The organism is Bacillus sp. FSL R5-0712 (genome assembly GCF_038593285.1).
GTDB lineage: Bacteria > Bacillota > Bacilli > Bacillales > Bacillaceae > Bacillus > Bacillus safensis.
In genome coordinates, this window is the sequence record NZ_CP151981.1 from 1,668,625 (window position 1) to 1,726,295 (window position 57,671).

General features: G+C 40.7%; 53 protein-coding genes and 2 pseudogenes (2 of these 55 only partly in view). 47 read left to right on the forward strand and 8 right to left on the reverse strand.

The genetic code is table 11. From position 1 onward, the window contains the following. The 24 genes from NSU11_RS08305 to mutL all read left to right on the forward strand — a co-directional run. Window positions 1-1,154, forward strand: the 3' end of a protein-coding gene (locus tag NSU11_RS08305) for an MMPL family transporter (protein WP_342493876.1). The gene continues 1,963 nt to the left of window position 1, outside the view; 1,154 of the gene's 3,117 nt are visible here — the last part of the coding sequence; the start codon falls outside the window, past its left edge; it ends in the stop codon at window positions 1,152-1,154. 145 nt (window positions 1,155-1,299) lie between these two features. Then, a complete protein-coding gene (locus NSU11_RS08310) occupies window positions 1,300-2,580 on the forward strand; it encodes a pitrilysin family protein (RefSeq protein WP_044330515.1) in 1,281 nt (426 codons plus the stop codon). Then, the gene (locus NSU11_RS08315; RefSeq protein ID WP_044330513.1) at window positions 2,577-3,869 is read left to right on the forward strand and encodes a pitrilysin family protein; all 1,293 of its coding nucleotides are present in this window, start codon (window positions 2,577-2,579) and stop codon (window positions 3,867-3,869) included. Before NSU11_RS08310 ends, NSU11_RS08315 begins: the two co-directional genes overlap by 4 nt. A gap of 151 nt (window positions 3,870-4,020) precedes the next feature. Further along, on the forward strand, window positions 4,021-4,497 hold the full coding sequence (locus tag NSU11_RS08320) for a MarR family transcriptional regulator (RefSeq protein WP_254966942.1): 477 nt from the start codon (window positions 4,021-4,023) through the stop codon (window positions 4,495-4,497). Further along, a complete protein-coding gene (locus NSU11_RS08325) occupies window positions 4,475-7,594 on the forward strand; it encodes an MMPL family transporter (protein WP_024424116.1) in 3,120 nt (1,039 codons plus the stop codon). Before NSU11_RS08320 ends, NSU11_RS08325 begins: the two co-directional genes overlap by 23 nt. A gap of 31 nt (window positions 7,595-7,625) precedes the next feature. Next, a complete protein-coding gene (locus NSU11_RS08330; RefSeq protein ID WP_024424115.1) occupies window positions 7,626-8,354 on the forward strand; it encodes an SDR family oxidoreductase in 729 nt (242 codons plus the stop codon). Between the two features lie 74 nt (window positions 8,355-8,428). Then, entirely contained in the window at window positions 8,429-8,686 is a 258-nt protein-coding gene (locus NSU11_RS08335) for a DUF3243 domain-containing protein (RefSeq protein WP_024424114.1), read from the forward strand. Between the two features lie 131 nt (window positions 8,687-8,817). Further along, on the forward strand, window positions 8,818-9,609 hold the full coding sequence (locus tag NSU11_RS08340) for a DUF3388 domain-containing protein (RefSeq protein ID WP_003211480.1): 792 nt from the start codon (window positions 8,818-8,820) through the stop codon (window positions 9,607-9,609). Window positions 9,610-9,632: 23 nt separating this feature from the next. Continuing rightward, window positions 9,633-10,532, forward strand: coding sequence for a helix-turn-helix domain-containing protein (locus tag NSU11_RS08345; RefSeq protein ID WP_263905193.1), 900 nt, complete (start codon window positions 9,633-9,635; stop codon window positions 10,530-10,532). A 74-nt stretch (window positions 10,533-10,606) separates the two neighbouring features. Then, the gene (gene pgsA, locus NSU11_RS08350; protein WP_008358030.1) at window positions 10,607-11,188 is read left to right on the forward strand and encodes a CDP-diacylglycerol--glycerol-3-phosphate 3-phosphatidyltransferase; all 582 of its coding nucleotides are present in this window, start codon (window positions 10,607-10,609) and stop codon (window positions 11,186-11,188) included. Between the two features lie 16 nt (window positions 11,189-11,204). Beyond that, the gene (locus tag NSU11_RS08355; RefSeq protein WP_024424112.1) at window positions 11,205-12,455 is read left to right on the forward strand and encodes a competence/damage-inducible protein A; all 1,251 of its coding nucleotides are present in this window, start codon (window positions 11,205-11,207) and stop codon (window positions 12,453-12,455) included. Between the two features lie 178 nt (window positions 12,456-12,633). Next, on the forward strand, window positions 12,634-13,677 hold the full coding sequence (gene recA / locus NSU11_RS08360) for a recombinase RecA (RefSeq protein WP_024424111.1): 1,044 nt from the start codon (window positions 12,634-12,636) through the stop codon (window positions 13,675-13,677). Between the two features lie 143 nt (window positions 13,678-13,820). Then, complete coding sequence (locus NSU11_RS08365) at window positions 13,821-14,996, forward strand: serine hydrolase domain-containing protein (RefSeq protein ID WP_024424110.1); 1,176 nt, start codon at window positions 13,821-13,823, stop codon at window positions 14,994-14,996. 233 nt (window positions 14,997-15,229) lie between these two features. Then, window positions 15,230-16,792: a ribonuclease Y gene (rny, locus tag NSU11_RS08370; RefSeq protein ID WP_003211958.1), complete on the forward strand. Its 1,563-nt coding sequence runs from the start codon at window positions 15,230-15,232 to the stop codon at window positions 16,790-16,792. A 90-nt stretch (window positions 16,793-16,882) separates the two neighbouring features. Then, window positions 16,883-17,677 carry a TIGR00282 family metallophosphoesterase gene (locus NSU11_RS08375; RefSeq protein ID WP_125586747.1) on the forward strand — a complete coding sequence of 265 codons (795 nt, stop codon included), beginning with the start codon at window positions 16,883-16,885 and terminating at the stop codon, window positions 17,675-17,677. 202 nt (window positions 17,678-17,879) lie between these two features. Further along, a complete protein-coding gene (gene spoVS, locus NSU11_RS08380) occupies window positions 17,880-18,140 on the forward strand; it encodes a stage V sporulation protein SpoVS (RefSeq protein ID WP_003211281.1) in 261 nt (86 codons plus the stop codon). A 202-nt stretch (window positions 18,141-18,342) separates the two neighbouring features. Continuing rightward, window positions 18,343-21,387 (forward strand): efflux RND transporter permease subunit, encoded by a 3,045-nt coding sequence (locus NSU11_RS08385; protein WP_197172849.1) that lies wholly within the window; start codon window positions 18,343-18,345, stop codon window positions 21,385-21,387. 174 nt (window positions 21,388-21,561) lie between these two features. Next, entirely contained in the window at window positions 21,562-22,626 is a 1,065-nt protein-coding gene (gene tdh, locus NSU11_RS08390; protein ID WP_034623570.1) for an L-threonine 3-dehydrogenase, read from the forward strand. Beyond that, window positions 22,623-23,804 (forward strand): glycine C-acetyltransferase, encoded by a 1,182-nt coding sequence (locus tag NSU11_RS08395; protein WP_103132405.1) that lies wholly within the window; start codon window positions 22,623-22,625, stop codon window positions 23,802-23,804. The genes tdh and NSU11_RS08395 overlap by 4 nt, the downstream gene beginning before the upstream one ends. A gap of 148 nt (window positions 23,805-23,952) precedes the next feature. Further along, window positions 23,953-25,479: a tRNA (N6-isopentenyl adenosine(37)-C2)-methylthiotransferase MiaB gene (miaB, locus tag NSU11_RS08400; protein ID WP_034281907.1), complete on the forward strand. Its 1,527-nt coding sequence runs from the start codon at window positions 23,953-23,955 to the stop codon at window positions 25,477-25,479. A 1-nt stretch (window position 25,480) separates the two neighbouring features. Beyond that, window positions 25,481-25,915: a RicAFT regulatory complex protein RicA family protein gene (locus NSU11_RS08405; protein WP_008358013.1), complete on the forward strand. Its 435-nt coding sequence runs from the start codon at window positions 25,481-25,483 to the stop codon at window positions 25,913-25,915. 684 nt (window positions 25,916-26,599) lie between these two features. Next, window positions 26,600-27,145, forward strand: coding sequence for an outer spore coat protein CotE (gene cotE / locus NSU11_RS08410; RefSeq protein WP_024424105.1), 546 nt, complete (start codon window positions 26,600-26,602; stop codon window positions 27,143-27,145). A 124-nt stretch (window positions 27,146-27,269) separates the two neighbouring features. Continuing rightward, a complete protein-coding gene (gene mutS, locus NSU11_RS08415) occupies window positions 27,270-29,849 on the forward strand; it encodes a DNA mismatch repair protein MutS (protein ID WP_342493877.1) in 2,580 nt (859 codons plus the stop codon). A gap of 21 nt (window positions 29,850-29,870) precedes the next feature. Beyond that, the gene (gene mutL / locus NSU11_RS08420) at window positions 29,871-31,772 is read left to right on the forward strand and encodes a DNA mismatch repair endonuclease MutL (protein WP_087978924.1); all 1,902 of its coding nucleotides are present in this window, start codon (window positions 29,871-29,873) and stop codon (window positions 31,770-31,772) included. Between the two features lie 36 nt (window positions 31,773-31,808). Here the strand turns inward: mutL and bslA are convergent, their stop codons facing one another. Then, on the reverse strand, window positions 31,809-32,333 hold the full coding sequence (bslA, locus tag NSU11_RS08425) for a biofilm surface layer hydrophobin BslA (protein WP_024424102.1): 525 nt from the start codon (window positions 32,331-32,333) through the stop codon (window positions 31,809-31,811). Window positions 32,334-32,456: 123 nt separating this feature from the next. Next, on the reverse strand, window positions 32,457-32,861 hold the full coding sequence (locus NSU11_RS08430; protein ID WP_024424101.1) for a hypothetical protein: 405 nt from the start codon (window positions 32,859-32,861) through the stop codon (window positions 32,457-32,459). Between the two features lie 68 nt (window positions 32,862-32,929). Here NSU11_RS08430 and NSU11_RS08435 point away from each other — a divergent pair, with 68 nt between their 5' ends. From NSU11_RS08435 to NSU11_RS08450, 4 genes are all read left to right on the forward strand, one after another. Next, window positions 32,930-33,187, forward strand: a complete 258-nt coding sequence (locus tag NSU11_RS08435; RefSeq protein ID WP_024424100.1) for a hypothetical protein — start codon at window positions 32,930-32,932, stop codon at window positions 33,185-33,187. 245 nt (window positions 33,188-33,432) lie between these two features. After that, window positions 33,433-33,906: a CarD family transcriptional regulator gene (locus tag NSU11_RS08440; RefSeq protein WP_024424099.1), complete on the forward strand. Its 474-nt coding sequence runs from the start codon at window positions 33,433-33,435 to the stop codon at window positions 33,904-33,906. Between the two features lie 310 nt (window positions 33,907-34,216). Next, on the forward strand, window positions 34,217-34,966 hold the full coding sequence (locus NSU11_RS08445) for a poly-gamma-glutamate hydrolase family protein (RefSeq protein ID WP_024424098.1): 750 nt from the start codon (window positions 34,217-34,219) through the stop codon (window positions 34,964-34,966). Window positions 34,967-35,127: 161 nt separating this feature from the next. After that, a complete protein-coding gene (locus NSU11_RS08450) occupies window positions 35,128-36,276 on the forward strand; it encodes a Rap family tetratricopeptide repeat protein (RefSeq protein WP_024424097.1) in 1,149 nt (382 codons plus the stop codon). 89 nt (window positions 36,277-36,365) lie between these two features. Here the strand turns inward: NSU11_RS08450 and NSU11_RS08455 are convergent, their stop codons facing one another. After that, entirely contained in the window at window positions 36,366-37,691 is a 1,326-nt protein-coding gene (locus NSU11_RS08455) for a S8 family peptidase (protein ID WP_024424096.1), read from the reverse strand. A gap of 584 nt (window positions 37,692-38,275) precedes the next feature. On the opposite strand from NSU11_RS08455, the gene NSU11_RS08460 reads away from it, so the two are divergent. Both NSU11_RS08460 and NSU11_RS08465 read left to right on the forward strand, forming a co-directional pair. Next, window positions 38,276-39,010, forward strand: coding sequence for a poly-gamma-glutamate hydrolase family protein (locus tag NSU11_RS08460; protein WP_024424095.1), 735 nt, complete (start codon window positions 38,276-38,278; stop codon window positions 39,008-39,010). Window positions 39,011-39,086: 76 nt separating this feature from the next. Further along, complete coding sequence (locus NSU11_RS08465) at window positions 39,087-39,536, forward strand: OsmC family protein (protein WP_024424094.1); 450 nt, start codon at window positions 39,087-39,089, stop codon at window positions 39,534-39,536. Window positions 39,537-39,582: 46 nt separating this feature from the next. On the opposite strand, the gene NSU11_RS08470 is transcribed toward NSU11_RS08465, so the two are convergent. The 4 genes from NSU11_RS08470 to NSU11_RS08485 form a co-directional block, all read right to left on the reverse strand. Next, a complete protein-coding gene (locus tag NSU11_RS08470; RefSeq protein ID WP_024424093.1) occupies window positions 39,583-39,951 on the reverse strand; it encodes a multidrug efflux SMR transporter in 369 nt (122 codons plus the stop codon). A gap of 15 nt (window positions 39,952-39,966) precedes the next feature. Beyond that, window positions 39,967-40,284: a multidrug efflux SMR transporter gene (locus NSU11_RS08475; RefSeq protein ID WP_024424092.1), complete on the reverse strand. Its 318-nt coding sequence runs from the start codon at window positions 40,282-40,284 to the stop codon at window positions 39,967-39,969. 61 nt (window positions 40,285-40,345) lie between these two features. Continuing rightward, window positions 40,346-40,828 (reverse strand): TetR/AcrR family transcriptional regulator, encoded by a 483-nt coding sequence (locus NSU11_RS08480; RefSeq protein WP_238550012.1) that lies wholly within the window; start codon window positions 40,826-40,828, stop codon window positions 40,346-40,348. A gap of 112 nt (window positions 40,829-40,940) precedes the next feature. Beyond that, complete coding sequence (locus NSU11_RS08485; protein ID WP_024424091.1) at window positions 40,941-41,210, reverse strand: hypothetical protein; 270 nt, start codon at window positions 41,208-41,210, stop codon at window positions 40,941-40,943. A gap of 104 nt (window positions 41,211-41,314) precedes the next feature. Between NSU11_RS08485 and NSU11_RS08490 the strand changes: the two genes are divergently transcribed. From NSU11_RS08490 to NSU11_RS08530, 9 genes are all read left to right on the forward strand, one after another. Then, window positions 41,315-41,716 carry a YmaF family protein gene (locus tag NSU11_RS08490; RefSeq protein ID WP_024424090.1) on the forward strand — a complete coding sequence of 134 codons (402 nt, stop codon included), beginning with the start codon at window positions 41,315-41,317 and terminating at the stop codon, window positions 41,714-41,716. Window positions 41,717-41,786: 70 nt separating this feature from the next. After that, complete coding sequence (gene miaA, locus NSU11_RS08495; protein WP_024424089.1) at window positions 41,787-42,743, forward strand: tRNA (adenosine(37)-N6)-dimethylallyltransferase MiaA; 957 nt, start codon at window positions 41,787-41,789, stop codon at window positions 42,741-42,743. Between the two features lie 25 nt (window positions 42,744-42,768). Further along, entirely contained in the window at window positions 42,769-42,990 is a 222-nt protein-coding gene (hfq, locus tag NSU11_RS08500) for an RNA chaperone Hfq (protein ID WP_024424088.1), read from the forward strand. Between the two features lie 162 nt (window positions 42,991-43,152). Next, window positions 43,153-43,473, forward strand: a complete 321-nt coding sequence (locus NSU11_RS08505; RefSeq protein WP_024424087.1) for a YmzC family protein — start codon at window positions 43,153-43,155, stop codon at window positions 43,471-43,473. A gap of 79 nt (window positions 43,474-43,552) precedes the next feature. Beyond that, window positions 43,553-43,765 carry a hypothetical protein gene (locus NSU11_RS08510; RefSeq protein ID WP_003212415.1) on the forward strand — a complete coding sequence of 71 codons (213 nt, stop codon included), beginning with the start codon at window positions 43,553-43,555 and terminating at the stop codon, window positions 43,763-43,765. 265 nt (window positions 43,766-44,030) lie between these two features. Continuing rightward, entirely contained in the window at window positions 44,031-44,423 is a 393-nt protein-coding gene (gene nrdI, locus NSU11_RS08515) for a class Ib ribonucleoside-diphosphate reductase assembly flavoprotein NrdI (protein ID WP_008360380.1), read from the forward strand. Beyond that, window positions 44,383-46,485: a class 1b ribonucleoside-diphosphate reductase subunit alpha gene (nrdE, locus tag NSU11_RS08520; RefSeq protein WP_024424086.1), complete on the forward strand. Its 2,103-nt coding sequence runs from the start codon at window positions 44,383-44,385 to the stop codon at window positions 46,483-46,485. The genes nrdI and nrdE overlap by 41 nt, the downstream gene beginning before the upstream one ends. Window positions 46,486-46,502: 17 nt before the next feature. Further along, a complete protein-coding gene (gene nrdF / locus NSU11_RS08525; RefSeq protein WP_024424085.1) occupies window positions 46,503-47,483 on the forward strand; it encodes a class 1b ribonucleoside-diphosphate reductase subunit beta in 981 nt (326 codons plus the stop codon). An 88-nt stretch (window positions 47,484-47,571) separates the two neighbouring features. After that, window positions 47,572-48,189, forward strand: a complete 618-nt coding sequence (locus NSU11_RS08530) for a hypothetical protein (protein ID WP_024424084.1) — start codon at window positions 47,572-47,574, stop codon at window positions 48,187-48,189. Window positions 48,190-48,256: 67 nt separating this feature from the next. Here the strand turns inward: NSU11_RS08530 and NSU11_RS08535 are convergent, their stop codons facing one another. Next, the gene (locus NSU11_RS08535) at window positions 48,257-49,015 is read right to left on the reverse strand and encodes an N-acetylmuramoyl-L-alanine amidase (RefSeq protein WP_133743796.1); all 759 of its coding nucleotides are present in this window, start codon (window positions 49,013-49,015) and stop codon (window positions 48,257-48,259) included. 320 nt (window positions 49,016-49,335) lie between these two features. Between NSU11_RS08535 and spoVK the strand changes: the two genes are divergently transcribed. From spoVK to NSU11_RS08575, 8 genes and pseudogenes are all read left to right on the forward strand, one after another. After that, window positions 49,336-50,295, forward strand: a complete 960-nt coding sequence (gene spoVK, locus NSU11_RS08540; protein WP_024424083.1) for a stage V sporulation protein K — start codon at window positions 49,336-49,338, stop codon at window positions 50,293-50,295. Window positions 50,296-50,416: 121 nt separating this feature from the next. Further along, entirely contained in the window at window positions 50,417-51,688 is a 1,272-nt protein-coding gene (gene hflX, locus NSU11_RS08545; RefSeq protein WP_024424082.1) for a GTPase HflX, read from the forward strand. A gap of 6 nt (window positions 51,689-51,694) precedes the next feature. Beyond that, entirely contained in the window at window positions 51,695-52,975 is a 1,281-nt protein-coding gene (locus NSU11_RS08550; protein ID WP_103132395.1) for an aminotransferase class I/II-fold pyridoxal phosphate-dependent enzyme, read from the forward strand. Between the two features lie 91 nt (window positions 52,976-53,066). Beyond that, the gene (locus NSU11_RS08555; protein WP_025093274.1) at window positions 53,067-53,477 is read left to right on the forward strand and encodes a MerR family transcriptional regulator; all 411 of its coding nucleotides are present in this window, start codon (window positions 53,067-53,069) and stop codon (window positions 53,475-53,477) included. Between the two features lie 60 nt (window positions 53,478-53,537). Further along, a complete protein-coding gene (glnA, locus tag NSU11_RS08560; RefSeq protein ID WP_024424080.1) occupies window positions 53,538-54,872 on the forward strand; it encodes a type I glutamate--ammonia ligase in 1,335 nt (444 codons plus the stop codon). Window positions 54,873-55,187: 315 nt separating this feature from the next. Beyond that, window positions 55,188-56,027, forward strand: coding sequence for a hypothetical protein (locus NSU11_RS08565; protein ID WP_024424079.1), 840 nt, complete (start codon window positions 55,188-55,190; stop codon window positions 56,025-56,027). Window positions 56,028-56,071: 44 nt separating this feature from the next. Further along, window positions 56,072-56,453 (forward strand): annotated as a pseudogene (locus NSU11_RS08570) (ArpU family phage packaging/lysis transcriptional regulator). Window positions 56,454-56,582: 129 nt separating this feature from the next. Continuing rightward, a pseudogene (locus tag NSU11_RS08575) lies at window positions 56,583-57,671 on the forward strand (T7SS effector LXG polymorphic toxin) (its annotated part continues 83 nt past the right edge of the window); the annotation flags it as partial.

The following is a 57,671-nucleotide window of genomic DNA, read 5'->3' on the forward strand; positions in this document are numbered from 1 at the left end:
AAGCCGCTCACTTTAAGCAAAAGATCAAGCAGGCAGATCAAGTGATTCAAACCTTATCAAGCAAGCAAAAAGAAGTAAGACGCCAAGTGCAAGCGCTCATGGATGGGCTTGATCAAATTTATGACGGCCTTGACCAAACAAATGAGGGCCAAAAACAATTGATTAAAGAAATGCCTAAAATCGAAGATGGTGCAGATCAGCTGACAGACGGCCAAAAAGCCATCAAAAAAGGATTTAGCCAGCTTTCATCAAAACTTACATTGTTAACAGATGGATTAGGTGAAAGTATTGAAGGGCTTGAGCAGGTCAAAAGCGGCTTCACCGAGGCTGACGGCTACTTAAAGCAGCTTCAGCAAGCGCCAGATGAAGAAATAACGGGCTGGTTTATTCCAGAAGAAGTGCTGAAACGCCAAGAATTTAAGCAAATCTTTCATACGTATATGTCTCCAGATCGTAAATTAACGACTTTTGAAGTCATCTTAAATGTGAATCCATACAGCAATGAAGCGATGAAAGGTGTCGCGAAAATTGAGGAAACCCTTGATCAATATTTACCTGTAAGTGGACTCAAAAATGCCAAATACGGTGTATCTGGTATCTCAAGCTTAAATGTGGACTTAAAAGAAACGTCTGACGGTGACTTTATTCGAACTGTTATCTTCATGTTAATTGGTATTTTTATTATTTTAATTATTTTATTACGGTCAATCGTCATGCCGATATACTTAACACTTTCACTGATTTTAACGTACTTTACATCAATCGGGTTAACAGAATGGATCTTTAAAACATTTTTTGGCTACGATGGTGTCAGCTGGGCTGTCCCATTTTTCAGCTTTGTCATTCTTGTGACGCTCGGGATCGATTATTCCATCTTCCTCATGGATCGTTTTAATGAATGGAAGGGAGAGCATGTACAAGCATCGATGATATCAGCGATGAGAAATATGGGTTCTGTTATTATTTCTGCAGTGGCCATTTTAGCAGGTACGTTCGCTGCTATGCTGCCATCAGGAGTATTATCGCTTGTTGAAATTGCAACAGTCGTACTCATTGGACTTTTATTATATGCTTTTGTTGTATTGCCCCTCTTTATTCCGGTCATGGTTCGTATTTTTGGTAAATGGAATTGGTGGCCGTTTAGAATGAAATAACGACTGGCGTCTCTGCTATGAGCAGAGGCGTTTTTATTTCCTATCCTTTCCTCTGATTGATATAATGTCTATTAAATGGCTGTTTCACGTATATATCAGCTATGTTCTAATACATAATAAATAGGATGAACAAAGGAGGTTTCTCATGACGTACTTACAAGAGAAGACACTGGACACACCGGGTCTTCATACTCATATTGTCAAAACAGAAAAATTTAAAACCGTGACAATCCTTTTTAAAATGCTTGCACCGCTATCCAAAGATGACGTCACCATGCGTTCTCTTTTCCCGCATGTGCTGTTAAGAGGAACAGAAAAGATGCCGAAAACAGGCGCACTGCGTGCCTATTTTGATGAGCTCTATGGAGCAACCGTTTCGGCAGACATGGCGAAAAAAGGTGAGAATCACATCATTACCTTTCGCCTAGAAATGGCGAATGAAAAATATTTAAAGGATCAAACCCCTTTACTAGAAAAAGGGATTGCCTTACTATCTGACCTATTATTCCGCCCTTATGTTGAAGAAGGAGTGTTTAGTCAATTATATGTAGATCAAGAAAAACGCACATTAAAACAGCGAATTCAGGCAGTTTATGATGACAAAATGCGTTATTCGAACTTAAGACTCGTGCAGGAAATGTGTAAAGGTGAACCATATGCGTTGCACGTCAATGGTGAAATGGAAGACATCGAAGCAATCACACCTCACTCGCTCTTTGAAGCTTATGAGCATGCGCTTCATTCAAACCAGCTTGATCTTTATGTTGTCGGAGATGTTGACGAACAAGACATCAGCCGCATGGTCTCCCAATACTTTAAAACAAGTGAAAGAGAACCAGTCAAACAGCAGGCTGAATCAGCAAGACCTCAAAATGAACCAAAAGAAGTCATTGATGAAGAGGACGTGAAACAAGGCAAGCTGAATATTGGCTTTCGTACACATACAACGATTGCAGATAAAGATTATCCGGCGCTGCATTTGTTTAATGGCATATTCGGCGGTTTCTCGCATTCTAAGCTATTCATTAATGTTCGTGAAAAGGCAAGTCTAGCTTACTACGCTGTGTCTAGACTTGAAAGCTTTAAAGGCTTGATGATGGTCATGTCAGGGATTGAAGTCGGCAACTACCAGCAGGCAGTGGACATCATCAAAGAACAATTTGAAGCGATGCAAAAAGGTGATTTTTCAGATGAAGCGATTGATCAAACAAAAGCAGTCGTCAAAAATCAGCTGCTCGAAACGATCGATACGTCTTATGGGACAGCAGAATATTTGTATCAGCATGCCGTTGTACCAACTGGGGAAACCCTTGATTCCTTTTTAGAAGCATTAGACCGTGTGACAAAAGAGGACATCATCAATGTGGGTCAGAAAATTGAATGGGATACGACCTATTTTCTTAAAGGAACGGAGGGTGCTTCATGACAGTGAAAACAATTCATTTCGATCAGCTGCAAGAAACGGTCTATCACGAAAAAATGGAAAGCGGACTTGACGTCTATGTGCTGCCAAAGCAAGGGTTTAACAAAACCTATGCGACCTTTACAACAAAATATGGCTCTGTCGATAACGAATTTGTGCCGCTTGGCAAAGAAGACATGATTCGAGTGCCTGACGGAATTGCCCATTTCTTAGAGCATAAGCTGTTTGAAAAAGAAGATGGAGACGTGTTTCATACTTTTAGTAAACAGGGAGCATCCGCAAACGCCTTTACAACGTTTACGAGAACGGCTTATTTATTCTCAAGCACCTCAAATGTCGAACAAAACCTTGAGACACTCATTGATTTTGTTCAAGAGCCTTATTTTACTGAAAAAACAGTCGAAAAAGAAAAGGGCATCATTGGTCAAGAAATTAACATGTATGATGACAATCCGGACTGGCGTTTATTCTTTGGTCTGATTGAAAATTTATATCAAGAGCATCCTGTGAGAATAGATATTGCTGGAACAGTAGAGAGCATTGCCCCTATTACAAAAGATCATTTGTATGAATGTTATGAAACGTTCTATCACCCGAGCAATATGCTTCTATTCGTCGTCGGGCCTGTTGATCCGAAGCAAATTTTAGATCAAGTCAGAGCGAATCAGGCGAAAAAGCCATTTACAGATCAGCCGGAGATCAAACGAAAAGACATCAATGAGCCAGAAGGTGTGTACCGGAAAGAATACGAACTTCCAATGAACGTACAAGGCTCTAAATGTATGTTCGGTTTGAAAACAAAGAATCCGCATAAAAAAGGAAATCAGCTGCTAAAGCATGAGCTTGGGATGAACCTCATTTTAGAGACGCTGTTTGGCAAAAGCTCCTTACAATATGAACAGATGTATGAAAAAGGCTTAATTGATGAAACATTCAGCTACGATTATACAGAAGAGGGCGGCTTTGGCTTTACTTCAGTTGGCGGGGATACAAATGATCCTGATCAACTCGCAAAGGTATTAAAAGAAACCCTTCTTCAAGCAAAAAGCCTCATGACAGAAGAGAAAATTGAACTTGCACGCAAGAAAAAAATCGGCAGCTTTTTAAAAGCCATGAATTCTCCAGAATATATTGCGAACCAATTTACTCGATATGCATTCTTAGACATGAGCTTATTTGATGTCGTCACAATGCTGGAACAAATTCAATTGACTGATATTCAGCAAATTTTAGATGAAGAAATTGATGAAGAACGGATGTCTGTTTTCAAAGTCGTCCCAAAAACAAAATAAATGTAAAAAGACAAACTCATATCGGCAGAGTTTGTCTTTTTTATGTTCATTGAAAAAGCCGTTTTATTTGTGAGGATATTCATTGACAATTGTTTTGGACATTAGTTAAACTCTTTAATAGTTAAACACTTAAACTAAAAAGGAGCAGCGTATGGAACAAAATAAAATTGCCCAGCTTATCCAGAGGTATGCAGATGTCTATCTCTGGATGGAGAAAAAAGTCTCGAGTATGATCACCGAAAAGCTTGATAAAGAGCTGACGCTTGATCAATATTACTCGCTTCGATACATCAATTTACATCCAGGATGTACATCTACGGACCTTGCTAATGTATGTAATGTAAACAAAAGTGCTGTAACATCCATGACTAATCGTCTTTTTACGAAAAACTATATTTTTCGTGAACATGATCAAGCTGACAGAAGAAATGTTCACCTGTACGTCACGCCAGAGGGCAAAGATGTGGTCAGCCGAATGGAAAAGCAGCTTCAAGACCTGGTTCGATCTTATTTTGAAAAGCTTGAAGAAAAAGAAATGGAATCATTTATTCAAACATATGAAAAGATCTATCAAGTGATCATCGAAGAGGAGGCACAAAGTACTAATGAGAGCAATCATAAAGGGTAGATGGCTGATCACGATTCTGTGGATCGTATTAGCGGCAGTGTTACTCATCACCGCTCCTAATATGGCGCAATTAACAAAAGAAAAGGGGCAAATTTCTGTACCAGACGGCTATCCGTCCTCATATGCCAATCAGTTATTAAAGAAAATGTCTGAAAACGGCGATACAGAAAAATCAATCGTCATTGTCTTTCAAGAAAAGAACATTGTGAAAGAAAGAGAAACATCTTTAAAAAAGGCAATGGATATTTTAGAAAAAGATCAAGATCTCCACATAGAGGACATCACTTCTTACTTTGAAGCCAATAAAGATATCAAAAAACAAATGCTCTCTAAAGATCAAACGACACTCCTTGTTCCAGTTACATATGACTCAAACAAAATCAAAGCGTCCGATTTTAAAGAAAGAGTCAATGAAAAGCTGAAAAGCTTAAACCTGAAATTTGAAATGACAGGGCAGCCGTTAATTGATGATGATGTTATCACAAGTTCGCAGGAAGGCCTGAAGAAAACAGAATTCATTACGATTGGGTTTATTCTCGTTGTCCTTATTCTTGTTTTTAGGTCAGCTGTGGCGCCTTTCGTTCCCTTAGTCGCAGTGGCACTGTCTTACTTGGTGAGTCAATCGATCGTGGCTTATTTAGTGAAATATGTAGACTTTCCGCTCTCGACCTTTACTCAGATCTTTATGGTCGCGATCATGTTTGGAATTGGAACGGACTACTGCATACTGCTTCTCAGCCGCTTTAAGGAAGAGATCGCACACGGTAAAGATAAAATTGAAGCGATTCTGATTACGTATAAAACAGCAGGAAAGACCGTCTTATTCAGCGGAATTGCAGTGCTGATCGGCTTTACATGTATTGGTCTCGCACAATTCCAGCTTTATAAATCAGCTGTTGCAGTAGCAGTCGGGGTTGCAGTGCTCATTGTGGCTCTTCTCACGATTGTGCCGTTCTTTATGGCAGTTTTAGGAAAGGTGTTATTTTGGCCGATTAAAGGCGATATTGCCCATCCGCAGTCAAAAATGTGGGAAACAGCAGGCCGTTTTTCATTTAAGAAACCGCTTTTCAGCTTATTAATTGTAGGAATCATTACGCTTCCGCCAATTCTCATGTATAAAGGAACTCTTTCTTATAACAGCTTAGATGAAATTGGTAATAAATACGAATCGGTTAACGCATTCAATACCATTTCTGATAAGTTTGGACCGGGTGAAGCACTTCCGGCAACAGTGGTCGTGAAATCATCTGACCTTTTAGACAACAATGAAGGGCTGATTGCCATCGAAAAACTCAGCCGTGCAATTGAACAAACAGATGGGGTCAGTAAAGTGAGAAGTGCCACCCGTCCGGTCGGTAAAGGGCTGAGTGATCTGTACGTGAAATCACAAGCCAAAGAACTGAACACAGGACTTGATAAAAGCAATGAAGGCTTGAAAAACATCCAAGATGCACTGACGACAATGAGTCAATCCATTGAGGATCAAACACCGCAAATCAAATCATCAGGAAAAGGCATTAACAAATTGATTTCTGGTACAGAATCTGTGCAAACAGGGATTCAAAATGTTGAAAAATCCTTAAGAAAATTGCAAAACGGCATCGACCAAAATAAAAAAGGTGTAGCAGCCATTAAAGATGAAATCAAAGGTGCAAAAAAGGAATTAATGGCTCAAGTCGCACAAGTGAATCAGCAAGTTTCACTGTATAAAAGCATTTCCAAAGAATTAAAGGCAGCATTAGCGCAAGTGGATACGTCATCCTCTGCCGCAGCAGATGTAAAAGCGTTAATCAAACAAGCAAATACACAATTTAGTACCCTTGAAAAGCAAATCCCGCAGGTAAAAGAAAATCAATCGTATCAAGCGATTAAAGCTTCGTACAATGAACTTTCTGCGACCTTGCAAGAAGGGGCGAAACAGGCAGACAGCTATGCCAAACAAGCGAAAGAAGCTAGAAAGCAGCTTGAAGCAGCTGATGCCTTTATCGCAAAAGCTTCTGAGCAGCAAAAAGTCTTGACGAATCAAATCGATGAACTCATTGCTGGCTTAGATGCAGTTGAAAATGGACTGGATCAAACGTCTAAAGGTCAAGGACAATTAGCCGATAATATGCCAAAGCTTGCAAATGGAGCGGGGGACATCATTAATGGCCAAAAGCAAATGAAAGAAAAGATTGGCGGCTTTGGAGATGATCTAACCAAGCTGACAGACGGCCTGAACAAAAGTGTAAATGGACTGGAGAAAATTTCGAGCGGCTTAATGGGTGCAGGTGACTACTTAGACGAACTGAAAAATGCACCAGATCAAGACATGGCCGGCTGGTTTATTCCAAAAGACGTCTTGAAAAATAAAGCATTTAAGCAAGTATTTGATTCATACATGTCAGATGATCGCAAGATGACAAAGATTGATGTCATTTTAGAGAAAAATCCATATGGAAATGACGCCTTGTCGACGATTAAACAAGTGGAAGCTTCTGTCGAGCGGGCACTTCCTGAAACAAACCTAAAAGATGCGTCATTTGGCGTCTCAGGTGTATCAAGTATGAATGCTGATCTGAAACAACTGTCAGACCAAGATTTCAATAAGACAGTGCTTTATATGATGATTGGTATTTTCCTTATTTTGGTTATTTTGTTCCGTTCGCTTGTCATGCCGCTTTACTTGGTAGGTTCACTCATATTGACTTACTTTACAGCAATCGGTGTAACAGAATTTATTTTCACCCATTTCTTCGGATATCCTGGCATTAACTGGGCTGTACCATTCTTTGGATTTGTCATATTAATGGCGCTCGGAGTCGATTATTCGATTTTCTTAATGGAGCGGTTCAATGAATACAAAACAAAAGACATCCAGTTTGCCATGACTGAATCAATGAAAAATATGGGGTCTGTCATTATGTCTGCTGCTGTTATTTTGGCAGGAACATTTGCCGCCATGCTTCCATCAGGTGTGCTGTCTCTCCTGCAGATTGCAACACTTGTCCTTACAGGACTTTTACTGTACGCACTCGTTGTGCTACCATTGTTCGTACCTGTAATGGTGAAATTGTTCGGATCAGCCAACTGGTTCCCATTTAAACGAAAAGAATAGGTATTCTATATAGAAAGAAGGAATCAATGTGATGAGTCGTTGGGCGCTGATAACAGGTGCCAGTGGCGGGATTGGGCAGGCAGCAGCGAAAAAGCTTGCCCAAGAAGGCTGCCATGTGATGCTCCATTATCATAAAAATGAACAGGCAGCTGTGCGCCTCGCTGCTCATTTGGATGAGGCATATTCCATTCAAACGCACGTCGTTCAAGCCGATTTATCTAAAATGGGCGGAGCAGAAGAGCTTGTCAGCCGTCTGCCGCTCTGTCCAGATATTCTTGTTTTAAATAGCGGCAGAAGCCATGTCGGCTTGGTGACAGACACAGAAAAAGACGTATTAGCCAGTATGGTGCAGCTTCATGTCACAAGCCCATATGAGCTTACCCAATCCCTTTTACCCGCCATGATTCGAAAGAAAGCAGGCCATATCATTGCGGTCAGCTCGATATGGGGAGAAACGGGAGCATCGTGTGAAGTGCTGTACAGCATGGTCAAAGGTGCGCAAAATGCGTTTATCAAAGGATTAGCAAAAGAGCTTGCTCCAAGTGGAATTAGAGCAAATGCTGTCTCGCCAGGTGCTGTCAAAACAGACATGATGAATCGTTTTACGCAGGAAGACATCGCTATGCTGGAAGAAGAAATTCCGCTTGGCCGGCTTGCATCGCCTGAGGAGGTTGCAGATGTCATTTGGTTTCTCGCGTCAAAACAGTCAAGTTATATCACAGGTCAAATTTTATCTGTTAATGGCGGCTGGTACTGTTAAAAAAACGTGTATAATTCGTCTCTCCATGACAAAAGCTATGGCTGTAATTCATCTTTTCGAATGGAGGAATCGACATGTCTGTACTTGAGAACTGGGACCATTGGAAAAACTTTTTAGGTGATCGCTTAAATCATGCGCAGGATAAAGGTTTAGAAGATGAGACTATCAATAACCTTGCGTATGAAATTGGCGGATATCTAGCTAACGAAGTTGAGGCAAAGAACGAGCAGGAAAGAGTACTTGCTGACCTTTGGAGCGTTGCATCAGAAGATGAGCAGCGTGCCATTGCAAATATGATGGTCAAGCTAGTTGAAAATAATAGCTCGCACTAAACAAAAAGAGAGGTCGTTTGTGCCTCTCTTTTTATTTTAACCGTTTCACAACATTGTGCTTTCTAAAAATGTGAAAATGCTTTATGATAAAGGAAGGTAAAAATTTGCCACAATGAAGGGGGTAATATCATTTGGCAAAGCTCGAATGGTATTTTGAATATGAGATACAGGTAAACCGTCCCGGACTTTTAGGAGACATTTCTTCTCTAATGGGGATGCTTTCAATTAATATTGTGACAATTAATGGTGTTGATGTATCAAGACGCGGAATGCTTTTACGCTGTGACCACACAGATCAAATTAAGCGGCTTGAATCAATTTTAAATACAATGGAAACGATAAAAGTAACGAAATTAAGACAGCCGAAGCTTCGTGACCGCTTAGCTGTTCGTCATGGAAGATACATACAGCGTGATGCCGATGACAAAAAGACGTTCCGTTTTGAAAGAGACGAGCTCGGTCTTCTTGTTGATTTTATGGCTGAACTCTTTAAAAAAGAAGGACATAAATTGATTGGGATTCGCGGAATGCCGCGTGTCGGAAAAACAGAATCAATTGTGGCTTCGAGTGTTTGTGCAAGCAAGAGATGGCTGTTTGTATCATCAACTCTTTTGAAACAGACGATCCGAAGTCAGCTGATCGCAGATGAATACAGCCCAGATAACGTCTTTATTATTGATGGGATTGTATCGACAAGAAGAGGTTCTGAGAAGCATTTGCAGCTTTTAAGGGAAATTATGAGACTGCCGGCAACGAAGGTGGTCGAGCATCCAGACATCTTTATTCAAAATTCAGAATATACAATGGATGATTTCGACTATATCATTGAATTGCGTAATAGCGCAGACGAAGAGATTACATATGAACACGCTGAAGAACCACAAGTGTTTGATCATTCTGGTTTTTCCGGCTTCGATTTTTAATATGGTAATGGTAGGTGTTTGTTTTGACTGAATTGGGAAAACGGCTCGTTGAGGCCAGAGAGGAAAAAGGGATGTCGCTGGAGGATCTTCAGACGGTGACCAAGATCCAAAAGCGCTATTTGCTAGCAATCGAACAAGGAAACTATGATATTATTCCAGGTAAATTTTACGTCAGAGCGTTTATTAAACAATATGCCGAAGCCGTTGGACTGAATCCTGAACAATTGTTCGAAGAATTTCGTAAAGATGTTCCAAGCACGTATAACGATGAAGTATCTGATAAATTATCGAATATTAAGCCGCAAAGAGAGCTGCCAAAGCCAGCTTCGAAAGTGCTTGAACTATTGCCGACAATTTTAATTATTGGAGGCATCATTGTGGTCATCGCCATCATTTATGTGATCGTGCAGGCGGTCAATCATGATAGCGGACAGAAGAATAATCAGGCGGCCCCTCAGCAATCAGAATCTAAATATGAAGTATCTGAGGATTCATCTCTTGCAAAAGATCAAAAGAAAAAAGAAAAAGCTTCGTCAGATGATAAAGAAAAATCATCTAAAAAAGATGATTCATCAAAAGACGATGAAACTGTATCTTTAAAGGCGACGAATACAGAAGGCTCGACAACAACGTATGAAGTATCAGGTGCAGACGAAATGGAGTTAAAAATTTCTGCGTCGCAAGCTTCATGGCTGCGTGTAAGAGACGAATCTGGAAAAGTGCTGAAGATGGGTGAACTAAAAGATGGCGAATCGTTTAAAACAGACCTGTCTGATCTTTCTCAGGTCGATATCCGTCTAGGCAATGCGTCTGGAATTGATATCAAGGTAAATGACGAGACACTTAAGTACGAATTAGACCCTAAGGACACCATGACACAAAACATTGTGATTGTGAATAAAGGAAAGGAAAAGTCATCTTAAGCAAGTAGATGACTTTTCTTTTGTTCCTACTATTATATACATAATAAAATTGCATTATTGGAGGATTGGATTTCATGTTTAACTTACCGAATAAAATAACCCTTTCTAGGATCGCCTTGATCCCTGTTTTTATGATTATTATGCTTGCACCGCTAGATTGGGGTGTTGCGCGCTTTGGCGACGTCAGCATCGAAGTGACGCACCTTGTTGGAGCGATCCTGTTTATTGTCGCTTCAACAACTGACTGGATTGATGGATACTACGCACGTAAGCTTAATTTAGTGACGAACTTTGGTAAATTTTTAGATCCGCTTGCAGATAAATTGCTTGTTTCAGCTGCTTTAATTATACTTGTTCAATACAACCTCACACCGGCATGGATGGCGATTGTGATCATCAGCCGTGAATTTGCTGTAACAGGTCTAAGGCTTGTATTAGCCGGAGGCGGTGAAGTAGTGGCAGCGAATATGCTTGGAAAGGTGAAGACATGGGCGCAGATCATTGCGATTTCAGCACTTTTACTGCATAACCTGCCGTTTGAACTTGTGTCATTCCCGTTTGGTGATCTAGCGATGTGGGTAGCGGTGTTCTTCACTGTTGTCTCAGGCTGGGATTACTTTGCAAAAAACTGGGAAGCTTTAAAGAATTCTAACTAAAAAGGACGTGTACGCTTTGAAGTCAGAGAGAAAAGCAGAAATTATTGCAGTCGGTTCCGAACTATTGCTAGGGCAAATTACGAATACGAATGCACAATTCATCAGCAAACAACTAGCTGAAATTGGTGTGAATGTTTATTACCACACAGCAGTTGGTGACAATCCAGAGCGTTTAAAACAGGCCATTCAGGTGGCGCAGGAAAGATCTAATTTTATTATCTTCTCAGGTGGTCTTGGACCAACCAAAGATGACTTAACAAAAGAAACCATTGCGAGTACGCTTGGCAAAGAGCTTGTACTAAATGAAGAAGCATTTGAATCAATTCAAGACTACTTTCTAAAGACCGGACGCGTTATGTCACCGAACAACCGTAAGCAGGCACTCGTTCTAGAAGGGTCTGATGTGCTCGTGAACCGTTTCGGGATGGCCCCGGGTATGTTTGTTCAAGAAGACGATACGTTTTATATGCTTCTTCCTGGACCGCCAAGTGAACTGCACCCGATGTTTGAAAACGAGGCAAAGCCGCTGATTTCTGAGAAGCTTGGCTTAAAGGAAAAGATCGTGTCTGTTGTTCTGCGCTTCTTCGGAATCGGTGAATCGCAGCTTGAAACAGACCTAGAAGATTTAATTGATGCTCAAACCAACCCGACGATTGCACCACTCGCATCTGACGGTGAAGTGACGCTAAGGCTGACTGCTAAGCATGAGGATGAAAAAGAAACAGAGCGTCTGTTAAAAGAAACAGAAGCGCAAATTTTAGCGCGGGTAGGAGAGTACTTCTACGGATATGGGGATACATCACTTGTCCGCGAAGCGTCCAAAGCTTTGCACGAGCACGGGAAAACAGTAGCAGCAGCAGAAAGCCTGACTGGCGGAATGTTCTCCGAATGGCTGACAGATCTCGAAGGAGCATCATCCATTTTGAACGGAAGTGTGGTTTGTTATACAAACCAAGTCAAGCAGCAGGTACTTGGCTGCCGGGAAGAAACATTGTCTTCTCATGGTGCTGTCAGCAAAGAGTGTGCTTTAGAGCTTGCTGAAGGGGTGAGAAAGCTGACCGGAAGTGATATTGGCATTAGCTTTACGGGTGTAGCAGGACCTGATACCCAAGAGGGTCAGCCTGTTGGAAAAGTGTTCATTGGACTATCTACGAAAGACCAGACGGACGTGTTTGAATGGATGTTTACAGGCAGCCGGTCAGGCATTCGAAAGCGCGCTGTGAAATATGGTCTGCATCACTTACTCAACTTATTAAAAGAGAGTTAATTTTGTTTTTTGTTAGGTTTACTCCTTTATAAAAGAGCGTTTTTTCTAATAGAAAACACTCTTTTCTTAAGAAATCTGCCAAGAAAAAAATCGAATATGTGTTCGTTTTTTTCTTGGCAAATGACGTAAAACAAGGTATAGTATAGATAGTGGAATTGATAAAGGAGGAAACAATAGAATGAGTGATCGTCAAGCAGCCTTAGATATGGCTCTTAAACAAATAGAAAAACAGTTTGGTAAAGGCTCTATTATGAAACTAGGAGAGCAAACAGATACACGTATTTCAACAGTACCTAGTGGTTCGTTAGCACTTGATACTGCGCTTGGAATAGGCGGATATCCCCGAGGCCGTATTATCGAAGTATATGGTCCAGAGAGTTCTGGTAAAACGACAGTAGCCCTTCATGCCATTGCTGAAGTTCAGCAGCAGGGAGGACAAGCTGCATTTATTGATGCAGAGCATGCACTCGATCCAGTTTACGCTCAAAAACTAGGTGTCAACATTGATGAACTGTTACTTTCTCAGCCGGATACAGGAGAGCAAGCACTTGAAATTGCAGAAGCTCTTGTCCGCAGCGGGGCAGTTGATATTGTTGTTATTGACTCTGTAGCTGCTCTTGTACCAAAAGCAGAGATTGAAGGAGATATGGGTGATTCACATGTTGGTCTTCAAGCACGTTTGATGTCCCAAGCACTTCGTAAACTATCAGGTGCTATCAATAAATCAAAAACAATTGCCATCTTTATTAACCAAATTCGTGAAAAAGTTGGGGTCATGTTCGGTAACCCTGAAACAACGCCAGGTGGACGTGCGCTGAAGTTCTATTCGTCTGTTCGTTTAGAAGTGCGCCGTGCTGAACAGCTGAAACAAGGCAATGACATTATGGGGAATAAAACGAGAATTAAAGTGGTCAAAAACAAAGTAGCACCGCCATTCCGTATTGCCGAAGTAGACATTATGTACGGTGAAGGGATCTCAAAAGAGGGAGAAATCATCGACCTTGGAAGCGAGCTAGATATCGTACAAAAGAGCGGTGCTTGGTATTCTTACCAAGAGGAACGTCTTGGACAAGGCCGTGAAAATGCGAAACAGTTCCTAAAAGAAAATAAAGATATCATGCTGATGATCCAGGAGCAAATTCGCGAACATTACGGTTTGGATAATAACGGAACAGTGCAGCAGGAATCTGAAGAGGCGCTAGAACAATTAGAATTAGAATAAAAATTAAATCAGTATGAAATGATAAAAAAGGCTGGGTGAAAAAACTCAGCCTTTTTTATTTTGCAAAAAACTTTCGACAACTTTTTCAGTATTTCATCCGTCTAAAGTGTACAAAATGGCATTTATTTTGGGAGGAAAAACTAATGACAAGCCCGACCCGCAGAAGAAATGCAAAACACAGCCGGAAACAACCAAGTCAGAGGGGAAAACTTGTGCTTGTTTTTTTAGCAGCGATGATTTGCTTAACGATGTGGAATGTGCTTCATCGAAATAGTGAAGAGAAGAACCCGTTTCAAAAAACTGCAGTAGCTTTAGAAAACAGCCAGAATAAAGAAGTTAAAAGGAAAACCGCTAAAATATCAGAGAAACAAATCAAAACAGTGGACCGTAATCACAAAATCAGCAGTTATTTAAATGGGATCGGTTTCAGCGGAACAGCCATGATTGTTAGAAATGGAGAAATCGTAACAAATAAAGGTTTTGGTTATGCAGACCGTAAACAAAAAGTTCGAAATAATCCTTTGACATCTTTTTATGTCGGTTCGTCACAAAAAGCGCTGATTGCAACCGCTATTTTGCAGCTTGAGGAAAAGGGGAAACTTCAGACAAGTGATTCGGTAAGCACGTATTTACCTCATTTCCCTAACGGACAAGCGATTACTTTGAAAAATCTGCTGACACATACATCGGGAATAAACGGACATATTGAAGGAAACGCCGTAATTACTCCGGACGAATTAATAAAAGACATAGAACGTCAGGGAATTAATCGTCAGCCGGGTGTATGGGGCTACAAGGATTCAAACTATTCTGTTCTTGCTTATATTGTTGCTGAAGTGAGCGGTGAGTCCTATGAACAATATATAAAGAATCATATTTTTAAACCGGCGGGGATGACGCATGCAGGCTTTTACAAAACATATGAAAAAGAACCTTATCCTGCTGTCGGGTATAAGCTGAAAGGCAGCAAAGCGGTTACACCGTATATGCCCGATCTATCTCAGCTTTACGGTGCTGGAGATATTTATATGAGTGCTATAGATATGTACAAATTTGACCAAGCCCTGATAGACGGCAAACTGTATTCGCAGAAGAGCTATAAAAAAATGTTTACGCCAGGAAGCAGTTCCACATACGGAATGGGATTTTATGTTGCTCCCGGTAGCTATTCAAGCCATGGTGTCGTGCCGGGCTTTAACATTTTGAACAGCTTTAGCAAATCTGGACAAACCATCGTTGTTTTGTTCTCAAATATACAAAATAACACTAAACTGGGCCAAGTGAACAATAAAGTATATCAGCTGCTGAATCAAGAATAATTCTGATCTGCTTTTGCAAACGCTAAGATGGCTAGCTTGACAAGTATTTCCGACACAATTACAATGAGAATGTATCACTTGTTTTTCTTAACATGATTGATAACTAATTTAAACTTGACAAGGGCAGTGAGGATCTCATTCCCTGTGAAGGCCCTGTATGTTGAGACACAAAACAATGTACATGCCGACACTTTATTTGTAAAACCAAGTTCATAGCAAGAGGAGGTGAAAATATGTCGCCTACGATGTTTACGATCATCTCCATTTTGCTGAGCCTAATCTGTTTAGTTGTTGGCTACTTTGTTCGTAAAACCATTGCAGAAGCAAAAATATCCGGCGCAAGAAACATGGCCGAACAAATTGTTGAGGATGCAAAGCGTGATGCGGAAGCATTGAAGAAAGAAGCGCTCTTGGAAGCGAAAGATGAAATTCATTCGTTTCGTGTAGAGGCGGAGCAAGAAGTTCGTGAAAGACGAAATGAGCTTCAAAGACAAGAAAACCGTTTACTTCAAAAAGAGGAAAATCTTGATCGCAAAGACGAATCTTTAGATAAACGGGAGTCCCTGTTGGAGAAGAGAGATCATTCTCTGAATGAACGACAACAACATATTGAAGAGATGGAAAGCAAAGTGGATGATATGATTCGTTTGCAGAAAGCCGAGTTGGAACGTATTTCAAGTCTAACTCGAGATGAAGCGAAACAAATCATTCTGGATCAAGTTGAAAATGAGCTTTCCCACGACATTGCAGTCATGACGAAAGAATCTGAAAACCGAGCGAAAGAAGAGGCTGACAAAAAGGCGAAAAATATTCTTTCACTTGCGTTACAGCGTTGTGCAGCTGATCATGTGGCTGAAACAACGGTATCTGTAGTCAATCTTCCAAATGATGAGATGAAAGGTCGTATTATCGGACGTGAAGGACGAAATATCCGTACGTTAGAAACGTTAACAGGTATTGACTTGATCATAGATGATACACCTGAAGCTGTTATACTATCGGGCTTTGATCCGATTAGACGTGAAACAGCGAGGATAGCTCTGGACAAGCTAGTCCAGGATGGCCGCATTCATCCTGCACGAATTGAAGAAATGGTGGAAAAATCACGCCGTGAAGTCGATGATTATATCCGCGAGATGGGTGAGCAAACGACATTCGAAGTTGGAGTTCACGGTCTGCATCCGGATCTGATCAAAATTCTCGGCCGCTTAAAATTCCGTACAAGTTATGGACAAAATGTCCTGAAGCATTCAATTGAGGTTGCACATCTTGCAGGTCTCATGGCTTCAGAGCTTGGAGAAGATGCAAAGCTTGCAAAACGAGCAGGTCTTCTGCATGACATTGGAAAAGCCATTGATCACGAAGTAGAAGGAAGCCACGTAGAAATTGGCGTTGAGCTTGCGACGAAATATAAAGAGCATCCTGTTGTCATCAACAGTATTGCCTCTCACCACGGTGACCAAGAACCGACATCTATTATCGCTGTTCTTGTTGCGGCAGCTGATGCATTATCTGCAGCACGCCCTGGTGCAAGAAGTGAGACGCTTGAAAATTACATTCGGAGACTTGAGAAATTAGAAGATATCTCTGAATCTTATGAAGGTGTTGAAAAATCGTTTGCGATACAGGCTGGACGTGAAGTACGTATTATGGTGAAGCCAGATTCAATTAATGATCTTGAAGCTCACCGTCTAGCAAGGGATATTCGTAAGCGAATTGAGGACGAGCTCGATTACCCTGGTCACATTAAAGTGACAGTCATTCGAGAAACTCGCGCAGTAGAGTATGCAAAATAGAGCGGTGCGCTTAGCGCCGCTTTATTTTTTTGTGTAAATATGCAACACTGATAAGAAGATCAATTTAAAAGAGAAAGGGTTCAAAAGCGCATGAAAATATTATTTGTTGGAGATATTGTCGGTTCACCTGGCAGAGACACACTGAAAGAATATTTGCCAAAGCTAAAGAAAAAATATCAGCCGCACTTTACCATTGTCAACGGAGAAAATGCTGCTCACGGGAAAGGTCTAACTGAAAAAATCTATCATGAGCTGCTGCAAGCAGGAGCTGATGTGCTCACAATGGGCAACCATACATGGGATAAAAGAGACATTTTCGATTTCATCGATGATGCAGCTAATATGGTCCGCCCTGCTAACTTCCCAGAAGGCACACCAGGAAAAGGTCTCACGTTTATTAAAAAACAAGGAAAAGAATTGGCTGTCATCAACCTGCAAGGACGTACGTTTTTACCGCCAATTGACTGCCCATTTCAAAAAGTAGATGAATTAATTGCGGAAGCATCCAAACGAACACCGTTTATTTTTATTGATTTTCATGCTGAAGCCACAAGTGAAAAGCAGGCGATGGGCTGGTATACAGACGGCCGTGCATCATGTGTCGTTGGCACGCATACACATGTTCAAACAGCAGATAACCGCGTATTGCCAAAAGGAACTGCGTATATTTCAGATGTCGGGATGACAGGACCTTATGACGGCATTTTAGGTGTTGACCGAGAAACGATCATTAAACGATTCAAAACAAGTCTCCCAGTCCGGTTTGAAATTGCAGAAGGCCGCACGACGTTAAGTGCAGTAATCGTAGAAATTGACGAACAGTCGAAAAAAGCTGTCAAAATTGATCGAATTTTGATAAATGATGACCATATTTTCTTTGAATAAATGTTCACATATTTATTTCAGAAAAATATTAATCAGAAAGAAGGAATATGCGCCCTCTATCGTGAATATAGTAAAAATGGTAGGTAGCCTGCTATTTTTGAAAAACATTTTGGGGATGGATTTTCAAAAAAATAGCATCATCTAACAAAGATTGTTCTAATGAACACTCACTTATCCATTGTAAATTTAAGGGGGAGCAGAAATGGAAATTTTAAAAGTTTCAGCAAAGTCAAATCCGAATTCAGTAGCAGGAGCATTAGCCGGCGTTTTACGTGAACGCGGTGCAGCGGAAATACAAGCAATCGGCGCTGGAGCACTGAATCAGGCGGTTAAGGCTGTTGCCATTGCAAGGGGATTTGTCGCGCCAAGCGGAGTGGATTTGATATGCATTCCAGCCTTTACTGATATTCTGATCGATGGAGAAGAAAGAACAGCCATCAAATTGATTGTTGAACCACGATAATTCTAATTTTATTATTTTCAACCTGCTTACATCATGTAAGCAGGTTGTTTTTGTTTACCGCTATACATTTCTTATATAACATATTCAGTTCGTGAAATAGATAAAAATGACATATTAGAGCTTGCATTTTTTCACCGTGATGATAAATTAAGATTAAGTTGAATTTACTTCATCAAAAATAAATATTTAAGTAGGTGAAATAATGTTTGAAGCTTTTTTGAAAAGAGGAAAGCTTGTTTTTATTTTATTTTTTATCGTTCTCATTGCTGGCGGCTATTTATTCGCACAGCTTCCTAAACGAGAACTGCCAGAATTCGAGGCGAATCTCGTCACGATTTCTACCGTTTTTCCTGGTGCAGATGCAAAACAGGTGGAAAGAGATGTCACCAATAAACTGGAATCAGCCCTATCTGATATCAACGGTGTAGAGAAAACGAGCTCGGTTTCTGCCATTGGTTTCTCAAATATTGTGCTTGAAATTGAGGACCAAGCCGACTTTCAAAAGGTGGCAAGTCAAATTAAGAATGAAACCACAAGTGCTGCGTCGTCTTTTCCTGACGGGGTGAAGGAGCCGGAAGTAAAGGATGAATTTGGCAGCGTGCCGGTTGGCTCTTATATGATTGTGTCAAATGAATCATCAGACTTAGCAAAGAGTCAGCAATCGCTGCGTGCATTGAAGGAAAAAGTAGAGGACATCAAAGGGGTAGACAGTGTCATTATCAAAGGCTTCAATGACAAACAAGCGATTTTAAACTTAGATTCAAACAAGCTGGAGGGTGAAGGGCTCAATGTAACTGATGTCACAAATGCCATCAATCAGGAATTTGACACATCTCCACTAGGCGATATTCGGGCAGGCAAAGAGAAGGTGAAGCTGTCCATCGATACATATGACCGCTTAGATCAAGTTAAAAAAATTGAGCTTTTCTCAAAAACGAAAAGAGAGCCGGTCACAATTAGTCAGCTTGGCAGTTTAAAAGAAGTAGAAAAACAGAAAAGTGATATTGTGTCGTATAACGGAAAGCCCGCTTATTCATTTACTGTGAATATTAAACAAGGGCTTGATATTCCTAAAATGTATGACAAAGTCAGTGATGTCCTTGAGAAAGAAAAGCAGCTGCCAAATGGGGTGGAGTGGGTAGACTACTATTCACAAAAAAGTGAAGTGGATACCATTTTCAATGATTTAATAAAAGAAGCCATTGTTGCGGTCATTGCTGTCATAATTGTTACCACACTTGGACTCACGATTGGCGGGGCGTTTATCGTTTCACTCGCCATTCCGCTATCCATTACAATTGGAACGATTCCGCTGCCATTTTTACAAGTGGACCTCAATCAAATTTCGATCATCGGCTTTATCATTGCTTTAGGGATACTTGTCGATGATGCCATTGTCGTCAATGATAATATTTTAAGACAAATGAAAAAATACGAAAGTCCGCTTAAAGGAACAATTGCAGGGGTGAAAGAAGTCGCAGGGTCCATTTTGACATCAACACTGGCTGTTGTGTTTGCCTTCCTGCCGCTTGTATTCCTATCAGGTGCAAACGGTTCATTTATTCGGGCATTACCGTCTGTTCTAGTGACGACTGTGCTTGCGTCCATGGTGATTTCGCTGACACTTGTACCGGTCTATCAATATACTGTGAACCGGAAAAGAAAGAACAAAAACAGTCAAAAAGAGCCGGGATTCCTAGGGAAACCATTAAAAAGGCTGGCTGATTTCTATGCAGACCGTGTGCTGACAAACATTGTGAAGCGGCCGCTCGTTATTGGACTAAGTGGTTTGCTCGTTGCAACGCTTGCTTTTTTACTTATTTTCGTCACACCATTTGAATTTTTCCCTGCGGCGAATAAGAAAGAAGTGGTCGTCACTGTCACGCTTCCAAGTGAAACAACATTAGACAAAACAAATGAAACACTAAAGAAAATAGAACAAGAGATCAAACAGCAAAAAGGCATTGAAGAAACGGCGATTTTTGCAGGCGGCGGTGTGCCGAACCTGTTTAATGAAAGTATTTCAAATGCAAGTGACCACACGGGTCAGGTTGTCGTGAGAGTAGACAATGATCAGATGACAAGTAAGGCATTAATAGATCGTATGACCGAGCCTTTGCGAGAGACATTCAAAGAGGCTGAAATCTTTATGAAAACCATTGTACAAGGACCGCCAACTGGAGCGCCAGTGACAGTAACGGTTGCGGGTGACTCTTTTTCAAAGCTCATTGATGTCAAAGAAACACTGACAAATGAAATGAAGGACAAAGGGGCAAGCTTGATTACGGACGATGTCAATCAGCCGGTGAAAACGATCTCCTTTGAATTAAACCGCGAGCGGATGGCAGAGGATGGGCTCAGTGCTCAATTTGTCAGCAGACAGCTTGGTCTTGTGACAGAAGGGATGCCATTAGGTACCTTTCAACAAGGAACAAATGATATCGATTTAGTAGTGAAACAGGACATAGGCACACATCAAAATGGTTTAAAGCTAAAAGAAATGAAAGTGCCTGTGAAGACAAATGAGGGCGGTATGCCTCAACTTGAGCCGCTTAGCCGATATGTAAAAGAAAAAGAAACAGAGCAGTACGAAAGCATTCCACATGAAAATGGAGTTCCAACCATTACGCTGAAGGCGTATCCCGGCGCATCAGATTCGTTTAAAGACGATATGAAAGAAGTCGTCAATCAAGTGGGGAAAAGCGCTGCAGCGAAGGATTTGACCATCTCACAGGGTGGAGAAAATGAAAATCAGACCCAGTTCTTTATTGAAATTAGTCTCTTATTTGCAGTAGTCTTGCTGCTCATTTACGTGACCATCGCATTCCAGTTCAATTCATTGATGCTTCCGCTGTTAGTTCTAGGAACGGTTTACTTAGCCGTATCAGGAGCCATTATCGGGCTGTTTGTCACACAAACACCATTCAGCTTTATGGCAACAATGGGGATTGTCTCATTGGCTGGTATTGTCGTCCGAAATGCGGTCGTCCTATTTGAATTTATTGAACAGCGGCGCAAGCAAGGATTTGATCAACAGACAGCTGTCATTGAAGCAGGAAGAGCAAGGATTAGACCGATTCTCTTAACAGCATTTACGGCACTTGTTGCACTAATGCCTGTTGCATTAAGTCATGATCCACTCTTTAAGCCGCTGGCCATCTGTATTGTATCGGGTGTCTTTTTCTCAACAATACTGACCTTATTCATTGTGCCAGCACTATATGTTGCCGTTTCAAAGAAACGCTGATGATGAAAGCAAATCTCCGATCGAAAGGAGATTTGCTTTTTTTTTAGAAAAATATCCAAAAAAATATGTGGGGTGTTCATTTGTCTTTTTCTAGTAGACAGTGGTATTTACGGCTAAAATAAGTCGTGTTAAAATCTGATTGGGAGAAGTTTTTTAACAAAGGGGTTGTACGTCATGTGTGGAACGATGAAAGCAATTGTTAAAAAAGAAAGCGCTTACGGAGCGGTGATGATGGAGATGCCGATTCCAGAAATCAAAGATCATGAAGTTTTAATCCAAGTGAAAGCCACTTCGATATGCGGAACAGACGTGCATATTTATAATTGGGATGACTGGGCTAAGGGAAGAGTCAAAGCGCCTTACATTTTTGGACATGAATTTACAGGGGAAGTTGTTAAAGTGGGGAAGCAGGTCTCACGAGCAAAGGTAGGAGATTTTGTATCAGCTGAGACGCATGTTGTATGTAATCAATGTTATATGTGCTTAACAGGGCAGCAGCATTTGTGCAGTGAAACGAAAATTTTAGGGGTAGACATTGATGGCTGTTTTGCTGAATATGTCAAAGTGCCTGAACAAAATGTGTGGCACAATCCAGCTCAAATGCCGGTTGAGCTTGCCTCTATACAAGAGCCGCTAGGAAATGCTGTTCATACTGTACTGCACACACCTGTTTCAGGTAAGTCAGTGGCGATTTTTGGCTGCGGACCAATCGGTTTAATGGCAATCGCTGTTGCAAAAGCCTCCGGGGCTGTTCAAGTGTTCGCTGTTGATAAAAATGAATACAGGCTCGATCTTGCCCGAAAAATGGGTGCAGATCATATCGTGGATATTGGAAAAGATGATCCAGTCGCGATAATTAAGCAGCTCACGCGGATGGAAGGGGCAGATGTGATGTGTGAGATGTCAGGTCATCCAGCTGCCATTAATCAAGCACTCGAAGCTTGTGCAAATGGAGGGAAAGTCAATATACTAAGCTTGCCAGAACGGCCAGTAACAATTGATATTACGAATCAAATTGTTTTTAGGGGATTAACCGTGCAAGGGATCACGGGGAGAAAAATGTTTGAGACGTGGCGTCAAGTATCTGAGCTATTAAGAACGAATACCATTGATGTAAAGCCAGTTGTCACTCATACACTGCCATTTGAAGAGTTCGAAAAGGGATTTGAACTTATGCAAAGCGGTACGTGCGGGAAAGTCGTACTGATGATGCCATCATATCAAAGGGGGAAGAAATGATGAAAGAATTCACGTATTTACAAGATGAATTGGAAACAATGAAGCAGCAAGGCACCCACCAAACTTTGAAAGAGATCGACTCAAAACAATCATCCACTGTGACATTAAATGAACAATCTGTCATACAACTCTCCTCAAATAACTACTTAGGGCTCACCTCACACCCAAGGCTGATGAAAGCAGCAAAAGAGGCAATCGATGAATTCGGTGCGGGTACAGGATCTGTACGTACCATCGCCGGCACAATGACGATGCATGAACGTCTTGAAAAAAAGCTTGCTGCATTTAAAAAGACAGAAGCAGCACTTGTATTCCAATCAGGCTTTACGACCAATCAAGGGGTCTTATCCAGTATCTTGACAAAAGATGATATTGTCATTTCAGATGAACTGAATCATGCCTCAATTATTGATGGCATCCGATTAACAAAAGCAGATAAAAAGGTATACGGTCATTCCAATATGGAAGAGCTGGAGAAGATTTTGAAAAAATCAATGAATTACCGCGTCCGCCTCATCGTTACAGACGGTGTATTCTCGATGGATGGAGATATCGCGCCACTTCCTGAGATCGTCAGGCTCGCAGAGGCATATGATGCATTTGTGATGGTAGACGATGCGCATGCCTCGGGCGTGCTTGGAGAGAATGGCCGCGGGACGGTCAACCATTTTAAACTCGACGGCAGAGTGCACATTCAGGTCGGGACACTTAGTAAGGCTGTCGGAGTGCTCGGCGGCTATGTGGCTGGTTCAGCGGTTTTAATTGATTATTTAAAGCATAAAGCAAGACCGTTTTTATTCAGCACCTCTCATCCGCCAGCTGTAACTAGAGCGTGTGAAGAAGCGATTGAAGTGCTGTTAGATGAACCGGAGCGAATCGATACACTTTGGGAGAACGCCGCTTATTTTAAAGAAAAGGTCATCAGCCTAGGATTTCAAGTCGCCCCAACAGAGACACCGATTATCCCAATCATGATTGGAGACGAAGCACTTACTTTTCGATTCTCAAAGGCTTTAATAGAACGAGGCGTGTTTGCCCAAGGCATCGCTTTCCCAACTGTAGCAAAAGGCAAGGCAAGAATTAGAGCCATCATCACAGCCGAGCACACAAAAGAAGAACTAGACCGGGCACTGACAATCATTGAAGAAGAAGCAAAAAAACTAAACATACTTGATTGAGAGAGCGCAGGCTCTCTTTTTCTTTTTGTGAAAAATGGTTATGACTAATAGCAATTTTCATAGAAGAACCGTATATGATTTATTTTCAATTCATCACAAAATAGTCTATACTGTAGGGTGGAACTTGGTTTGAAAGGAGTACAAATTCATGAATGAAGAGCAGAGAAAAGCGAGCGGACAAGTAAGTTCATCGGACAAAAAATCCGAGAAGGACTACAGCAAATATTTTGAAGCTGTGTACATTCCGCCTTCCTTAAAAGATGCAAAAAAACGGGGTAAAGAAGAAGTCGAATACAATCAATTTCAAATTGACGAGCAGTTTCAAGGGTTAGGGAACGGCCGCAAGTTTTATATTCGCACATATGGCTGTCAAATGAATGAGCATGACACAGAAGTGATGGCTGGTATTTTTATGGCGCTTGGCTATGAACCAACAAACTCAACGGAAGATGCAAATGTCATCTTATTAAACACTTGTGCTATTCGTGAAAATGCAGAAAACAAAGTGTTTGGAGAGCTTGGTCATTTAAAAGCATTAAAACGCGAAAAGCCAGATTTAATTTTAGGTGTATGCGGATGTATGTCACAAGAAGAATCTGTCGTGAGCCGTATTTTGAAGAAACACCCATTTGTTGACTTGATTTTCGGCACGCACAACATTCACCGCCTGCCAGAGCTGTTATCTGAATGCTACCTTTCAAAAGAAATGGTCATTGAGGTTTGGTCAAAAGAAGGCGATGTGATTGAGAACCTTCCGAGAGCCCGTCAAGGTAAAATCAAGGGCTGGGTGAATATTATGTACGGCTGTGATAAATTCTGTACATACTGTATCGTGCCTTATACGCGCGGCAAGGAAAGAAGCCGCCGCCCAGACGAAATTATTCAAGAGGTCAGACGTTTAGCAGCAGAAGGATATAAGGAAATTACCCTTCTTGGTCAAAACGTGAATGCATATGGAAAAGATTTTGAAGATATGGAATATGGTCTTGGCCACCTGATGGATGAGCTGCGAAAAATTGATATTCCACGTATCCGTTTTACAACAAGTCACCCGCGTGATTTTGATGATCACTTAATTGAAGTGCTAGCCAAGGGCGGAAATCTTCTTGATCATATTCATCTGCCAGTACAATCCGGAAGTTCTTCTGTGCTGAAGCTTATGGCGAGAAAATATGACCGTGAGCGCTACCTTGATCTTGTGCGCAAAATCAAAGAAGCTATGCCGAATGCTTCATTAACAACGGACATTATTGTTGGGTTCCCAAATGAAACAGATGAGCAGTTTGAAGAAACACTTTCCCTCTATCGCGAGGTTGAGTTTGATGCCGCTTATACGTTCATTTATTCTCCAAGAGAAGGAACGCCGGCAGCGAAAATGAAAGACAACGTGCCAATGCGTGTGAAAAAAGAACGTCTGCAGCGCTTAAATGCACTTGTGAATGAAATTTCTGCGAAAAAAATGAAGGAATATGAAGGGCAGATTGTCGAAGTATTAGTAGAGGGTGAAAGTAAAAATAACCCTGAGATCCTAGCCGGATATACAAGTAAAAGCAAGCTTGTGAATTTTAAAGCACCAAAAGAAGCGATTGGCAACATCGTCAAAGTGAAAATCACACAAGCCAAAACTTGGTCTCTTGACGGAGAAATGGTTGGAGAAGCTATCGAGGTGAATTAAAATGACACTTTATTCAAAGAAAGAGATTGTCGAGCGCGCAAGAGAGCTCGCTAAAATGATTTCTGAAACGGAAGAAGTTGATTTCTTCAAAAAAGCAGAAGCGCAAATCAATGAAAATACAAAAATTTCAACGATCATTAATCAAATTAAGGCGCTTCAAAAACAAGCTGTGAACTTAAAGCATTACGGCAAACATGAAGCCTTAAAGCAAGTCGAAGAAAAAATCGATGCCCTGCAAGAAGAACTGGATGACATCCCAGTCATTCAAGAATTCAAAGAATCACAAATGGAAGTCAATTCCCTGCTTCAGCTTGTAGCGCACACAATTTCGAATCAAGTAACAGATGAAATCATTCTTTCAACCGGCGGTGACCTCTTATTAGGAGAAACCGGTTCAAAAGTGAAAAACTCATCACCAAGTTGCTCCATTAAATGAGAAAACCCCGCAGATGCGGGGTTTTTTGTTTGCGGACTCTTATTTATTTGTAATTTGTAGTTTAGTATTTAAAATCCCTTGGCATTATAGGTTTATAACGCTTAAATGTTGCTATAAGTCATGTATAACAGAAATAGATGAGATTTCTTGCGTTCTAATATTAAGGAAAATTAATACGGAATAGTAGAAAACCGCATAATACCTCATTAAAGGTGAGATCTTTGTGGTCACTAAAAACTCACTTCACCTTATATGTAATTTATATTTTATAGGCTGTGACATCAACAATTTGTTGATGTCACAGCCCCTTTTTTATTTTCTATGGTTACCTTATTTCTTCATAAAACACGTAATACAAACTAAAAAAAGTGGATATATTTTTTAATGATATTCTTTATTATTTTTAAATCTAATTTTAAATATAAAGAAAACCGAATGTTGATTTTTATAAATAGCCCCTCCTAAAGGGACTGTGACTTCATCATTAAACCACATCCTTCTATTCCAATCAACCTCCAAACCTCTCACTCTCCAACTTTTCCAATTTTCAAGGCAAGTTTATGGGCGACCATGCATACACTGAAACAGAAATGAATTTAATTGAACATGAAGTTCAAAATCGTGACACACTAGACGAATGCCCAGCATAAGATAAAACGATCAAGAACAAGGAGGCATGCCGGAATGTCTGAATACAGAGAAATTATTACAAAAGCGGTGGTTGCAAAAGGGAGGAAATTCACCCAAAGCACACACACCATTTCTCCATCGCAAAAACCAACCAGCATCCTAGGTGGTTGGATCATTAATCATAAGTATGATGCTGAGAAGGTCGGTAAAACCGTTGAGATCGAAGGAACATTTGATATTAACGTATGGTACTCTTACGCCGACAACACGAAAACAGAAGTCGTCACAGAGCGTGTGAAGTATGTAGACATCATTAAACTGAGATATAAAGATAAAAATTTCCTTGATGATGAGCACGAAGTAATTGCGAAAGTATTGCAGCAGCCCAATTGCTTAGAAGTGACCATTTCTCCAAATGGCAATAAAATTATCGTTCAGGCAGAGCGTGAATTCATTGCTGAGGTAGTCGGTGAAACAAAAATTGTCGTAGAGGTCGATTCAAGCTGGAAAGAAAAAGATGATCACGAGTGGGAAGAAGAAGTGGATGAGGAGTTAGAGGATATTCATCCAGAATTCCTAGCAGGTGAGACAGAAGAGTAAGGAATGACTAGGGCGCATATCCCCCTAGTTTTTTTGTGCTTGATCTAGGAGAAAAAAGGTGATTTTTTATGCTATAATTAGAGATGGTATGAATTCGAAAGTAATATAGTGAGGGATTAGAAATATGGCAAGTTATACGCCCATGATACAGCAATATTTAAAGATCAAGGCAGATTATCAAGATGCCTTTTTATTTTTTCGCCTAGGCGATTTTTATGAGATGTTTTTTGATGATGCAAAGGAAGCCGCGCAAGAACTAGAAATTACGTTAACAAGCAGAGACGGCGGCACAATTCCAATGTGCGGCGTTCCTTATCATTCTGCTTCTGCATACATAGAACAGTTGATTTCAAAAGGATACAAGGTCGCCATTTGTGAGCAGGTGGAAGACCCTAAAACGGCAAAAGGTGTAGTCAAAAGGGAAGTCGTTCAACTGATTACACCAGGAACCGTCATGGATGGTAAAGGTTTAAGTGAAAACGAGAACAACTTTATTGCGTCTGTTACCAGCTTTCAAAATGGGTACGGTCTTGCGCTGTCTGATTTATCAACGGGTGAAAACATGGCGGCTTTCATCGATCGATTAGATGAAGTCGTATCAGAAATTTATTCTGTCGGTGCAAAAGAAATTGTGGTGTCAAAGCAGCTGGATGAGGAAACAATCAAAACCCTTAAAGAACGCTGCCAAGCAACCATTTCATACGAAGATAGTGATGCATTATTAGAGGAAGCTGAACGGCTCGTTTCCCATCTAGACGAAAAGTTAAAAACGTCATTTTTAACACTATATGCCTATTTAAGAAGAACGCAAAAGAGAAGCTTGGATCATCTTCAGAAAGTTCAAGTGTTTGAACTTGAACAAACGATGAAAATCGATCTTTACTCAAAACGAAACCTAGAATTAACAGAAACGATTCGTTCAAAAAGCAAAAAAGGCTCTTTATTATGGCTGTTAGATGAAACAAAAACAGCGATGGGCGGCAGACTGCTCAAGCAATGGATCGATCGGCCGCTTATTCGCCTTTCGCAAATTAATGAGCGTCAGGAAATGGTGCAAATCCTGATGGATCATTTCTTTGAGCGAGAGGATCTGCGCGAACGATTAAAGCAAGTATATGATCTTGAGCGTTTAGCGGGCCGCGTGGCATTTGGCAACGTGAATGCCCGTGATCTCATCCAGCTCAAAGAATCCTTAAAACAAGTACCGGATATTAAACAACTCGTTCATTCATTACCAGAGGAAATGGCGAAATCAAGAGCGAATGAGATTGATCCTTGTGATGACTTGCTTGATTTATTAGAAGATGCACTTTATGAAAATCCGCCGATGACGATAAAAGAAGGCAATCTGATTAAAGATGGCTACAATGCAAAATTAGATGAATACCGTGATGCCAGCCGAAACGGAAAGGACTGGATTGCACGGCTTGAACAGCAGGAAAGAGAATATACCGGCATTCGCTCCTTAAAAGTCGGGTTTAATAAAGTGTTTGGTTATTATATCGAAGTGACACGCGCAAATACACATCTGCTGGAGGAAGGGCGTTACGAAAGAAAACAAACGCTTGCCAATGCAGAGCGGTATATCACACCTGAATTAAAAGAAAAAGAAGCACTGATTCTTGAAGCAGAATCAAATATTAACGAATTGGAATATGAACTATTTACAGCTCTCAGGGAGCAAGTAAAAGGCTATATTCCTAGATTACAGCTGCTTGCAAAACAAATGAGCGAGCTTGATGCGCTTCAATGCTTTGCGACTGTCAGTGAAAAGCGCCGTTATATCCGGCCGGAATTCTCAGAGGATGACGTGGATGTCAAAGATGGCCGACACCCTGTCGTTGAAAAAGTGCTGGATCACCAGGAATATGTACCGAATGACTGCCATATGGGAAAAGGCAGACAAACCTTACTCATCACTGGACCAAATATGTCAGGGAAAAGCACGTATATGAGACAAATGGCGCTCATCTCGATTCTTGCGCAGATTGGCTGCTTCGTTCCTGCGTCAAAGGCGACGCTTCCAATCTTCGATCAAATCTTTACACGTATTGGTGCAGCAGATGATTTGATTTCTGGTCAAAGTACTTTTATGGTAGAGATGCTCGAAGCAAAAAATGCGATGGTGCATGCTACGAAAAACAGCTTGATTTTATTTGATGAAATTGGACGCGGGACAAGCACCTATGATGGAATGGCTCTTGCGCAGGCGATCATTGAATTTGTTCATGATCATATTGGGGCCAAAACCCTATTTTCTACACATTACCATGAGCTCACTGTCCTTGAATCCCAATTAAGCGAGCTGAAAAATGTTCATGTGCGAGCTGAAGAGCATGAAGGCACGGTCGTTTTCTTACATCAAATCAAAGAAGGTGCAGCTGATAAAAGCTATGGTATTCATGTAGCGCAGCTTGCTGAATTGCCTGATGCCATCATTAATAGAGCCCAGACCATCTTAACTGAGCTTGAGAGCGGATCACATGATGTGACCCCGCACGTCGTATCTGCAGCACCAAAAGCAGAAAAGACTGTAGAAAAACAGCAGCTATCTTTCTTTGAAGTAGAAGAAAAACCGCAGCCAAAAGCTGCACTAAAACAGAAGGATCAAGCGGTCATCGACGAATTAAAGTCTTACAACCTAATGGATATGACGCCGCTTGAAGCAATGACAAAGCTGTATGAATTGCAAAAGAAATTATAATGTAAGGTGAGGTGAGCAGAAATGGCAAAGATTATTCAGTTATCCGATGACCTATCCAATAAAATTGCTGCAGGTGAAGTGGTCGAGCGCCCGGCTTCTGTTGTAAAGGAGCTTGTGGAAAATGCGATCGATGCAAAAAGTACAGTCATTGAAATCGATGTAGAAGAAGCAGGTCTTTCTTCTATCAGGATTATTGATAATGGTGTTGGAATCGATGCTGAAGATTGTAAGCTCGCCTTCCAGCGCCATGCAACGAGTAAAATCAAAGATGAAAATGATCTGTTTCGTGTTAGAACGCTCGGATTCAGAGGAGAGGCGCTGCCAAGTATTGCATCCGTCTCTCACCTAGAAATGAAAACAAGTACTGGCGAAGGAGCTGGGACACACTTAGCTTTGCAAGGCGGGAAGATTATTTCAGAGAAAAAAACCTCTGGCCGCCGCGGCACTGAGATTGTGGTCACCAATTTATTTTACAATACGCCAGCCCGCCTAAAATACATGAAAACCGTTCATACGGAACTTGGCAATATATCGGATGTTGTCAATCGAATTGCGCTAGCTCATCCCGAAGTATCGATCCGTTTGCGTCATCAAGGGAAAGTCCTGCTACAGACGAATGGAAACGGAGATGTGCGTCACGTACTTGCGGCTATTTACGGGACAGCTGTGGCTAAAAAAATGCTGCCGCTTCACGTACAATCACTTGATTTTGAAGTGAAAGGATATATTTCCTTACCAGAAGTGACGAGGGCATCACGGAATTATATGTCTTCTGTTGTAAACGGCCGATATGTCAAACATTTTCCGCTCGTGAAAGCGATCCATGAAGGGTATCACACGCTGCTTCCGATTGGCCGTCATCCAATTACATTCATTGAGATGAAGATGGATCCCATTCTAGTGGACGTGAACGTTCATCCATCGAAGCTAGAAGTGAGGCTAAGTAAAGAACAGGAACTTCATGATCTGATTAAACAAGGAATTAAGGAAGTATTTCAAAAGCAGCAGCTCATTCCAAGTGCTTCAGTACCAAAAAAAGCACCAATGCCAGCTGTGAAAAATGAGCAGCAATCCTTAACCTTTGATGCGAAACAAAGGAACGCAAGCCCAGCGGAAACACCGCTAACCTATCAGCCGGAGCCGCACGAGTCGGTCGTATACGAGACAAGTCATACCGATGCATACGGAATGCCTAAACAAGAGAAGGCAGAAGCATCATCACCAGTATTTTATGAAGAAGCCTCATCTGAGCGTGTTCATTTAGAGGAATCCGCCGCTTCACTTGAATATGAAGAGACGGTACTGCATGAAGATGTGACAGAAACGATTCCTGAAAACGAACGCGTCCCTGTGATGTATCCAATTGGGCAAATGCATGGCACATATATTTTGGCTCAAAATGAACGAGGGCTTTATATCATCGACCAGCATGCGGCTCAAGAGCGAATCAAGTATGAGTATTATCGTGAGAAGGTAGGAGAGATCGAACAGGAAGTGCAAGAAATGCTCGTCCCCTTAACATTTCACTACTCTAAAAACGATATGCTGATCATTGAAGAGCATAAGGATATTCTCGCGAAAGTGGGGGTCTTCTTAGAGCCCTTTGGTTCAGGTAGCTACATCGTTCGGTCGCATCCGCAGTGGTTTCCAAAAGGTGAAGAGGCTGAATTGATCGAAGAGATTATAGAGCAAGTGCTTGATGAAAAACGTGTTGATATTAAGAAACTAAGAGAAGAAGCGGCGATTATGATGAGCTGTAAAGGCTCAATCAAAGCAAATCGTCATTTGCGTCATGATGAAATCAAAGCCTTATTAGATGAACTTCGGCAAACGAAGGACCCATTTACCTGTCCGCACGGCCGGCCGATCATCATTCATCACTCCACTTATGAAATGGAGAAGATGTTTAAACGGGTGATGTGATATAAAAAAAGCGCTCTAATCAGAGCGCTTTTTTATTTAGCATCCGCAAGGATCTGGCGGTGTGACCACAACTGGCCGTGTATTAATATCAATCGTATCTTCTGCATAAAATGTGGAACCGATGCTGATGGCTCGATTTTCTGCACGGAACGTGTATGTACCTGCAGCAGGAAGTACTTTATGTGAAAGCTTTAATGTATATTTGGAAATTCCAAGTAAATCCAGTCTGAGCGGAATACGAACGGTTTGTCCGTTGTTCAAAATATAGCTGTCTTTTAATGCTTTGCCGTTCATAATGTCTTTAGTTGTTGCCTGGAAACCCTTTGGCAGAGTGAACTCAACCGCACCAAGACTTAGAACAGAATTTGGGCTGTATGTCAGCTCAATGTCAGAAAAAGACCATTCCTGCTTACTTGCTCCTGTAATTTTTGCGTAAAGTGCAGCTGGTTTTGCATTGGTTGTTGCTTTGCCGGCTTCCTCAGCAGATGCAGAAAGCGGTACTGACAGCGCCATAACCAATGTGAGCATCCCCATCATAAGAATCGTCCATGTTTTTTTCATTTTTTCCTTCCCCCTTGTTGAATATAGGTAAATAATAGATGATTACACCCATTATTTACCTATAATGTTACCATATTACCATATGGTATTAAATGGGATATTATACCCTTATTTTGTCATTCTTTAGTAATAGCGGGGAAATAGCGCATTTGGTTGATTCATTCCGTAATAATGGCCTGGCATTTGCTGGTTTGTTGGCATCATCATATGCATATCTTGATAACCATATGGATGGTGTGGCATCATCCCATATCCACCATAATGGCCTAGATGATGGTGATCCTTCATTGGAACATGCTTTGAAAAGGTATCATGCTGATTTGGGAACGGTGAATAAACTGAATGATGATGTGGATGGTGCGCGTTATACACATCTTTTTTGCCGCTATGATAATGGTTTGGCATATTCATATGATCATGCATGTTTGGCGCGATCATATGCTCATGATTGGCTGTATACACATTTTCAAATGTGTGATAGGGATTTTCTTGGTGATAATGATTCATTTGGCTGTTCATATCGTTCATGTATATCTCATCCTTTATGTCAGGTTGCCATATCCTATGAGACAGATCTGCTTCATGAGCCTATCCATATGAAAGAAAAAAACCGGCTTTTCAGCCGGGAAAAGGAAAAGCAGGTAAAGCGTCAAGCGTTAAATTGTGTAGCTGTGTCTTCTTCTGCGACGCTTTTTACATCTGCTGCAGACACTTTTAGGAAAATAACAGGGATCGTAGCTTCGAGAGGTATCCCAAAAATCGCTCTCAAACCATTTATCTTTTTTATGACAAAACTTTTTTTCTTTACATGGATCCTCATGGCAATGATCGTCATGCTTTTTATGGCAGTGTGAGTGGGAATGTTTGCACTTGCATTTGCACATTGTCATCCCTCCTAAATGTGACTCAATGCTAGTATATGCAAGAAAGAGTCATGAGGACTGGATGCTCATGCTTCTTTTATAAAAAAAGGCTTTTTCTAAAAAAACTCAAATAAAAAGAATTGACTAGTGCTAAATTAACATGATAAAATATAAATTTTTATCCTCTGACGAAATGTGTTATAATGATATTGTGAATACTTTCGGAGGTGGCGGATTTGTTTCAAATAGGTGATAAAATTGTTTATCCAATGCATGGAGCCGGTGTGATTGAAGGAATGGAAGAAAAAGAGATTTTAGGTAAGACACAGGAATATTTCCTGATTCAAATGCCGAATATGCAGATGATGGTCCCAAAAGGCAGAATCAATCAACTAGGTATACGTCCGGTAGCAGATCAAGCAACGCTGAAAGTTGTGATGAACAATTTTGCAGAAGAAACAAACGACGACACGCTTACTTGGAAGCAAAGATATGATGAAAATCTGAAAAAGCTAAAAACAGGTGCGATCGAAGATGGTGCAGACGTTGTGAAAGATCTAATGAGACGAAATCAGAAGAAAGCGTTAAATTCAAGTGAAAAGAAGATGCTTGAAGATGCAAGAGGCATGTTAGTGAGTGAGATTTCACTTGCACAGGGACTGACGCAAGATGAAGTGATGACAGCTTTAGAGAATGAATTAAGAATGTAATGATGATATACAGAGACTAGCTGTAAACTGAAGGGGACTACTTCTTTTGTTTACAGCTTTTTTGTTTGAAAAAAAGAGTAATATTGCCATTTTTGTAGGTGGTTTTAACTAAAATTGAAATGAGGTCATACGATTTAGTTTTTACGTTCACAACAAAAATTTAAAGACCTCTGAAATACCTAGATCATATGAAAAACAGGTAACTTCTCCTGATTCATTCAAATGAGCCGGACAACCTTTGAATTTTCTAAGCCATTGATAGTAAAATATTGCGGTAAGATGACACCTAAGAGAAAAAAGGAGCGGTGAAATGAAAAGGCTACTAATATGTGGATTCATCTTTCTTATTCTGTGTACTCTTTTAATGGTGAAATGCAGCCATTCTGTTCAAGAAAAAAAAGAGCAAAAGCAGCATCATCAAGAGGTAGAAAAGTATCGAAAAGAGCGAAAACAAGGCGATCAATATGAAAGCTTTAAACAGCTCATGCGATATGAAAGAGACGGTTATGAGATAGAATTTCACGAAAAGGGCGGAAGTGATTTACTTGTATTTTCTCCTCATGGAGGTGACATTGAACCAGGAACAAGTGAAATTGTAGAAGCCTTTCAAGAAAGCTACTCTACGTATTTGTTTGAAGGTACAAAGCAAGACAATAACCGGGACCTGCATATCACGAGTACCAATTTTGATGAACCCATTTTGGTTCAAATGATTAAAACGTATCCTTTTTCAATTTCCATCCACGGCTATAAAAGTGATAAAAGACACACGCTCGTTGGCGGCACAAATGAAAAAATGCAAAGAGCAGTTGTACGAGAACTAAAAGATCGGGGATTTTCCGCAGAAATGGTACAAAAAGGCGAACGGCTTTCTGGTACAGATCCCAAAAATATAAATAATCGAAATGCGAGTGGTGAAAGCGTTCAGCTCGAAATTAGTACAGCGCAAAGAGAAGCTTTTTTTGATAATTTTGAGACGAGAAAAGGAAAGAAAAAAGCATTTAGACGCTATATTAATGCATTAAAAGAAGTACTAAGAGAATTCGATCCGTCTGCGTAAAAAAGTTTGATGGGCAAAAGTACTCTATTTAAACTTGGTAAAAAAGATAGGAATATGCGATTTGAACATAAAATATGTAATAACTTACAATTTGCCTTGAAAACATAAATTATGTAAAATAATAGTTATCAGTTTGATATGATAGAATGGGGCTGAAGTGGATGGCACACAAAATACCATCTTCCGAAGTAGGTGTAAAGATCAATCAATGGTACACGCATATTTGCAAATTTGAAGTTGAACAGGCAAACGGCATGAAGCGCCTTGTTGAAGAAGAAATTCATGATATGGAAGAGGATCAAGATTTACTCCTATACTATTCTCTAATGGATTTTCGCCATCAAATGATGCTTCAGCACTTAGCGCCAGTCCATGCAGGGAGTGAAACGCTTCAAGCAGTGTCCTTTCCTAAAGAAATTGACGATGCAGAAGATGAAATGACAGGCTTACTCGGCTATTATTTTCATTTTTTTCATGGAATGTATGCGTTTATCCAGCGCCGGTATATCGAGGCCATTTCATATTACAAGCATGCGGAACATCAACTGATTTTAGTGACAGATGAGATCGAAAAAGCAGAATTTTACTATAAAATCGCAGAAGTATACTATCATATGAAACAAACCTATTTCTCCATGCACTACGCTAAAAAGGCAAGAGACATCTACAAGAAACATCAGCTTTATGGAAAAAGAAGCATTCAATGTGATTTTGTCATGGCAGGTAATTGGATTGATGTTAATCAGTATCAAAAAGCGCTTCCTTATTTAGAAAAAGCGTTAAAGGTCTGTGAAGCGATGGAACAAAAAGAATGCACATCTTACTTTAAAGCAATGGCTCTTAATAACTTAGGCACTTGTCATTATAGTATGGGAACGTACCATACAGCGACTGTCTTTTTTGAACAAGCCATTTCACTTTATCAGAAAGATCAAGCATCCACGATGATCAAATCGTTGTTTTCACTTGCCCTTACTTGTTTTAAACTCGGAGATATCAAGCGGGCGGGCGAGGCCATATCTACAGGAATGGAAGAGGCTTGTGTATTGGAAGATGAAATTTATCAGCTGAAATTCCAATTTTTGCAGGCGCTCTATATAGAGAAAGACGGCTGTGAGCAATTGAGGTCGGCCCTTTTTGGTCTGAGAAATAAAAAAATGTTTGCTGATTTAGAGGAATTAGCACTTGATGCGGCTAATTATTATAAGGAACGCGACATGTACAAGGAATCCTCCACTTTTTTTGAGATTGTGATCGAAGCGCGTACGCACATTCAAAAAGGAGATGAGATGTATGAGAACGAAGCATAACATGTCAGCTGCTCAAGTAGATGAAAGACTTCACACTTAAAAATGAGACAAACAACACCCTTTACGCAAAACGTAAAGGGCTTTTTTCTTTATTCTTTGATTGCTTTTTCTGCGTCAATTGCACCTGCTCCATAAACCATCGGGTCATCCCCAGACCACTTGCTTGTATTTTCTTTTAACAGGGTTTTGACTTCATCCGGTGTTAAATCTGGTGAATGCTCTAGTAGTAGAGCGCAAATACCAGCACAAATCGGTGTTGCCATCGATGTGCCAGATAACGTTGTATAATCATGATCGACTCTGCTTGATTTATCAAGTTTATCCAGAAAGGATCTTGGTGATCTGAGAGAAACGATGTTTACTCCAGGTGCGAGGACATCAGGCTTTGCCTCCCCGTAAACCGTTGGTCCTCTGCTTGAAAAAGGTGCCATGACATCGTCACTTGATTCTGGTGTATTCCTGTCATCGTAGGCTCCGACCGTAATGACTTTTTGACTGACAGCAGGGCTTGCAATCGTCTGGCTGTTAGGACCAGAGTTTCCGGCAGCGACGCATACAACAATCCCTTGATCCCAAGCCGCATTGACAGCACGCACCATTGGATCGTCCTGTTCGTCATCATAACGCTGCGCAGCTCCGCCCAGCGACATACTGATAATATGAATCGGATCATCCGGGTTTTCTTCGTTGAATTGTATGCACCATTCAACACCTTCTATAATAGTAGAAAGTGATCCAGCCCCTTGTTTATTTAACACTTTCACGCCAATCAGATTTGCTTTTGGGGCAGGTCCTTTGTATAAGCCGTCTGAGGCGGCTCCATCTCCAGCGACATCTCCCGCGCAGTGAGTACCGTGGCCATTATCATCATAAGGCTTTGTTTTTTGTTTGATTAAATCCACAAAATCTCGAATTCTTCCATCTAAATCTTCATGTGGATAAATTCCCGTGTCAATGACAGCGACCGTAATGCCTTCTCCTGTTAAAGTTGTCCCGTTTCGGATGACTTCTTCAGCATGGCTTGCTTCTGTGGCTACATCCAGCAGCGCATGAACTTTCCGGTCTAAATAAATTTTACGAATATGCTCACCGTTTGCTAATAGGTCCTCTAAAGCAGCAGGCGTTAAATCAGCAGCACAGCAGTCGATATGTGAAAAATGCCGTCTTATATTTGTTTTTCTGCTTTTTTTCATGAGCTGCTTTGTGCTTTGAATCCCTGCCTCGGCTGCACCTTCCTTAAATTCAATGATCACACGAAGCTTCTTTTTCTTCTTCAGCCTGCCTTCGAAAAAACGATGAAGAAAGCATGGCGTCCATTTAAAAGGTTTATAAAGGTGAAGAACGGTCTCTCTTAAAGGCTGATCTAGTTTACTAGCATGTGTTCTGACCATCTGCACCATAGAAAATCCAAACATGAGATGCCCTCCATTCCAGCTATCCATTCTCGTACACTCTTACGTTATGAGAATGAGAACTGCTTGGTTCGGATTCTTGTCCCTCCTTTTCTTTATATTGGCGGCTTGCTTATGTCTTTCAAAAAAGAAAAGCGCTTACATTTTGTAAAATAATAGAAAAAGGTGGAATTCACGTAGAATCTGCCGATGATAGGTGGGAGAGTTCTTCTGAGAGAACCAGTGAAACAAAGGATTTTGCAGAAAAAGGAGGGCTGTGGACAGGGTCAATGCTCATATAAATGTGATGCGTGACAGATGGAAAACATCAAATCCTTATCAAAAAAAGCCGAATTAAAGAAAACAGACTGGATAGGACTAGGTCATATTAAACATAACGTCATTTTTTTGTCATACTATTCTAACTCTGTTTTCAAAGAGGAGAGGCGTTTCTGTGTATATAAATGCAATTATCTTATTTTTGAGGAATCTCATGATCTAGAGTGTTATGATCAAACGTGAAGAGAAAATGTGGAAAAAATGATAAGAAATGATGATTCAATATTAATCATAGAAACGGCTTAGAAATCTGTTAAAGGAGAACGGGAATGAAGAAGTTTTTTGCTTTGCTTCTCCTGCTTGCGATCGGATGGGGCGTTTATTATACTATGCAAGCACAGGAACATGATGAGCCAGTGTCATCAGGTGGGGAAGACGAAAGCGGTTCAAATGATATTTATCGAAATTTTAAAGAACTTGAAGAAAACGAATCAACAAACAGCTATAACATTACAGCCAACCCAGTGCCTGGCAGCCGCCTTCTTGTGATGTCACCTCATGGCGGGAGGATCGAAGGCGGCGTGAGCGAGATCGTCCATTTTTTTGACAACGATTTTTCGACGTATTTATTTGAAGGTCTAAGAGAGAATGCATCAGAACTTCATATTACAAGTACAAACTTTGATGAGCCAATCGGCGTCGCGCAGGCAAAAGCACATGATTACATCTTAGCAGTGCATGGATACAAAGGCGAGGAAGGTATTGACCATACTCTCGTCGGCGGAACAGATTACGATCGTGCAGAGAAAATTGTGAGCTCATTAGAGCGGAACGGGTTTTCTGCTGAACTAGCTGTCGCACACGCAACCCTGAGCGGGACAAGCAATCATAATATTAATAATCTTACAAAAACAGGGCAAAGTGTGCAGCTTGAGATTAGTAGAAGTCAGCGTGAAGCTTTATTTGACAGTTTCGATTTTCGGAGACGGTCAAGTACAAAAAACGAGACATTCTATCGTTATGTCAGGGCGATTCGGACAGTGCTGGATGAAGAATATACGTAAGGGCTGTGCACATGTTAAGACAAGCAGGGGAATTCTTGTTACACTATGAACAGTGATAACAAAAGGAGAGACGGATATGGCGCGTCATCATTTTCATCTTCAGGCAAGCTGGCCCGGTCTGCGTAACGATGTGGGTACAATCGCATGTGAACAATTAAAAACAAAGATTTCGATTCCAAAGGAAATGGACGGTCCAGGTATTGGAACCAATCCAGATGAGATGCTCTTAGGTGCAGCGGCTACGTGTTATATCATTACACTTGCAGCCATGATGGAGCGGAGTCAATTAGACAAAGAGGATCTATCGATGAGCTCTGAAGCCGTCGTAGATGTGACAAATGGTGTGTTTACTTATGAGGAAATCATTCATCGGCCTGTCATCACCCTCAAAGAGTCCGCTTCCGCACATGATATTGAGCTGGCCCGAAAGCTTGCGCATAAAGCCGAAAGCTCATGTATGATTTCAAGAGCTGTTCAGGGGAATGTGAACATTTCCTTAGAAGAAACCATTCAAGTCGGCCGTTAAAACAAAAAAGTCATTTTCTCTAGAAATATGGAGAAAATGACTTTTTTTATGACGTCCATTCGGTTTGATCGAGTTGTGCTTTGGTTTCGTTCTTTTGCTTCTTGGATTGATTTAAGACAATCACGCCGCAGATGACAAGTGCAAGGCCGATGTAGCCTTTCGTGCTGATCGTTTCGTTAAACAGCACAAGTCCTACAAGAGCAGTGAGAGCTGTTCCAACGCCAGACCAGGTTGCATAGGCAGACGAGAGCTCGATGGTTTTAAGTGCCAAGCTCAGGAAAGTAAAGGCGCATCCAAATCCGATCAGTACCCCGATACTCGGCAGCAGCTGCGAAAAGCCTTGAGAAAGCTTCAGCATTGTACTGCCAAAAACCTCCGTCAAAATGGCTCCTGTTAAGTAGAGTATTCCTTTCATCATCTCCCACATCCTTTATGACATATTTAATAGTACGACCCCTGAGACAAGCATCGCCATGCCAATGACGGCTTTTTGGTTCAAGGTTTCTTTGAAAAAGAGCACGCCAAAAATAGCCGTGAGAACCGTGCCAACCCCAGACCATGTTGCGTAAGACATGCTTAGCGGAATGATATTGAGCGTCAATGACAGCATATAAAAAGCAAGTGTATAGCCAGCCACAACAACCGCGCTAGGCTTCCAGCGCGTAAAACCATGAGATAATTTTAACATCGCGGCGCCAATGGCTTCTGAAAAAATGGCCACAGCTAAAAAAAGATATCCGAGGATCATGATCATCCCTCCTCTAATAGGTGTAAAATCCGATGAAGTAAAAGGTTTTTTTCCTCTCTTTTCAGCGGTTCAAGCTGAAACATTTCTGAAAACCATATCCATCACATGCAAGGCGGATCAGCTGACTCAGTCCAGGATCGCTTATTTCCTCAACTGCTTTTTCTTTGAACTCCGTATAAAAATCACGCCAAGGTTGCAGCAGCGCATCATCAAATGACATGGTAGCTAGCATACTTGTACATAGCTGCGTCGTATGCTGCATATTTAGATCATGTAATGTGGTCAATAGATATGCGCGTACATAAGGCGCTTTTTCGTGTTTGTATGTTTCGTAATACGTCTCGAGCTGCTGACGAAAGCAAAGAATCGCATGCTCATTCATTTGTTGGATGAGCTCTTCCTTGCTTGAAAAATGATAAAGCAGACCAGCTTTGGTCATATTTGCATGCTCTGCCACCTGCTGAAGGGTGAGCTGGCTTAATCCTTCTTTTAAAATTGTGCTGGCAGCTGCATCAAAAATTTGCTCTTTTTTGGTTTTAGACATAAAAAAAACACCTACTTTACTGAACAGTCGGTAAAGTAAATGTTAACCCATAAAAAAAGAGTGTGTCAATCGATTCATTTTATGAACGGATGTTTTCACTTAAACGTCATATTTAATACCAAGGGTATGGTCCATATGGCGGGTATGGCGGATAAGGGTATCCATAGCCATATCCTGGCGCAAGCAGAGATCCAGCAAGCAGGCCGCCAGCAAAACCACCTAAAAATGGAGGTCCAAAGAATCCAGGTCTTCCAAAGCCAAACCCTGGGCGGCCAAATCCAAAACCAGGTCTCCCAAATCCAAAACCAGGTCGGCCAAACCCAAATCCAAAAGGTCTTCTCATGTCTTCTTGAATAAACGGAGGTGCGTCAAAATAATTCATAATAAAAGGCTCCTTTCTCATAAAATCACTGTAACTGACATCAGTGTATTCCAGCAGCCTATAGATGTTTGGGTGAACGCCTAATATAAGGAGGAATGTTAGAAATGGGCCTGTATCCATCTGATTGGGCAAACTGTCCGCCGCATGCTCATGCATATAAAGCACGTACAGATGTAACGGAGGGGCATTATCATTTAATAGAAGGTATTTCTCAGCCTGTAAATGGAAGCAGTACCGACCGGCATACTCATTTTTATCGCGGGATTACCTCCTTTGAAAGAGGGCATTTTCACAGGTACTACGGGGTCACAGGGCCGGCAATTCCAAGAGTGGATGGAACACATTATCACGAGATCGAGGAAGTCACCTATTCAGCCTATCTCGATTCTGTTCCCATTCCATATGGAGGTGTCGTCTATAGTCCAGATGAGAAGCGGCCAACACATAAGCATCGTTTAAAAGGAAAAACATATGAAGTGGTTGGAAATGAACCGCTTGGCTGGTAATGGGCAGGAGATAGGAGAGTAAGAAAAGTTATGCTATACTGTAGGCAGTTTTGTAAAAGTGAGTGATGTTATGAATAAAGCGAAGCAGCCAGTAATTGTGTTAGTAGGGCCGACGGCTGTCGGCAAAACCAAATTGAGCATTGATATAGCCAAAGCATTTAATGGAGAGATTATCAGCGGGGATTCTATGCAGATTTATAAAGGGATGGATATCGGAACAGCTAAAATCACTCCCGAAGAAATGAATGGCATCCCGCATCATTTAATTGATATTAAACAGCCGGACGAATCTTTTTCGACAGCTGAATTTCAGCAGCTGGTTCGTGCGAAAATCAAAGAGATTGCGGCTAGAGGGAAAACGCCAATGATTGTCGGCGGAACAGGCCTCTATATCCAATCTGTTTTATATGATTACACATTTACGGATGAGAAAAGTGATCCTGCTTTTAGAGAAGAAATGGCGCTCTTTGAACAGCAGCACGGCGCGCTTTTGCTGCACGAAAAGCTAAAGGCAGTAGATCCTGATGCGGCAAACGCTATTCATCCAAATAACGTCCGCCGCGTGATCCGGGCGCTGGAAGTGATTCATACAACAGGTCAGAAAATGTCGGAGATGCAAAACGGGCATCAAGAAGTTCCTCTTTATGATACAGCCTTCATTGGGCTGAAAATGGATCGAGAGGTTTTGTACGAGCGCATTCATCAGAGAATTGATATGATGATAGATGAAGGCTTAATTGAAGAAGTGAGAGCACTTTATCAATCTGGCTTGAAGGATTGTCAGTCTGTTCAAGCCATTGGTTATAAAGAGCTGTATGCCTATTTTCAAGGTGACTGCTCACTTGATGAAGCCATCCAGCAATTAAAGCAAAATTCCCGTAGATATGCGAAGCGTCAGTTCACGTGGTTCCGTAATAAAATGGCGGTCACTTGGTTTGATATGACACCGCCTTGCCACTTTTCAGACAAAAAAGAGGAAATTTTCGCATATATAGCAGGAAAGCTTGGACTTAAAGCGAAACTGTAGTTATCAGAATCAAGGAGGACGAAACATGAAACCGATTAATATTCAGGAGCAGTTTTTGAATCAGATCCGCAAAGACAATACATTTGTCACAGTATTCTTGCTGAATGGCTTTCAGCTTCGCGGTCAAGTGAAAGGGTTTGACAATTTCACGGTGCTGCTTGAAACAGAAGGGAAGCAGCAGCTTATTTATAAACACGCCATTTCTACATTTGCACCTCAAAAGAATGTAAATCTAGAATTAGAATAGGATATGTTGTATTTAAAATAGCCCCATGCCTCTGCGAATAAACCGGCCGGAACCCGCTACGTTTTTTGTCAGTGCAGAGGGGCTATTTTGCATGCAATGAAACTTTTCTGCCAAATTTCCGTATCATTCCTTATTGGATATTAGAAGGGTGAGGGGATTTATATGGAAAATGCAGAGCTTGAATTAAGAAGGATTAGAGTGATCCTCCTTTTGATTGGAATTGTTGTCTTGTTTGGATCGTGCGCTATCTCAAACATTGAAACGAGACAAGAAAGTTGGAATAACCATTCTCATGAAAATGCAGATGGCGTTTTACCATCATCTGCTGCACTAAAAAATAATCATTTTGCTGTTGTGAAAGATGATCAAGTACATGTGTACCGATTTGATGAAAAAGAAGGAGAGCTGACTCTCGTTACAACGAAATACATAGATGAATGGGACGACGAAGAATATGATGATGACCTTGATGAAGAAGAGTAAGCACGTAAATTTACAAATGAATGTGAAGCCGCTACACTATAATCATGCATCAGACATTTAGACAGAAAAGGATGAGTTCATGACACATAAAATTAAAATTAATCATTGGGAACAAACTTGTGAAGACGATTCCTGTTTCGAATATGGAACGAGTGTTTCTGTAAATGGGAAAGAATTAGTGAGAGAAGCTTCAATCGTCTCTGCGCTTGAAGCGGTGCTAAAAGAATTAGGTGTTGAAGTGGAAATTACAGAAGTGTCAGAAGATTTACAGTGCGATGCCTACAAAAAATAAAACAAAAAGTCTAGTCTACTAAGCGATTTTTTTTCGTGTTATGATAGATTTCGGTTTCAGTTGAATAGGGAGTAGAGCAGTCTATTTTTAGATCCTGTTCTGCTCTATTTATTTGAACGTACGAGTTCGGCTATGAAGGTTCGGCCGGGTTGGTTGATTTTTTTCGTTTCGAACATCTATATGTTGTGTTTTGAAAAAACATAGTATACTATATATAGTGAATAGCGAAATGATCAACAATACTAAAAACTAGGTCGTGATGGAATTGATTCAAATCGTATTTGATTCAAAAACAGGAAATGTTCAACGCTTTTTGGACAAGACCCCTTTTACAGACAAACGAAAATTGACTGGAGAAGAGTTTTTGGATACGCCGTTTATTCTCGTCACCTTTACAACAGGATTTGGACAAGTCCCTAGTACCACTCAGTCCTTTTTAGAGAAAAATGCTCACCTTTTACTAGGTGTTGCGGTGAGTGGCAACAAAGTGTGGGGAGATAATTTTGCAAAAAGCGCCGATACGATTTCTAAACAATATCAAGTTCCTATTTTGCACACCTTTGAACTAAGCGGAACAAAAAGGGATGTTGAATTGTTTACACAGGAGGTAGAAAGAATTGTCACAAAATCAGGTTCCAAAGTGGATACAATTAAATAACGAAATTATGATTCAAAAAGAAGGAAAGTTTCAGTTCGATAAGGACAAAGAAGCTGTACATAGTTATTTCGTAGATTACATTAATCAAAACACGGTCTTTTTTCACAATCTAGAAGAGAAGATTGATTACTTAATAGAAAACGACTACTATGAGGAAGAATTTTTAAGACAATACAGCATGGCAGATATTAAAGAAGTCTTTGAAGCTGCATATGCCAAAAAATTTAGATTCCCATCATTTATGAGTGCGTTTAAGTTTTACAATGACTATGCACTGAAAACAAATGATAAAAAGAAAATCCTTGAACGCTATGAAGACCGCATTTCAGTTGTAGCACTTTTCTTTGCGGGCGGGGATAAAGAAAAAGCACTTGAGTTTGTAGAACTGATGATCAATCAAGAGTACCAGCCAAGTACACCAACTTTCTTGAACGCTGGACGTAAAAGACGCGGTGAGCTTGTGAGCTGCTTCTTGCTTGAAGTAAATGATTCACTAAACGATATTTCAAGAGCGATTGATATTTCCATGCAGCTGTCAAAACTAGGCGGCGGCGTCAGTTTGAACCTGTCAAAACTTCGTGCAAAAGGTGAAGCAATCAAAGATGTCGAAAACGCGACAAAAGGTGTCGTCGGCGTGATGAAGCTTCTTGATAATGCATTCAGATATGCAGATCAAATGGGGCAAAGACAAGGATCAGGCAGTGCCTACCTGAATATTTTCCACAGAGATATCAATGATTTCTTAGATACGAAAAAAATCTCTGCCGATGAAGATGTTCGCGTGAAAACTCTATCCATTGGAGTCGTCATCCCGGATAAATTTATCGAGCTTGCTAGAGAAGATAAAACAGCTTACACTTTCTATCCGCATACAGTCTATAAAGAATATGGACAGCATCTTGATGAGATGGACATGGAAGAAATGTATGACGAGCTTGTAGAAAACCCAAAAGTCAAAAAAGAAAAAGTCAATCCGAGAAAGCTTCTTGAAAAATTGGCTGTTCTACGCTCAGAATCAGGCTATCCATATATCATGTTCCAAGATAATGTAAACAGAGAGCATGCCTTGAACCATATTTCACGAGTGAAATTCTCAAACCTTTGCTCAGAGGTGCTTCAGGCTTCAGAGGTTTCTTCTTACACGGACTATGATCAAGAAGATGAAATCGGCCTTGATATTTCTTGTAACCTTGGTTCATTAAATATCATGAATGTCATGAAAAACAAATCGATTGAAAAAACGGTTAAGCTTGCAACAGACTCACTAACACTTGTGTCTGAAACAACAGACATTCGCAATGCACCAGCTGTTCGAAAAGCGAACAAAGCGATGAAGTCAATCGGACTTGGTGCGATGAACCTTCATGGGTATTTAGCTCAAAACCAAATTGCTTATGAAAGTGAAGAAGCAAGAGATTTCGCAAATACGTTCTTTATGATGGTGAACTATTATTCAATTAAACGCTCAAGTGAGCTTGCGAAAGAAAAAGGAGAAACATTCCATCGTTATGAAGGCTCTGGCTATGCAACTGGTGAGTACTTCAATAAATACGTGGAGAATGATTTCACACCAAAAACAGAAAAAGCAGCAGCACTATTTGAAGGCATGCACATTCCAACAAAAGAAGACTGGGCAGCACTCAAAGAATTTGTAGCGGAACATGGCATGTATCACAGCTATCGTTTATGTATTGCACCAACAGGTTCCATTTCTTATGTTCAATCGGCAACAGCTTCTGTGATGCCAATTATGGAACGTATCGAAGAAAGAACATACGGCAACAGCAAAACCTATTACCCAATGCCAGGTCTATCAGCACAAAACTGGTTCTTCTATAAAGAAGCGTACGATATGGACATGTTTAAAGTGGTCGATATGATCGCAACGATTCAGCAGCACGTCGATCAAGGAATCAGCTTTACACTATTCTTAAAAGATACGATGACAACGCGTGATTTAAACCGCATCGATCTTTATGCACACCATAAAGGCATTAAGACACTTTATTATGCAAGAACGAAGGATACAGGGCAGGAAGGCTGTCTTTCTTGTGTTGTTTGATTAAAGGAGAGTTTAACGTGACAAAAATTTATGATGCAGCCAACTGGTCAAAACACGAAGACGATTTTACACAAATGTTTTACAACCAAAATGTGAAGCAGTTCTGGCTTCCAGAAGAGATTTCCTTAAACGGAGATCTCTTAACATGGAAATATTTAGGTGAAAAAGAGCGAGATACGTACATGAAGGTACTTGCTGGACTGACTTTACTTGATACAGAACAAGGAAATACAGGGATGCCGATTGTTGCTGAACATGTGGACGGCCATCAGCGTAAAGCTGTACTCAACTTTATGGCAATGATGGAAAATGCGGTGCATGCGAAATCATACTCAAATATCTTCATGACACTCGCACCAACTGAAACGATCAGTGAAGTGTTTGAATGGGTCAAGAAGAATAAATTCCTGCAAAAGAAAGCAGATATGATTGTCAGTTTATACCGTTCGATTCAAAAGGACGATCCTATTTCTCTCTTTAAAGCAATGGTTGCTTCTGTTTATTTAGAAAGCTTCCTATTTTATAGTGGTTTTTACTACCCGCTTTATTTCTATGGACAAGGAAAGCTCATGCAAAGTGGTGAAATCATCAACTTAATTTTGCGTGATGAAGCGATTCACGGTGTGTACGTTGGATTATTAGCACAAGAAATTTACAACAAACAAACACCTGACGTGCAAAAAGAGCTGTATGATTTCTCTATTGACCTTTTAAACGAGCTTTATGAAAATGAACTTCATTACACTGAAGATATTTATGACCAAGTCAATTTATCGCATGATGTGAAAAAGTTCATTCGTTACAATGCCAATAAAGCGTTAATGAACCTTGGATTTGCCCCTTACTTTGAAGAAGAAGAGATCAACCCTATTGTATTGAACGGACTCAATACAAAAACAAAGTCGCATGACTTCTTCTCAATGAAAGGGAACGGCTACAAAAAAGCAACAGTTGAGCCGTTAAAAGATGACGACTTCTTCTTTGGAGATGAATCATAAGGAAAGCGTAAAAGTCAAAACGCATCACTCGTTTTGGCTTTTTGCCATTTCTAACAATGTGATAGTTACATACTGGAGGTTACCGAACATGGGAAAAATGGACGAAATCATTTTAGTAGCACCACGCGCACGCGTGTTTCAAAACGAAACACTTGCGTTTAATGGTGTGAACAGTGAAGAGAAAACAATCAGCACCATTATGAAAGAAATCGAAGAGCACTTCGAGCAAATGCGAAGAGGCGATGCAGAAGAAAATCCTGACTTCAAGCAGCCGATTCCTTATGTCGTGATTAAGCGTGAGGACGAAGTGTATGTATACGAAAGACTTCAAGGCGGGGGAGAGACTCGCTTACATCATAAGTTATCTCTTGGCTTTGGGGGGCATATGAATTTCATCGAAGGAAAAAACTTTGCTGAGATTCTAAAAGAAAATACAGATCGTGAGCTGGACGAAGAACTTTCTATTCAAGAAGAAGACAAACTTGAAATGAAAACCCTTGGTTTAATCAATGACGATGACAACAGTGTCGGCCGTGTGCACATCGGACTGTTATCAGCGCTTGAGCTATCTCCGGGTGCTCATGTGGAAGTAAAAGAAACAGATCAAATCTCAGGAAAATGGATGAAAGCAGCCGATTTGAAAAAGCCTGAATACTTCGATCGTCTTGAAACATGGTCTCAATTTGTCGTTAACATCTTAGCGTAAATGAATACACAACAAACCGGCTCAGCAGAAGACTTGAGCCGGTTTGTTTCGTTACAACAGCTTCAGCTTATTGGAAAACGAATGCGTCGTGACCGGCCTGCTTCAATCTTGCGACGAGATCATCTGCATTTTGCTTTGTACGGAAAGCCCCGGCCTGCACTCGGAACATGCCGCCGTCTAATACAACAAACGCGTCAAAGCCTTTGGATTTAAGTGTTGCTGTTAATTCATCTGCATTGGCTTTCACTTTGAAAGCTCCTGCCTGCACTTTATAAAGATTACTTGCTTTTTTTTTCAATTGAAAGGCTTCTTCTAAACCAGTCGCATGAGCGCGAGCGATGCCTTGAAGGAAGGTTGCGTTGCGGAGCTTATTAGCATCAGCTGCTGTATCGATGAAACCATTCTCTGTTAAAATAGCGGGCATAGAAGTTTCTCGAAGAACGTGGAAGTTCGCAGTTTTCTTGCCGCGGTTCGCAAAATCAACCGAGCGGACAATTTCATCATGAAGGGCATTGCGATACGTGGTGGTCGGTGCTGAAACGCCAGGATACACATAGCTTTCAAACCCTGTGCCCCCGCCAGCATTAATATGAATAGACACGAAATAGTCAGCTCCCCAGCTGTTTGCCGCATTTGTACGCTGGGACAAAGTGACGGATTGGTCAGTTGACCGACTTAAGCGGACGGAAACCCCATCATATTCACTAATCAAAATGTCTCTCAACAAAAGCGCGATTTGAAGTGTTATATTTTTCTCCAAAAGTCCATTAGCACTAGCTCCAGAATCTGTTCCTCCGTGGCCAGGATCAATAAAAATTTTCACCATCTATTCATCACCTCGTCTTTATTTTATGAGAAAATAGAAGAATTGCCTGTACAAAATGCGGAAATCATTGAGACTCTTTTCTGCATCATTTGTGATTAAAAAGCTACATTTTTCTAAGAAAAAGCAAATTGTTGGTTTGTCCGCCCAAACGGGATGAATACAATGGAAATAGCACATCATTTCCTGGGAAACCGCAGAAATCCCTACAATATTCGGTATCTCGGGTCATTTTGACAGCAAACTTGGGCTTAAGCGGGCGATTGTCACGATTACAGCTCCACCCGAATAGAATAAAGAGAGAAGAGCGAGAGGTGAATACGTTGGAGCGAGCTGTCACATATAAAAACAACGGCCAAATCAATATTATACTTAACGGACAAAAGCAAGTATTGGTTGATGCAGACTCAGAGGCAGAATACCTAGAAGCCTTGCAGAAAAATGAGGCAAAACACAGCATCTTACGGGAAATAGAGCGTGAAATGAACAGCCTTGTCGGTATGGATGAAATGAAACGAAACATAAAAGAGATTTATGCTTGGATTTTTGTTAATCAAAAACGGCAGGAACAAGGGTTAAAGGTAGGAAAACAAGCGCTTCATATGATGTTCAAAGGAAATCCTGGCACAGGAAAAACCACAGTTGCAAGACTTGTCGGGAAGCTTTTCTTTGAAATGAATGTGCTCTCAAAGGGTCACTTAATTGAAGCAGAACGCGGTGATCTAGTTGGTGAGTACATTGGTCATACAGCGCAAAAAACAAGGGATTTAATTAAAAAATCACTAGGTGGTATTTTGTTCATTGACGAAGCCTATTCTCTTGCACGCGGAGGAGAAAAGGATTTTGGAAAAGAGGCGATTGATACCCTTGTAAAACATATGGAGGACAAACAGCACGAATTCATTCTCATTCTTGCTGGCTACTCCAAGGAAATGGATCATTTTCTTTCTTTAAACCCCGGCCTGCAATCAAGATTTCCAATCAACATCAGCTTTCCTGATTATACAGTTGATCAGCTCATGGATATTGCAAAACGAATGATGGCAGACAGAGAATATGTATTTACACAAGAAGCCGAATGGAAGCTGCGGGATTATTTAATGCACATTAAAAGTACCACAAGCCCGGCAAAATTCAGCAACGGCCGGTTTGTGCGAAACACCATTGAAAAAGCCATACGAACCCAGGCGATGAGACTGCTTCTTGTGGATCATTATGATAAAAAAGATCTGCTGACCATTAAAAGTCACGATCTTCAAATGAAAGAGGATACGCCTTCTTGAAATGGCGTATCCTTTTTATAAAGAGTCACTAAAATAAACTATCCGAATAGTGGTATACGTGTGATGTGTTTGGTATGATGGTACTACTGAAAACTTAAGTACAGAAAGGAAACAACTAACGTTGAATGAACATGAAATGACTGAAAAAGCGATCCTTGTCGGCTGCCAATTGCCGCATGTAACGGATGAACGCTTTCAATACTCAATGGAAGAATTAGCTTCCTTAACTAAAACGGCTGGCGGTGAAGCTGTCAGCGTGATGACGCAGAAGAGAAATAGACAAGACAGTGCAACATATATCGGTAAAGGGAAAGTAGAAGAACTTGAGGTGCTTTGCGAGGAACTCGAATGTGATGTCATTATTTTTAACGACGAGCTTTCTCCAAGCCAGCTAAAAGCTTTGGCGACTGCTTTAGATGTAAAAATTATTGATCGTACACAATTGATTTTAGATATCTTTGCAAAAAGAGCCCGTACAAGAGAGGGGAAGCTGCAAATAGAGCTTGCCCAGCTTCAGTATGCCTTGCCGAGACTAAGTGGACAAGGGATCAGCCTTTCAAGACAAGGGGGCGGAATTGGCGCAAGAGGTCCAGGTGAAACAAAACTTGAAACAGACAGACGCCATATTCGAAACCGCATTCATGAAATTAACGGGCAGTTATCTGCAGTCAAAGAACACCGAACAAGATACCGGGAGCGCCGAAAGAAAAATGGTGTGTTCCAAATTGCCATTGTCGGCTATACGAATGCCGGAAAATCAACTTTGTTTAACCAATTAACAGAAGCGGATAGTCATGAAGAGAACCTGCTGTTTGCGACACTTGATCCAATGACACGTAAGATGACATTAGAATCTGGCTACAGTGTGCTGATTTCAGATACAGTTGGCTTTATCCAAGACCTTCCGACCACACTGATTGCCGCATTTCGTTCCACCCTTGAAGAAGTGAAGGAAGCCGATTATTTGCTTCATGTCATCGACTCTTCTAATGAGGATTATGAAGGGCACGAACGAACGGTTCATGAGCTTTTAGAAGAATTAGAAGCGGACCGTATTCCGATGCTGACTGTTTATAACAAGGAAGATCAAATTAGACCAGATTTCATCCCATCTTCAAAGCATCGCCACATCTTAATCAGTGCTAAGCGCAAAGAAGATGTAAAAAGGTTAAAAGCGGATATTATGGCAGAGCTGAAAAAAGCCTTTTTAAAGCCATATCATGTAAAGATTCCAGCGCATGAAGGCAAGCTCATTTCCGCATTAAAATCAGAAACGCTTGTGGAGTCACTAGAATTTCAAAAAGAAGCAGAGATATATGACATCACCGGATATAGTGGTGAGGATCAGACCATTTTAGGTCAAATCAAGAAGTATATGTTGGAAAGGAATTAAATCAAGATGTTTCACACATTAAAACACGGCAGTATTTTAGAAAAAGCAGCAGCAGAAACAGAACAAGAGATTTTACACGTGCATCAGCAAATTGATCAAAAGAGCGAACAAAATGAGTGGCGGGTGCTTGAAAGCTATCGAAAGCACAAAGTCAGTGACTCTCACTTTAATCCGACGACTGGATATGGTTACGATGATATGGGGAGAGACACATTAGAAAAGATTTATGCGGATGTCTTCGGCGGAGAAAGCGGGCTTGTGCGTCCGCAAATTATTTCCGGTACACACGCAATTTCCATTGCCTTATTTGGTGTGCTGAGACCTGGCGATGAATTGATCTATATGACGGGAAAACCATACGATACGCTAGAAGAAATTGTCGGGATTCGCGGGAAAGAAGGGACAGGCTCATTAAAAGACTTCCAGATTGACTACAAAGCCATTGATTTACGACAAGATGGATCCGTCGATTATGAGAAAGTAAAAGAGTCGATTTCCTCTAAAACAAAAGTCATCGGCATTCAGCGTTCGAAAGGCTATGCGTCAAGACCATCCTTTACTATAGAAGAAATTGAGCAAATGATTTCATTTGTGAAAGAGATTAATGAAGAAATCATTGTGTTTGTAGATAACTGTTATGGTGAATTTACTGAATTAAAAGAGCCGTGTCATGTCGGAGCTGACCTCATGGCCGGTTCACTCATTAAAAACCCAGGCGGAGGCCTTGCCAAAACAGGCGGCTACATCGTAGGAAAAGAAAAATGGGTAGAAGCTTGCTCTTATCGAATGACATCTCCAGGCATCGGCAGTGAAGCGGGTGCATCGCTGTATGCGCTCCAAGAAATGTATCAAGGCTTTTTCTTGGCGCCGCATGTTGTAGCTCAAAGTTTAAAAGGCGCAGTGTTTACGGCTCGTTTTCTTGAGAAGCTCGGATTCCAAACAAACCCGGCGTGGAATGCGAAAAGAACGGATTTGATTCAATCAGTCGAATTTGGGGATCCTAAAAAAATGATTGCGTTCTGTCAGGCAATCCAGTATGCATCTCCGATTAATAGTCACGTCACACCACATGCAAGCTATATGCCGGGCTACGAGGATGATGTCATTATGGCAGCGGGCACGTTTGTACAAGGAGCCAGTATTGAATTATCAGCCGATGGTCCGATCAGACCGCCTTATACTGCCTACGTTCAAGGCGGACTCACGTATGCCCATGTGAAAAATGCGATTTGCAGTGCTGTCGATGCCTTATTGGAACAAGGTTTTATTGAAGTGCCTGCTCAATAAAAAAATCCATGTTAATATTCCTAACATCTTGTTGACACATAATATAACATGACATATAATAAATTTAAGCAAAGAGGAGGAGACAGTTGAGATGAGTGATAACATTCGCCGCTCAATGCCTTTATTCCCAATTGGGATTGTCATGCAGCTAACAGAATTATCTGCAAGACAAATTCGCTATTATGAGGAAAATGGTTTAGTATTTCCAGCAAGAAGTGATGGAAACCGCCGATTATTTTCTTTTCATGATGTTGATAAATTACTAGAAATTAAAAACCTCATCGAACAAGGTGTAAACATGGCAGGAATCAAAAAACTTTTTGCCAAAGCTGAGGCAGAAAATCCATCGTCTGATACAAAGACGGAGGAAAAAGCTACAGCTAAGCACAACTTGACAGATGATGAACTCAGGAAGCTACTGAAGAAGGAACTCATTCAGGCTGGACGTTTCCAACAAGGAACGACCTTTAGGCAGGGGGATATGTCAAGGTTCTTCCGTTAACCAATTAGCAAAAGCATTGCTATACACATTTTACCTTTTGTAGGGGAGGAGTTTTACGAAATGGCAAAGTACACAAGAGAAGATATCGTAAAATTAGTAAATGAGGAAAACGTAAAGTACATCCGTCTGCAATTTACAGACATTCTCGGAACGATTAAAAATGTTGAGATTCCTGTGAGCCAGTTAGAAAAAGCTCTCGATAACAAATGTATGTTTGACGGTTCATCTATTGAAGGATTCGTACGTATCGAAGAATCAGATATGTACCTATACCCAGATCTAAACACATTTGTTATTTTCCCTTGGACAGCAGAAAAAGGTAAAGTTGCACGATTTATTTGTGACATTTATAAGCCAGACGGGACACCATTTGATGGAGACCCGCGTAACAACTTAAAGCGTATCTTAAAGGAAATGGAAGAACTAGGATTTAGTGATTTCAACCTTGGACCTGAGCCAGAATTCTTCTTATTTAAATTAGATGAAAAAGGCGAGCCAACGCTTGAACTAAACGATAAAGGCGGATACTTTGACCTTGCGCCAACAGATCTAGGCGAAAACTGCCGCCGTGATATCGTGCTAGAGCTTGAAGAAATGGGCTTTGAAATTGAAGCATCTCACCACGAAGTAGCACCAGGGCAGCACGAAATTGATTTCAAATATGCAGGCGCGATCCGTTCTTGTGATGACATTCAAACGTTCAAACTCGTTGTCAAAACCATTGCCAGAAAGCATGGTCTTCATGCGACATTCATGCCAAAACCATTGTTCGGTGTAAACGGATCTGGTATGCACTGTAACCTATCATTATTCAAAGATGGTAAAAACGCATTCTTTGATGAAAAAGCAGATTTACAATTAAGCGAGACTGCTAGACACTTTATCGCAGGTATCGTCAAGCACGCAACAAGCTTTACAGCGGTCACAAACCCAACTGTAAACTCTTACAAGCGTCTTGTACCTGGCTATGAAGCACCTTGCTATGTGGCATGGAGTGCACAAAACCGCAGCCCGTTGATCCGTATCCCGGCATCACGCGGCATCAGCACACGTGTAGAAGTGCGCAGCGTAGACCCATCTGCAAACCCATACCTTGCACTAAGCGTATTACTTGCAGCAGGTCTTGACGGAATCAAAAACAAACTAGAAGCACCAGCACCAATCGACAGAAACATCTATGTCATGGACAAAGAAGAGCGCCTTGAAAACGGCATCTCTGACCTTCCTGCAACACTTGCAGAAGCACTCGAGCTGCTAAAATCAAACGAAGTCATGATCAGCGCACTAGGCGATCACCTATTCGAGCACTTCATCGAATCAAAAGAAATTGAATGGGATATGTTCCGCACCCAAGTACACCCATGGGAACGTGATCAGTATATGTCTCAGTATTAATAAAGAAAACCCCTTGGAACCAATGGTTTCAAGGGGTTTTTGTTTTGTGGATGTTTTTAATATTTCAAAATGAAGCAGGCACCACCTACAATTCACCAACAAAAAAAGTGTCTTTGAAATTTCAACAATGTGGTGTTGGCTGAAACCCCAATGTACGGTAAAACCGAGATCACTACACATGACGGCCAGTTCACAAATTTAAATTATACAAGTTCTTCACAGAATAGATATTTAGCAGATAGAGCTTCCTAATTACTTGAAAAAATCTAAAAAATGCCGATTCAATAAAGAAGAATATTGAAAAGGTGTGTATTTATGGACTATTTTGGATTTCTTAAAACGATGGGGATACCAGGTAATTTGGCTGCTGCAACTATACTTTTTATTATCATTTTCAAATTAATAAGACCTATTAATTTATTATCATCAAGTATCTTTGAACAAAAGTTGTTAACTAAAGATATGGTTATACTATTATTAAGTATTAAATATCTTGGACAGACTTTATGGTGGGTATTGATTAATCTGTCTATACTTTATACTTTTGGTGTACCGTCCTGGACTGGGGATCCAAATTTATCTCCCATGATAGGATCAATTTTTTTCGCAATTGGTGCTCCAATTTTCACTATAATTTATGTTATAAACAGTCAATTCTCTTCAAAAATTAATCGGTTTGGGGTAAGAGTATTATTAGCAATACTGTTCATGGTTTGCTTATTGTGCTATTATTTTCCGTTGAATGGAACAGTTGTAACAAATGTATTCGTAGAAAATCCAATTGGAAAATTAGCAATTATAATAGGATGTATGACCGTTCTATGTCTCCCTATACCAGCATTAATGAAGCAAATTTCAAAGTTTTTATATTGGACAAAAGAAAAGTATATACTCGTTTCTGACATTGATTTAGCTAATGAACAAAATATTCTTGAAAGTGATTTGAATAAAAAATCTTGGTATGTACTACACGCTATAAACAAAGAATTAATTTTATTAGGAAATAATCCTAAGCCAAAGTTATGTACAGAAACAAAAATTATCAAGTTAGAAGACTTGTGCAATATAAAAATGTCGATTGAAGAGGTCGATCAAGATTCTACAAACGAGGAATTTACGAACGATAGTACTACAAACAATAATTCAATTATATAATTAAACAGTCTGCTTATAAGATTTTTTAGAGAGAGGGTATAAATTTGTTAACCAACCAATTATGCCTTATTCCTGAAGTCAATGAAAAGCAGGTACGTAAGACATTAATAAATGAATTGAAGCTTTATAAAGCATTAAAAGTTAAACAAGAGAACTTGGATGAGCAAAAAGCAAATGGATCTTAGCTTTGTTTCCAAAATTAAGAGATCAAAATGTTTGTTCGGAGCTGAAGGTGCGGCAAATAGAAAGAGCACTAGAGTACAGCTTGGATGAAATTGAACAAGACATTATTCGCATGAAGTACCTTACTTCACGAGTGGTCAAAGATCTTGAGGTATGTGAAGAACTAGGATTAAAGAAAGATCGATATTACAATTTAAAAAACAAGCAACGTTTAAACTTTCGACAGCACTTGGAATCATCTGAGTGCTGTTTTTGTATCTTTATTCCTATTTAATGACAAACTTTGTGCTGGTAAAATTGACCTTGTCAATGAATGGGAAGGAGTGAATTCTGCTGGGGAAGATACTTGATGCAAAAGCACTAACAAGTGCCATGGACACAAGGGCAAAACACTACCAGGAACTCCGCGAACAAAACAAGGTGTGGCCAATCTCGGTGATGATTTCACTGGGAAAGGTGCAGATAATATTAAAAGTTTCTATAAAGAGCTTGCTGGAAATGTAGACATGTTTATCAGCTTCATTGATAAACAAAAAGCCTTTCATGAAGGTGTTTCTGGGACACTGGATGATACGAGCTTTGGCGGCGATACCTTTGTAGAAGAACACTTTTTAGACAACGCAGTACATATGGGCATCAAGAATGCCAAAAGCATTGTGAAAGATCAAAAAAAGGCACTCAAAACGATTTTTCAAGACATTGATGACCTCATTTCCCTAGAGGTATTTGATAGCCAAACCTTTGATGAAAAAATAGAAGATGCGGAAGATGAACGAAAAAAGACGGTCAAAGAACTAAGAGAGCTTGATCAAAATTTAAAAGATGAATATGCTTTGTCAGAGACGGAGCAGCAAGCTACAATGGCATTGTACGCTGAAATGATGAATGCGACAAATGACGGAAAAGCGATTTCGCCTATGAATTTTGACAAGAAAGCCTATCAAAATAGCGAAATCTACAAGGCAAAAAGCGATATTGAAAAGCAAACTGCTGAATATCTGAAAATCAAAAAAGAACAAGAAGAAGCCCGAAAGATTGCGAAGGAACAAGAAGCGCTCGCCAACCGTCCTTGGTATGAAAAAGCCCTTGATTATGGGGGAAACATTGTCAATGAGCTAACCGGTGTGAATGATGCAAAACGAGCAGCTACAGGCGTCGATCCAATCACAGGCGAAAAGCTTACGGCAGGCCAACGAGTCGCGGCAGGTGGAATGGCAGCAGCCGGTTATATCCCTATCGTCGGCTGGGCAGGACGCATTTTTAAAGGCGGGAAAGCCGTCTATAAAACCACCCAAGCCACGTCAGCCGCAGTAAGAGCGGTCGACATCTACAAGACGTCACAAAAATCTTTTGATGCCTTGAAAATATCACAAAAAGGTTTATACGGGCTCACCGCCACCAACGGCTTCAGCGAAGCGATTACAGGTCGAGATATGTTTGGAAATAAGGTCTCGAAAGAAC

Bases quoted from the DNA above. Each gene is read 5' to 3' on its own strand.
- NSU11_RS08310 (WP_044330515.1), top strand. From the start codon at position 1,300: ATGACGTACTTACAAGAGAAGACACTGGACACACCGGGTCTTCATACT.
- NSU11_RS08315 (WP_044330513.1), top strand. From the start codon at position 2,577: ATGACAGTGAAAACAATTCATTTCGATCAGCTGCAAGAAACGGTCTAT.
- NSU11_RS08320 (WP_254966942.1), top strand. From the start codon at position 4,021: ATGGAACAAAATAAAATTGCCCAGCTTATCCAGAGGTATGCAGATGTC.
- NSU11_RS08325 (WP_024424116.1), top strand. From the start codon at position 4,475: ATGAGAGCAATCATAAAGGGTAGATGGCTGATCACGATTCTGTGGATC.
- NSU11_RS08330 (WP_024424115.1), top strand. From the start codon at position 7,626: ATGAGTCGTTGGGCGCTGATAACAGGTGCCAGTGGCGGGATTGGGCAG.
- NSU11_RS08335 (WP_024424114.1), top strand. From the start codon at position 8,429: ATGTCTGTACTTGAGAACTGGGACCATTGGAAAAACTTTTTAGGTGAT.
- pgsA (WP_008358030.1), top strand. From the start codon at position 10,607: ATGTTTAACTTACCGAATAAAATAACCCTTTCTAGGATCGCCTTGATC.
- recA (WP_024424111.1), top strand. From the start codon at position 12,634: ATGAGTGATCGTCAAGCAGCCTTAGATATGGCTCTTAAACAAATAGAA.
- NSU11_RS08365 (WP_024424110.1), top strand. From the start codon at position 13,821: ATGACAAGCCCGACCCGCAGAAGAAATGCAAAACACAGCCGGAAACAA.
- rny (WP_003211958.1), top strand. From the start codon at position 15,230: ATGTCGCCTACGATGTTTACGATCATCTCCATTTTGCTGAGCCTAATC.
- NSU11_RS08375 (WP_125586747.1), top strand. From the start codon at position 16,883: ATGAAAATATTATTTGTTGGAGATATTGTCGGTTCACCTGGCAGAGAC.
- spoVS (WP_003211281.1), top strand. From the start codon at position 17,880: ATGGAAATTTTAAAAGTTTCAGCAAAGTCAAATCCGAATTCAGTAGCA.
- NSU11_RS08385 (WP_197172849.1), top strand. From the start codon at position 18,343: ATGTTTGAAGCTTTTTTGAAAAGAGGAAAGCTTGTTTTTATTTTATTT.
- tdh (WP_034623570.1), top strand. From the start codon at position 21,562: ATGTGTGGAACGATGAAAGCAATTGTTAAAAAAGAAAGCGCTTACGGA.
- NSU11_RS08395 (WP_103132405.1), top strand. From the start codon at position 22,623: ATGATGAAAGAATTCACGTATTTACAAGATGAATTGGAAACAATGAAG.
- miaB (WP_034281907.1), top strand. From the start codon at position 23,953: ATGAATGAAGAGCAGAGAAAAGCGAGCGGACAAGTAAGTTCATCGGAC.
- NSU11_RS08405 (WP_008358013.1), top strand. From the start codon at position 25,481: ATGACACTTTATTCAAAGAAAGAGATTGTCGAGCGCGCAAGAGAGCTC.
- cotE (WP_024424105.1), top strand. From the start codon at position 26,600: ATGTCTGAATACAGAGAAATTATTACAAAAGCGGTGGTTGCAAAAGGG.
- mutS (WP_342493877.1), top strand. From the start codon at position 27,270: ATGGCAAGTTATACGCCCATGATACAGCAATATTTAAAGATCAAGGCA.
- mutL (WP_087978924.1), top strand. From the start codon at position 29,871: ATGGCAAAGATTATTCAGTTATCCGATGACCTATCCAATAAAATTGCT.
- bslA (WP_024424102.1), bottom strand. From the start codon at position 32,333: ATGAAAAAAACATGGACGATTCTTATGATGGGGATGCTCACATTGGTT.
- NSU11_RS08430 (WP_024424101.1), bottom strand. From the start codon at position 32,861: ATGAACGATATGAACAGCCAAATGAATCATTATCACCAAGAAAATCCC.
- NSU11_RS08435 (WP_024424100.1), top strand. From the start codon at position 32,930: ATGAAAGAAAAAAACCGGCTTTTCAGCCGGGAAAAGGAAAAGCAGGTA.
- NSU11_RS08445 (WP_024424098.1), top strand. From the start codon at position 34,217: ATGAAAAGGCTACTAATATGTGGATTCATCTTTCTTATTCTGTGTACT.
- NSU11_RS08450 (WP_024424097.1), top strand. From the start codon at position 35,128: ATGGCACACAAAATACCATCTTCCGAAGTAGGTGTAAAGATCAATCAA.
- NSU11_RS08455 (WP_024424096.1), bottom strand. From the start codon at position 37,691: ATGTTTGGATTTTCTATGGTGCAGATGGTCAGAACACATGCTAGTAAA.
- NSU11_RS08460 (WP_024424095.1), top strand. From the start codon at position 38,276: ATGAAGAAGTTTTTTGCTTTGCTTCTCCTGCTTGCGATCGGATGGGGC.
- NSU11_RS08465 (WP_024424094.1), top strand. From the start codon at position 39,087: ATGGCGCGTCATCATTTTCATCTTCAGGCAAGCTGGCCCGGTCTGCGT.
- NSU11_RS08470 (WP_024424093.1), bottom strand. From the start codon at position 39,951: ATGAAAGGAATACTCTACTTAACAGGAGCCATTTTGACGGAGGTTTTT.
- NSU11_RS08475 (WP_024424092.1), bottom strand. From the start codon at position 40,284: ATGATCCTCGGATATCTTTTTTTAGCTGTGGCCATTTTTTCAGAAGCC.
- NSU11_RS08480 (WP_238550012.1), bottom strand. From the start codon at position 40,828: ATGTCTAAAACCAAAAAAGAGCAAATTTTTGATGCAGCTGCCAGCACA.
- NSU11_RS08485 (WP_024424091.1), bottom strand. From the start codon at position 41,210: ATGAATTATTTTGACGCACCTCCGTTTATTCAAGAAGACATGAGAAGA.
- NSU11_RS08490 (WP_024424090.1), top strand. From the start codon at position 41,315: ATGGGCCTGTATCCATCTGATTGGGCAAACTGTCCGCCGCATGCTCAT.
- miaA (WP_024424089.1), top strand. From the start codon at position 41,787: ATGAATAAAGCGAAGCAGCCAGTAATTGTGTTAGTAGGGCCGACGGCT.
- hfq (WP_024424088.1), top strand. From the start codon at position 42,769: ATGAAACCGATTAATATTCAGGAGCAGTTTTTGAATCAGATCCGCAAA.
- NSU11_RS08505 (WP_024424087.1), top strand. From the start codon at position 43,153: ATGGAAAATGCAGAGCTTGAATTAAGAAGGATTAGAGTGATCCTCCTT.
- NSU11_RS08510 (WP_003212415.1), top strand. From the start codon at position 43,553: ATGACACATAAAATTAAAATTAATCATTGGGAACAAACTTGTGAAGAC.
- NSU11_RS08530 (WP_024424084.1), top strand. From the start codon at position 47,572: ATGGGAAAAATGGACGAAATCATTTTAGTAGCACCACGCGCACGCGTG.
- NSU11_RS08535 (WP_133743796.1), bottom strand. From the start codon at position 49,015: ATGGTGAAAATTTTTATTGATCCTGGCCACGGAGGAACAGATTCTGGA.
- NSU11_RS08550 (WP_103132395.1), top strand. From the start codon at position 51,695: ATGTTTCACACATTAAAACACGGCAGTATTTTAGAAAAAGCAGCAGCA.
- NSU11_RS08555 (WP_025093274.1), top strand. From the start codon at position 53,067: ATGAGTGATAACATTCGCCGCTCAATGCCTTTATTCCCAATTGGGATT.
- glnA (WP_024424080.1), top strand. From the start codon at position 53,538: ATGGCAAAGTACACAAGAGAAGATATCGTAAAATTAGTAAATGAGGAA.
- NSU11_RS08565 (WP_024424079.1), top strand. From the start codon at position 55,188: ATGGACTATTTTGGATTTCTTAAAACGATGGGGATACCAGGTAATTTG.